At 72.9% G+C, this 40,525-nt stretch carries 42 protein-coding genes (1 of these 42 cut by a window edge); 14 read left to right on the top strand and 28 right to left on the bottom strand.

Features of this window, described 5'->3' with window-relative positions; genetic code table 11:
* The coding region (locus PUR71_RS10620) for a hypothetical protein (RefSeq protein WP_329926412.1) at positions 1–347 on the top strand (347 nt) is incomplete at its 5' end.
* A gap of 147 nt (positions 348–494) precedes the next feature.
* Here the strand turns inward: PUR71_RS10620 and tyrS are convergent.
* The gene (tyrS, locus tag PUR71_RS10615; RefSeq protein WP_329926427.1) at positions 495–1,769 is read right to left on the bottom strand and encodes a tyrosine--tRNA ligase; all 1,275 of its coding nucleotides are present in this window, start codon (positions 1,767–1,769) and stop codon (positions 495–497) included.
* 280 nt (positions 1,770–2,049) lie between these two features.
* Here tyrS and PUR71_RS10610 point away from each other — a divergent pair, with 280 nt between their 5' ends.
* Entirely contained in the window at positions 2,050–2,565 is a 516-nt protein-coding gene (locus PUR71_RS10610; RefSeq protein WP_329926410.1) for an HNH endonuclease, read from the top strand.
* Between the two features lie 26 nt (positions 2,566–2,591).
* On the opposite strand, the gene PUR71_RS10605 is transcribed toward PUR71_RS10610, so the two are convergent.
* The 6 genes from PUR71_RS10605 to PUR71_RS10580 form a co-directional block, all read right to left on the bottom strand.
* Entirely contained in the window at positions 2,592–4,583 is a 1,992-nt protein-coding gene (locus PUR71_RS10605) for an outer membrane protein assembly factor BamB family protein (RefSeq protein WP_329926408.1), read from the bottom strand.
* Positions 4,584–4,663: 80 nt separating this feature from the next.
* The gene (locus PUR71_RS10600) at positions 4,664–4,969 is read right to left on the bottom strand and encodes a 4a-hydroxytetrahydrobiopterin dehydratase (protein ID WP_329926406.1); all 306 of its coding nucleotides are present in this window, start codon (positions 4,967–4,969) and stop codon (positions 4,664–4,666) included.
* Positions 4,970–5,073: 104 nt separating this feature from the next.
* The gene (locus tag PUR71_RS10595) at positions 5,074–5,832 is read right to left on the bottom strand and encodes a sulfite exporter TauE/SafE family protein (protein WP_329926404.1); all 759 of its coding nucleotides are present in this window, start codon (positions 5,830–5,832) and stop codon (positions 5,074–5,076) included.
* Positions 5,833–6,027: 195 nt separating this feature from the next.
* Complete coding sequence (locus PUR71_RS10590) at positions 6,028–7,083, bottom strand: SPFH domain-containing protein (protein ID WP_329926402.1); 1,056 nt, start codon at positions 7,081–7,083, stop codon at positions 6,028–6,030.
* Positions 7,084–7,093: 10 nt separating this feature from the next.
* Entirely contained in the window at positions 7,094–7,504 is a 411-nt protein-coding gene (locus PUR71_RS10585) for an NfeD family protein (protein WP_329926425.1), read from the bottom strand.
* A 161-nt stretch (positions 7,505–7,665) separates the two neighbouring features.
* On the bottom strand, positions 7,666–8,457 hold the full coding sequence (locus PUR71_RS10580) for an ABC transporter ATP-binding protein (RefSeq protein WP_329926400.1): 792 nt from the start codon (positions 8,455–8,457) through the stop codon (positions 7,666–7,668).
* A gap of 148 nt (positions 8,458–8,605) precedes the next feature.
* Between PUR71_RS10580 and PUR71_RS10575 the strand changes: the two genes are divergently transcribed.
* On the top strand, positions 8,606–9,409 hold the full coding sequence (locus PUR71_RS10575) for a hypothetical protein (RefSeq protein ID WP_329926398.1): 804 nt from the start codon (positions 8,606–8,608) through the stop codon (positions 9,407–9,409).
* Positions 9,410–9,654: 245 nt separating this feature from the next.
* On the opposite strand, the gene PUR71_RS10570 is transcribed toward PUR71_RS10575, so the two are convergent.
* The 4 genes from PUR71_RS10570 to PUR71_RS10555 all read right to left on the bottom strand — a co-directional run bounded on the left by PUR71_RS10570 (position 9,655) and on the right by PUR71_RS10555 (position 15,359).
* On the bottom strand, positions 9,655–10,491 hold the full coding sequence (locus PUR71_RS10570; protein ID WP_329926396.1) for a hypothetical protein: 837 nt from the start codon (positions 10,489–10,491) through the stop codon (positions 9,655–9,657).
* Between the two features lie 185 nt (positions 10,492–10,676).
* Positions 10,677–11,333 (bottom strand): response regulator transcription factor, encoded by a 657-nt coding sequence (locus PUR71_RS10565; protein WP_329926394.1) that lies wholly within the window; start codon positions 11,331–11,333, stop codon positions 10,677–10,679.
* Complete coding sequence (locus PUR71_RS10560; protein ID WP_329926423.1) at positions 11,326–12,423, bottom strand: GAF domain-containing sensor histidine kinase; 1,098 nt, start codon at positions 12,421–12,423, stop codon at positions 11,326–11,328. Before PUR71_RS10560 ends, PUR71_RS10565 begins: the two co-directional genes overlap by 8 nt.
* Before the next feature lie 350 nt (positions 12,424–12,773).
* Positions 12,774–15,359: an FHA domain-containing protein gene (locus PUR71_RS10555; RefSeq protein WP_329926392.1), complete on the bottom strand. Its 2,586-nt coding sequence runs from the start codon at positions 15,357–15,359 to the stop codon at positions 12,774–12,776.
* A 311-nt stretch (positions 15,360–15,670) separates the two neighbouring features.
* Between PUR71_RS10555 and serB the strand changes: the two genes are divergently transcribed.
* Positions 15,671–16,927 carry a phosphoserine phosphatase SerB gene (serB, locus tag PUR71_RS10550; RefSeq protein ID WP_329926391.1) on the top strand — a complete coding sequence of 419 codons (1,257 nt, stop codon included), beginning with the start codon at positions 15,671–15,673 and terminating at the stop codon, positions 16,925–16,927.
* A 103-nt stretch (positions 16,928–17,030) separates the two neighbouring features.
* Here serB and PUR71_RS10545 read toward each other — a convergent pair whose 3' ends face one another.
* The 3 genes from PUR71_RS10545 to PUR71_RS10535 form a co-directional block, all read right to left on the bottom strand.
* Positions 17,031–17,558, bottom strand: a complete 528-nt coding sequence (locus PUR71_RS10545; RefSeq protein ID WP_329926389.1) for a SixA phosphatase family protein — start codon at positions 17,556–17,558, stop codon at positions 17,031–17,033.
* A 156-nt stretch (positions 17,559–17,714) separates the two neighbouring features.
* Entirely contained in the window at positions 17,715–17,837 is a 123-nt protein-coding gene (locus tag PUR71_RS10540) for an SGM_5486 family transporter-associated protein (protein WP_329926387.1), read from the bottom strand.
* A 98-nt stretch (positions 17,838–17,935) separates the two neighbouring features.
* The gene (locus PUR71_RS10535; protein ID WP_329926385.1) at positions 17,936–19,222 is read right to left on the bottom strand and encodes a CynX/NimT family MFS transporter; all 1,287 of its coding nucleotides are present in this window, start codon (positions 19,220–19,222) and stop codon (positions 17,936–17,938) included.
* A 130-nt stretch (positions 19,223–19,352) separates the two neighbouring features.
* Here PUR71_RS10535 and PUR71_RS10530 point away from each other — a divergent pair, with 130 nt between their 5' ends.
* Positions 19,353–20,027, top strand: a complete 675-nt coding sequence (locus PUR71_RS10530; RefSeq protein WP_329926383.1) for a FadR/GntR family transcriptional regulator — start codon at positions 19,353–19,355, stop codon at positions 20,025–20,027.
* Positions 20,028–20,155: 128 nt separating this feature from the next.
* Here PUR71_RS10530 and fabI read toward each other — a convergent pair whose 3' ends face one another.
* Together fabI and fabG are read right to left on the bottom strand one after the other, a co-directional pair.
* Positions 20,156–20,923, bottom strand: coding sequence for an enoyl-ACP reductase FabI (gene fabI / locus PUR71_RS10525; protein WP_329926381.1), 768 nt, complete (start codon positions 20,921–20,923; stop codon positions 20,156–20,158).
* Positions 20,924–20,925: 2 nt separating this feature from the next.
* Positions 20,926–21,645 (bottom strand): 3-oxoacyl-[acyl-carrier-protein] reductase, encoded by a 720-nt coding sequence (gene fabG, locus PUR71_RS10520; protein WP_329926379.1) that lies wholly within the window; start codon positions 21,643–21,645, stop codon positions 20,926–20,928.
* Positions 21,646–21,943: 298 nt separating this feature from the next.
* Between fabG and PUR71_RS10515 the strand changes: the two genes are divergently transcribed.
* The 6 genes from PUR71_RS10515 to PUR71_RS10490 all read left to right on the top strand — a co-directional run bounded on the left by PUR71_RS10515 (position 21,944) and on the right by PUR71_RS10490 (position 27,817).
* Positions 21,944–23,089 carry an MBL fold metallo-hydrolase gene (locus PUR71_RS10515; RefSeq protein ID WP_329926377.1) on the top strand — a complete coding sequence of 382 codons (1,146 nt, stop codon included), beginning with the start codon at positions 21,944–21,946 and terminating at the stop codon, positions 23,087–23,089.
* 127 nt (positions 23,090–23,216) lie between these two features.
* Positions 23,217–24,821 carry a TldD/PmbA family protein gene (locus PUR71_RS10510; RefSeq protein WP_329926375.1) on the top strand — a complete coding sequence of 535 codons (1,605 nt, stop codon included), beginning with the start codon at positions 23,217–23,219 and terminating at the stop codon, positions 24,819–24,821.
* Complete coding sequence (locus PUR71_RS10505; RefSeq protein ID WP_329926373.1) at positions 24,818–26,215, top strand: metallopeptidase TldD-related protein; 1,398 nt, start codon at positions 24,818–24,820, stop codon at positions 26,213–26,215. The genes PUR71_RS10510 and PUR71_RS10505 overlap by 4 nt, the downstream gene beginning before the upstream one ends.
* 32 nt (positions 26,216–26,247) lie before the next feature.
* Positions 26,248–26,796, top strand: a complete 549-nt coding sequence (locus PUR71_RS10500) for an RNA 2'-phosphotransferase (protein WP_329926422.1) — start codon at positions 26,248–26,250, stop codon at positions 26,794–26,796.
* Between the two features lie 114 nt (positions 26,797–26,910).
* Positions 26,911–27,294, top strand: coding sequence for a DUF3099 domain-containing protein (locus PUR71_RS10495; protein WP_329926371.1), 384 nt, complete (start codon positions 26,911–26,913; stop codon positions 27,292–27,294).
* Between the two features lie 289 nt (positions 27,295–27,583).
* The gene (locus PUR71_RS10490) at positions 27,584–27,817 is read left to right on the top strand and encodes a hypothetical protein (RefSeq protein ID WP_329926369.1); all 234 of its coding nucleotides are present in this window, start codon (positions 27,584–27,586) and stop codon (positions 27,815–27,817) included.
* On the opposite strand, the gene moaA is transcribed toward PUR71_RS10490, so the two are convergent.
* From moaA to PUR71_RS10470, 4 genes are all read right to left on the bottom strand, one after another.
* Positions 27,814–28,803, bottom strand: coding sequence for a GTP 3',8-cyclase MoaA (gene moaA, locus PUR71_RS10485; protein WP_329926367.1), 990 nt, complete (start codon positions 28,801–28,803; stop codon positions 27,814–27,816). The genes PUR71_RS10490 and moaA overlap by 4 nt on opposite strands.
* An 80-nt stretch (positions 28,804–28,883) precedes the next feature.
* Positions 28,884–30,494 (bottom strand): solute symporter family protein, encoded by a 1,611-nt coding sequence (locus tag PUR71_RS10480; protein ID WP_329926365.1) that lies wholly within the window; start codon positions 30,492–30,494, stop codon positions 28,884–28,886.
* Positions 30,491–30,847 (bottom strand): DUF485 domain-containing protein, encoded by a 357-nt coding sequence (locus PUR71_RS10475; protein WP_329926364.1) that lies wholly within the window; start codon positions 30,845–30,847, stop codon positions 30,491–30,493. Before PUR71_RS10475 ends, PUR71_RS10480 begins: the two co-directional genes overlap by 4 nt.
* 279 nt (positions 30,848–31,126) lie before the next feature.
* Complete coding sequence (locus PUR71_RS10470; RefSeq protein WP_329926362.1) at positions 31,127–32,170, bottom strand: zinc-dependent alcohol dehydrogenase family protein; 1,044 nt, start codon at positions 32,168–32,170, stop codon at positions 31,127–31,129.
* 126 nt (positions 32,171–32,296) lie between these two features.
* Here PUR71_RS10470 and PUR71_RS10465 point away from each other — a divergent pair, with 126 nt between their 5' ends.
* From PUR71_RS10465 to PUR71_RS10455, 3 genes are read left to right on the top strand one after another with little or no spacing between them, the layout of a single operon-like run.
* Positions 32,297–33,283 (top strand): DEDDh family exonuclease, encoded by a 987-nt coding sequence (locus PUR71_RS10465; protein WP_329926360.1) that lies wholly within the window; start codon positions 32,297–32,299, stop codon positions 33,281–33,283.
* 31 nt (positions 33,284–33,314) lie between these two features.
* Entirely contained in the window at positions 33,315–34,118 is an 804-nt protein-coding gene (locus tag PUR71_RS10460; protein WP_329926358.1) for an SURF1 family cytochrome oxidase biogenesis protein, read from the top strand.
* A gap of 48 nt (positions 34,119–34,166) precedes the next feature.
* Positions 34,167–34,931, top strand: a complete 765-nt coding sequence (locus tag PUR71_RS10455; RefSeq protein WP_329926356.1) for an SDR family oxidoreductase — start codon at positions 34,167–34,169, stop codon at positions 34,929–34,931.
* A gap of 30 nt (positions 34,932–34,961) precedes the next feature.
* Here the strand turns inward: PUR71_RS10455 and PUR71_RS10450 are convergent, their stop codons facing one another.
* The 8 genes from PUR71_RS10450 to PUR71_RS10415 all read right to left on the bottom strand — a co-directional run.
* Positions 34,962–35,606 carry an alkaline shock response membrane anchor protein AmaP gene (locus PUR71_RS10450; RefSeq protein ID WP_329926354.1) on the bottom strand — a complete coding sequence of 215 codons (645 nt, stop codon included), beginning with the start codon at positions 35,604–35,606 and terminating at the stop codon, positions 34,962–34,964.
* Entirely contained in the window at positions 35,603–36,265 is a 663-nt protein-coding gene (locus PUR71_RS10445; RefSeq protein ID WP_329926352.1) for a DUF6286 domain-containing protein, read from the bottom strand. Before PUR71_RS10445 ends, PUR71_RS10450 begins: the two co-directional genes overlap by 4 nt.
* Positions 36,262–36,597 (bottom strand): hypothetical protein, encoded by a 336-nt coding sequence (locus tag PUR71_RS10440; protein ID WP_329926350.1) that lies wholly within the window; start codon positions 36,595–36,597, stop codon positions 36,262–36,264. The genes PUR71_RS10445 and PUR71_RS10440 overlap by 4 nt, the downstream gene beginning before the upstream one ends.
* The gene (locus PUR71_RS10435) at positions 36,597–36,788 is read right to left on the bottom strand and encodes a hypothetical protein (RefSeq protein ID WP_329926348.1); all 192 of its coding nucleotides are present in this window, start codon (positions 36,786–36,788) and stop codon (positions 36,597–36,599) included. Before PUR71_RS10435 ends, PUR71_RS10440 begins: the two co-directional genes overlap by 1 nt.
* 46 nt (positions 36,789–36,834) lie before the next feature.
* Positions 36,835–37,392 (bottom strand): Asp23/Gls24 family envelope stress response protein, encoded by a 558-nt coding sequence (locus tag PUR71_RS10430; RefSeq protein WP_443077417.1) that lies wholly within the window; start codon positions 37,390–37,392, stop codon positions 36,835–36,837.
* A 169-nt stretch (positions 37,393–37,561) separates the two neighbouring features.
* Positions 37,562–38,368, bottom strand: a complete 807-nt coding sequence (locus PUR71_RS10425; RefSeq protein WP_329926346.1) for an enoyl-CoA hydratase/isomerase family protein — start codon at positions 38,366–38,368, stop codon at positions 37,562–37,564.
* Positions 38,369–38,642: 274 nt separating this feature from the next.
* Complete coding sequence (locus tag PUR71_RS10420) at positions 38,643–38,876, bottom strand: helix-turn-helix domain-containing protein (protein ID WP_188300454.1); 234 nt, start codon at positions 38,874–38,876, stop codon at positions 38,643–38,645.
* A gap of 327 nt (positions 38,877–39,203) precedes the next feature.
* Positions 39,204–40,525: the 3' portion of an ABC-F family ATP-binding cassette domain-containing protein gene (locus PUR71_RS10415; RefSeq protein WP_329926343.1), read on the bottom strand. Its footprint extends 277 nt past the window's final position; 1,322 of the gene's 1,599 nt are visible here — the last part of the coding sequence; its start codon lies beyond the right edge, outside the window; it ends in the stop codon at positions 39,204–39,206.

Raw genomic sequence — 40,525 nt, 5'->3', positions numbered from 1 at the left:
TGTTTACTTCAAAAGGAATCTCCAACCCCCATCCCGAAGGACCGAGGCCGGGGATGTCAACATATCTGGCGTTGACTTTTGGCACGCTGTTGAGTTCTCAAGGAACGGACGCTTCCTTCGAGCCGCCTTCCAGCGGGCCCACCGGGCGCTTCGTTCTTTCGTGTTTCCAGCTTATCAGACGTTTTCCGCCCCGTTTTCCGGAGTTTCATTCATCTGATTTCCCGAACTGGCCGGGACCGCTTTCCGCGACGGCCTCCACATTAGCGCATTCCGGGTGTTCGCCCGAAATTCACGCTCACCCTGTCGGCGCAGACGCCGAACGACCCAAGCTAATGGGCTTCGAGTGAGAGTGGGGGTTACCAAGTGGGGTGGCCGCTTCAGCGACTCGTTCAACACTAGGCCACCTGGAGGACGTCGTCAAACGCAGAGGGCGGGATCCGGCTGGATCCCGCCCTCGGTCGTCGAAGCCGCTGGTCAGCGGCGTCGGGTTTCGGTCACGCCGTCGCGGGCGCGGTCAGCTCGGCCGCCGCCAGGTTGCGCTTGCCGCGACGCAGCACGAGCCAGCGGCCGTGCAGCAGGTCGGCCTCGGTGGGCACCGCTTCCTCGTCCGTCACCTTGACGTTGTTGAGGTAGGCACCGCCCTCCTTGACCGTCCGGCGGGCGGCCGAGCGGCTCGGCGCCAGGCCGACGGCGACCAACAGGTCGACCACCGGCTGGAGTTCGGCGACCTCGGCCTTGGGGACCTCGGCCAGCGCCGCCGCCAGGGTCGGGGCCTCCAGGTCGGCGAGGTCGCCCTGGCCGAACAGCGCCTTGGACGCGGCGACCGCGCGCTCGTACTGGTCGGCGCCGTGGACGAGGGTGGTGAGCTCCTCGGCCAGGGCGCGCTGGGCCAGGCGGGCTGCGGGGCGCTCGGTGGTCTCGCGCTCCAACTCCTCGATCTCCTCCTTCGAGCGGAAGCTGAAGATCCGCAGGAAGTTGGAGACGTCCCGGTCGTCCGCGTTCAGCCAGAACTGGTAGAACGCGTACGGGGTGGTCAGCTCGGGGTCGAGCCAGACCGTGCCGGACTCGGTCTTGCCGAACTTGGTGCCGTCGGCCTTGACGATCAGCGGCGTGGCCAGCGCGTGCACGGACTTGCCCTCGGCCTTGCGGATCAGGTCCGTGCCGGCGGTGAGGTTGCCCCACTGGTCGCTGCCGCCGGTCTGCAGGGTGCAGCCGTAGCGGCGGTTCAGCTCCAGGTAGTCCATGCCCTGGAGGATCTGGTAGCTGAACTCGGTGTAGCTGATCCCCGCGTCGGAGTTGAGCCGTCGGGCGACGGCCTCCTTGGCGATCATGTTGTTGACGCGGAAGTACTTGCCGACGTCGCGCAGCAGGCTGATGGCGGACATCCCGGACGTCCAGTCCAGGTTGTTGACCATGCGTGCCGCGTACGGGCCGTCGAAGTCGAGGAAGCGCGAGATCTGGCCGCGCAGGCGGTCGACCCAGGCGGCGACCGTCTCGGGGTCGTTGAGCACGCGCTCGGCGGTGGGCTTCGGGTCGCCGATCAGGCCCGTGGCACCACCGACCAGGCCGAGCGGGAGGTTCCCCGCCTGCTGGAGGCGGCGCATGGTGAGGATCTGCACGAGGTTGCCGAGGTGCAGGCTGGGGGCCGTCGGGTCGAAGCCGCAATAGAACGTGACCGGGCCGTCCGCGAACGCCTTGCGCAGTGCGTCCTCGTCGGTGGACAGGGCGATCAGCCCACGCCACCGCAGCTCGTCGACGATGTCCGTCACGGTCACGCTTCTCCTTCGATCGGGCGTCCGGCCCGGTGCTGGCCCGGTTCGGTCGGGCCTCGGGTCGGTACGACTCCAGCCTGATAGAGCCTACGCGGTCCCGGCCAGCGAGTTTTCCCGAGGGACCGTCCCCGCTTCCCCGAATCCCCCGCGATACCGGAAATTCCGTTGTTCGTCGGCCGCGGGCCCATTCAGAGTGGTCCCACCGCCGTGCGGCGGCAGTGACGTGTGTGGAGACGGTCGTGCCGCCGTGGCACGCCTGTGGGAAGGGTGTGCCGAGGTGCGCAACACGCTGGTTCTGAACGCGAGCTACGAGCCCTTGACGACGGTGTCGCTCCAGCGCGCCGTGGTCCTGGTGCTCCAGGACAAGGCGGTGGTGGAGCAGGCGCATCCGCTGCGCACGGTCCGGGGTACCGGCGTCACCGTACCGGTGCCGCGGGTGATCAGACTCCAACGGTACGTACGGGTGCCGTTCCGACAACAGGCGCCGTGGTCGCGGCGGGGTGTCCTGGCCCGTGACCAGCACCTGTGCGCGTACTGCGGGCGGCGGGCCACCACGGTGGACCACCTGCAGCCGCGGTCGCGCGGCGGTGAGGACAGCTGGCTGAACACCGTGGCCGCGTGCGCCGAGGACAACCAGCGCAAGGCCGACCGGACGCCGGAGCAGGCGGGGATGAAACTGCTGCGCCGCCCGTTCGTGCCGACCCCGCAGGCGACGCTGATGCTGGCGCTCGGCCTGCGCGACTCGGAGGCCAGGGAGCTCGCCGACTGGCTGCCGGTCGTACCGGCGGCGTAGCGCCACTCCACGGAAACGGTGGTCGGCTACCCCTTCGCCTGGTAGCCGGCCGCCGTGCCGAAGTTCGCCGAGTGCTCGGGCACCACGACGACCTTGCCTCCGCCGATCAGCACCCGGCCCGAGATCAGCAGCGAGCCGGTGCCCGGCGGGAAATTGCCACCGGTCGACTCGTGGCCGCCGGTGACCGCGAAGCGGCTGAGGTGGGCGGGCTGGTCGCGGCGCTCGTCGGCGGCGAGCACGAGGGAGCCGCCGTCGAGGGCGACCGCCCGCAGCACGCCCTTCTCGGCGGCCGGGGCCTTCCAGCTCTGCTTCCCGCTGTCGAGGTCGTAGCCGACCGCGACGACGGCACCGGCGCCGTTGGCCGGCACCAGCGTGGTGACCATCGTCCGGTCCTGGAAGAAGACCCCTGGCGTGGCCGAGAACGTGCCGTGCGCGACGTCCAGGCGGCCGGTGTCACTGCCGACCGGGATCTCCGCGGCCGGGTCGCCGTTCGCGCCCCACGCGAACACCCGGTCGTCGGCCGGCTTCTCGCCGGTGGTGAGGACGACGGCGGGCTCGGCGGAGAGCACCGTCACCGTCTTCGGGTTGTTGTTCAGGCCACGCCACCAACTGACTTTGCCGTCGGCCGTGTTGAGCGCGACGGCCTGGCCGGCCGGGGTCGAGTCGGCGCAGGTGGAGGCGACCATCACGGTCTTGCCGGTGACCCCGCCGGAGAGCGTGCAGAACTTGCCCTGCCCGGTGTACTGCCAGACGTCCTTGCCGTCGGCCGCGTCCCAGGCGACCGCCCGGTCGTCGCCGACGGCCACGATCTTGTCGTCGGTGACTCCGACGTGCGCGGCGTAGGCGCCCTTGGCGTCCGAGAGGGTCTTCGTCCACGCGGTCTTGCCGGTCTTGGTGTCCACCGCCGCGAGCAGCGTGCACGGGCTGTTCGGATCCGCCTGGGCCCGGAAGAGCACGGCGCCGACACCGGACGGGTTCACGGTCGGCGACAGCCCGCACGGGACGGCCCCGGTGGCCGGCGGCTCGACCGACCAGCCGGGCTTGCCCGCCGCCAGGTCGTACGCGCGCACGCCGGAGGCGTCGGCCCGGACCACCGCGTCGGCCAGCAGCCAGCTCCCGACCAGCGTGTCGTCCGCCCCGGGCTGCGCGGCCGCGACCGGCTGCACGGACCACGCCTTGGTGTGGGCGACGGTGAAGCCGGGCTCGCCGCCCCCGCCACCCGCCGTGGACGCGCTGCCGCTGCCCTCGACGCCGACCATCAGACCGGCCGCTATCAGGACACCCAGCGCGGCGACGCCGGCGCCGGTGCGGACCATGAGCGCCTTGCGGCTGGGCACGTGTTCGCCGGTCAGCACGGCATCGGCAGCGGCCCGGGCCCGGTCCGCGAGCGAGGTACCACCGCCCTTGGCGCCCTTGACCCCGCTGGCGCCCTTCCCGCCGCCGTCTCCACCCCGGCGCGAGGCCGAGCGCGACGACACGACGGGCTCGGCGGCAGCCTGCGACTGGGGCTCCCCCGGCGCTGCGGGAGCCGGCTCCGGCTCCGTGGACTCGAGGTGCACGTAGCCGTCGGCCGAGTACTCCGCGCCCGCCGGGACGTACAGGCCGTCCTCGGCCGGCTGCTGCGGCTCCGACGCGGCGTATTCGGAGTGCTCGGCGTACTCGGCGTACTGCTGCTGCTCGTAGCCGGGGTAAGGGTGGTACGACTGGTAGGGCTGGTGGGGCTGGTGAGGCTGGTACGGGTCCTGGGCGTAGCCGCCCTGCCCGTAGGCCGTCTGACCGTCCTGTCCGTACCCGGTGCCGTGCCCGTACTCGCCGTACCCCGCGACTTGGCCGTAGTCGCCCTGCCCGTAGCCGCCCTGCCCGTACCCGGTGGTCGTCTGCCAGTGCGTCTGCCAGTGCCCCTGCTGGGCGTGATGAGTCTGCTGGCCGTGCTGCTGCTCGGGGTGACCGCCCTGCCAGTCCTGCTGCTGGGGGTACCACGCCTGCTGCTGGGCGTCTCCGAAGGGCTCCTGCGCCATCCGTTCCCGTCCCTCCCGAGCCGCCTGCACTGCGGCAGTCAGCATCTCACGCCCACCGGAGCGCCCCGCTCCGGCCTCCGTCAGGCGGCGGACTCGGCGCTCAGGGCCCCGTCGATGCGGGTGGCGAGGGTGAAGTCCAGGCCGGTCAGCCCGCCCGCGCTGTGGGTGGAGAGGACGAAGCGCAGGGTGCGCCAGCGGATGTCGATGTCGGGGTGGTGATCCAGCGCCTCGGCCTGTTCGGCCACGGCGTCGACGACGCGGATCGCCGCCGGGAAGTCCGGGGCGTCGGCGGTGCGGACGATGCTCTCGCCCTCCCGGGACCAGTGCGGCACGTCGGCCAGGGCCGCCGCGATCTCGTCCTCGGTCAGCCGTGCTCTGCTGTTCATCGAAGCGCTCCAAGCCTGGTCGGATCCGCTGTCGGCGGATCGGCGTGCACTGCGACGAACATACGCCTGTGCCGGGGCGCCGGCCCGGCGCCGCGGGACCGGGTTCAGCCCAGCAGCAGCTTGGTGACGGCCGCCAGGCCGACCACCACGATGACCGCGCGCAGCGCCGTCGGCGGCAGACGGCGGCCGACCTTGGCGCCGATCAGGCCGCCCAGCAGCGAACCCACGGCGATGAGCCCGGCGGCCGTCCAGTCGACCTTCGAGGTGAAGAGGAAGAACAGCGCCGCCACTCCGTTGACGATCATGGCGAGCGCGTTCTTCACCGCGTTGATGCGCTGGATGCCCTCCTGGAGGAGCATGCCCATGAGAGCCATCAGCAGGACGCCCTGCGCGGCGCCGAAGTAGCCGCCGTAGATGCCGGTGAGGAAGACGCCGCCGAGCAGGACGAGGCTGCCGTCCGGGTCCCCGCCGGGGCGGCGGCGGGCGGCGACGGCCTTGGCCACCCGGGGCTGGATCACCACCAGGACGAGCGCCAGCATGATGAGCACCGGGACGATCGCGTCGAAGGCGCCGCTCGGCAGCGTGATCAGCAGCACGGCGCCGACCAGCCCGCCGAGCAGGGAGGCGGTGCCGAGGCGCAGCAGGCGGCGGCCCTGGTCGGCCAGTTCGCGGCGGTAGCCGATCACGCCGCTGAGCGAACCGGGCACCAGGCCGAAGGAGTTGGACACGTTGGCGGTGACCGGCGGGATGCCGACGGCGAGCAGGACGGGGAAGGTGATCAGGGTGCCGGAGCCGACGATCACGTTGATCATCCCGGCACCGACGCCCGCCACCAGGACGGCTATCGCCTCCCAGAGCGTCACGGGTCACCTCTTCCTTTCGTCCGGGTCCGAAGGGATCATGCCGGACGGTCCGCCGAACCGACCAGCCCCGACCACGATGCGGAACACCCTCCCGACACGCCGAGGGCCCGCCCCGCACCTCGTCGGTGCGACGGCGGGCCCTCCCGCGTGGGTGCCTCACGGCGGCCGCTGCCTCACGGCCTCACCGCGGTCCGCTCACTCCGGGTCGATCTTGCGGTACTCGCGCGCCGGGTCCACCCGCGGACGGGCCGCGCCCTTGTCGATGTCCACCGGCCGCGGACCGGCCGCCGGGTCGATCGGCACCTGGGTGGCGGCCGGGGTGGCCGGCGCCGCCGGGACGCTGGGGGCCGCGACCGCGCCGCCGTTCGCGCCGCCGTTGCCGGTCAGGCCGGTGAAGGCGCCGCCGAGGCCCTTGAGCGCGTCGCCGACCTCGCTGGGGATGATCCAGAGCTTGTTGGAGTCCCCCTTGGCCAGCTCGGGCAGGGTCTGCAGGTACTGGTAGGCGAGCAGCTTCTGGTCGGCGTCGCCGTCGTGGATCGCCTCGAAGACCGTCCGGATCGCGGCCGCCTCACCGTCGGCGCGCAGCACCGCGGCCTGCGCCTCACCCTCGGCCCGCAGGACGTCCGCCTGCTTCTCGCCCTCGGCCTTGAGGATCTGCGCCTGGCGCTGGCCCTCGGCGGTGAGGATCGCGGCGCGCTTGTCACGGTCGGCGCGCATCTGCTTCTCCATCGAGTCCTGGATGGAGGTCGGCGGCTCGATCGCCTTCAGCTCGACGCGGTTGACCCGGATGCCCCACTTGCCGGTCGCCTCGTCCAGGACGCCGCGCAGACCGGCGTTGATGACCTCGCGGGAGGTCAGGGTGGACTCCAGGTCCATGGAGCCGATGATGTTGCGCAGCGTGGTGACGGTGAGCTGCTCGATGGCCTGGATGTAGCTCGCGACCTCGTACGTCGCCGCCCGGGGGTCCGTGACCTGGTAGTAGATCACCGTGTCGATGTTGACGACCAGGTTGTCCTGGGTGATCACCGGCTGCGGCGGGAACGGCACGACCTGCTCGCGCAGGTCGATGCGGTTGCGGACCCGGTCGATGAACGGGACGACGATGTTCAGACCTGCGTTGAGGGTCCGGGTGTAGCGGCCGAAGCGCTCCACGATCGCGGCGCTGGCCTGCGGGATGACCTGGATCGTCTTGATCAGCGCGATGAAGGCCACCACGACCAGGACGACCAAAACGATAAGGACGGGTTCCACGGACTCTCCCCTAGACGACCAGGGCGGTCGCGCCCTGGATTTCGACGACGTCGACCTGCTGCCCCGGCTGGTACACCGAGTCCGGGTGGAGCGCTCGGGCCGACCAGATCTCGCCGTTGAGCTTGATCCGTCCGCCCTCCCCGTCGACGGTTTCCGCGACGACCGCGGTGGCGCCCTGGAGCGCCTCGATGCCCATCTTGATGTTCGGGCCCTTCCTGAGCTCCCGGTAGGCGATCGGGCGGACGACCACCAGCAGGGCGACCGAGGACACCACGAAGGTCAGGGTCTGCCAGGCCACCCCCGCGCCCAGTCCGGCCACGCCGGCCGCAGCCAGCGCGCCGACCGCGAACATGGCGAACTCCGGCATCGCGGTGAGCACCAGCGGTATGCCGAGCCCTACGGCGGCCAGGAGCCACCACATCCAGCTGTCCACGCATCCATCCTAGGGACGAAGGGCCTTCGTGGCGGACAGTTCCCGCAGGTCCAGGGGCGGAAACCGGTCGCGCGTGCGACCGGTTCCCGGGGCGGGCCGGACGGTGGTCAAACGGACGGTCGTCGGACGGACGGTCGTCGGACGGGGGCTCAGCCCAGCGGCAGGCCCTGGGCCGACCAGCGGTCGCCGTGGCGCTCCAGGGTCAGCGGCAGGCCGAAGCACTTCGAGAGGTTGCGGGCGGTCAGCTCGGTGTCGATCGGGCCGGCGGTGAGCACCTTGCCCTGACGGATCATCAGGACGTGGGTGAAGCCGGGGGCGATCTCCTCGACGTGGTGGGTCACCATCGCCATCGCCGGGGCGAACTCGTCCTGGGCCAGCGCGCCGAGGCGGCGGATGAGGTCCTCGCGCCCGCCGAGGTCCAGGCCGGCGGCCGGCTCGTCGAGCAGCAGCAGCTCGGGGTCGGTCATCAGCGCGCGGGCGATGAGGGTGCGCTTGCGCTCGCCCTCCGAGAGGGTGCCGAACTTGCGGTCGGTGAGGTTGGACATGCCGAGGCGGTCCAGCAGCGCGAGCGCGCGGGACTCGTCCGACTGCTCGTAGCTCTCCTGCCAGCTGACCGTCATGCCGTAGGCGGCGGTGAGCACGGTCTGCAGCACCGTCTGTTCGGCGGGGAGCTTGTCGAACATCGCGGCACCGGCGAGGCCGATCCGGGAGCGCAGCTCGAAGACGTCGATCTCGCCGAGCTTCTCGCCGAGCACCGAGACCTTGCCCGCGGTCGGGAACAGGTACGAGGAGGCGATCTGCAGCAGCGTCGTCTTGCCGGCGCCGTTCGGGCCCAGGATGACCCAGCGCTCACCCTCGGAGATGGACCACGAGACCTGGTCGACCAGCGCGCGCCCCTCCCGGACCACGGATACGTCCACCAGCTCCAGCACGTCGCTCATGCCTACGCCTTCCCCAATACAAGATTTTCGGCCGTCGGTGCGGGCGGCGAGCCTACTCCGGCAGCCGGTGGGCACGGGGTGGGTGCGCCGCACGCGCATGGGCAAACCTACGCCACGCGGATGACCGCCGATTCCGTAGGCTGGCCGGATGCTCGCGACTCCTGCCGACAATCCGTACGAAGAGCCCCGTTCGGGGCGGCTGACCGCCTGGGGCGGCGCCCTGCTCGCCGGGCTCGTCCCGCCGGACAACGCCGCCGCCGCCGTCCTCGGCGAGGACGAGGCCCACCGGGTGACCGGGCTGCCCGGCGACGAGCCGGGCGAGCAGCACGGGCTCACGTGGGCGCTCGGCCGGCTGCGGGTGCTCGGCGTGCGGGGCCTTCGGCTGGCGCTCCCCTCGGCGGGGCACCCGCTCGGGCTGACCGGCCCGGCGGGGTTCAACGAGCGGGCCATGGGCGCGGGCGAGGCCGTCCTGGCGGTCGGCGCACCGCTCGGACTGGTGCCCGAGGTCGAGGTCTTCGGCCCGGCGGGGGACCGATCGGCGACGGTACTGTGGCGCTGCTCGACGGTCAACGACGGCCCGCCGACCGACGTGCCGTCCCTGCACGAGGCCGAGCGCGAGCTCGCCGACGGGCTGCGCGAGGCGACCGTCCTGCTCACCCGCCTCGACGTGGCCGGCGCGGGCCCGGAGGCACTGCGGGCCCTGGACGCCTACCGCCGCCGCGGCCACGCGGAGCTGCTCGCGCCCGGCTACCCGGCCCGCGCGGTGCGCGTGCTGGAGTCCGCCCGCCAGGTGTCCGCGCTCCTGACGATCGCCGCCGGCGGCCACGGCGCCGCCGTCAGCGCCTCGGAGATGGCCGCCCGACAGTCCGTCCTCGCCCTGCTGCGCCGCACCGCCCGCCGCGCCCAGGTGGCCGCCTACAACGCCCTGGTGGACGAGCGCCAGGACAGCTGAGCCCGGCGGCGCCCCACCCGCGCGGGAATCGGACGGACCGACGTCCCGCGCGAGGTGGGGCCGGGGCGGCGGAGACATGGCCGGAAAGCAGCCATAGCAGCCACATCCGGGGCGGGCCCACTGACGCACCGCGCCATACCCGCGAGCCCTGCGCCCGCGCCGCCCGGCAGCCGCCGTGCAGGGACGCCTCCGAAGGCGCAGCCCGCCCGGCCACCACACAGCACCCGCACCACCCGCCCGCCGCCCTACCGCCAGGGATCGGCCGCCGCCAAGGCCATCACCTCCGCCCGGTCGTAGCGCCCGTCCTCGGCCCGGGTGAGCGCGCCCTTCGCCACGGCGGCCGCCAGCCGCGCCGCCGACCAGCCCAGCTCCTCGGCCGCCTCCGTCGCCGACAGGCTCTCCACCATCCGCCGCCGCAGCAGTTCCGCGGCCGCCTGCGCCTCGGTCTCGGCGCGGCGGAGCCGCTCGGTGACCACCTCCTCGACGGCGGCCTCCGGCACCGCCGACAACGCCTCGCGGCTGTACGTGGGGTGGCCCCGGAACTCGCCGGAGGCCACGAGCACCCCGGCCTCGGCGAGTTTGCGGATGTCGTCCGCGGTGACCGGGAGGCCGGTGGTGTGGCCCAGGGCGACGGCGGCCTTGCCGGCGCCCACCCGGGGGACGGCACCCAGCGCGGCCGTGAGCTCGGCGGCGCCGGCCCGCAGTTCGGCCTCCACCGCGGCCGACCAGGCCCGGCCGTCGACGTCCGGTTCGGGGATCAGCCCGCGCTCCCGTGCCTCGTCGAACTGCCAGCGCACCAGCCCGAGCCGCCTGCGCAGGACCTCGGGGCCGTAGGCCTCGCGCTCGCGGGCCGTCTCCTGCGCCAGCTTCGCGGCCCGCTCCGCGACGTCCGCCGCCAGTGCGGCGGCGATGTCGGCGCGGCGTTCCAGCAGGGGCGCCACCACCGCCGGGGACCAGCGCCGGTCCTCGACGTCCGGTGGGGGCACCAGGCCGAGGTGCCTGGCCCGCTCGAACAGGCGGTGCGTCAGCTCCAGTTCGTTGGCGAGCACGACGGGTCCGTACTCGCTGCGCGGCGCGTTCATCAAGTCCTCCCCCGGGTTCGATGTCGGTGCTCAGCCTGGCACACCCCCCTGACGCCCCATCACGTCTTTTCTGCCCCGCCCCTGCCGAACGGCACACTCCGAACACGGATCTGAGGCCCACCGCCCCGAATCACCTCCCGTCCGGCACGGCGCGACGGCCACCCCCACGCGCCCCGCCGACGCCGCTACGCCTCCCGGCCCTCCCCGTGCCGCACGGCCCAGAGCGCGGCCTGGGTGCGGTCGGCGAGGTCCAGCTTCATCAGGATGTTCGACACGTGCGTCTTCACGGTCTTCTCCGACAGGTGCAGGCTGCGCGCGATCTCCCGGTTGGAGCGCCCGTCCGCGATGTGCCCCAGCACCTCCCGCTCGCGCTCGGTGAGCGTCCCGCCCCGGCCCTGCGGGGCGCGCGGGCCGTCGTCGGAGAGGAGCGCCTCGGCGAGCTCGGGCTGGAGCAGGACGTGGCCGGCGTGGACCGAGCGGATGGCCCCGGCGAGCGCCTCCGGGTCGACGTCCTTGTACACGTACCCGGCGGCGCCGGCCCGCAGCGCGGGGACCATCGTGCGGTGCTCGGTGAAACTGGTGACGATCAGGATCCGGGCCCGGCTGCCCTCGCCCTTGAGCGTGCGCAGCGCCTCGATCCCGTCGACGCCGGGCATCTTGAGGTCCATCAGGACGACGTCCGGGTCGAGCTCGCGGGCCCGCTCGACGCCCTCGGCGCCGTCGGCGGCCTCGCCGACCACCTCGATGTCGTCCTGCACCTCCAGGAAGGTGCGCAGGCCGCGCCGCACGACCTGGTGGTCGTCGACGAGCAGGACGCGGATCGGCGGCGTGCTCTCAGGCACCGGGGACCTCCATCTCGACGAGCGTGCCCCGGCCGGGGGCGGATTCCAGGGTGAGCCGGCCACCGACGGCGGCGGCCCGGTCGCGCATCGACGCCAGCCCGAGGTGCTTTCCGGCCCGGCGGACGGACTCCGGGTCGAACCCCTGTCCGTCGTCCCGCACCTGCAGGACGGCCCCGCGCTCGGGCGTGCCGAGCAGGGTGACGGTGACGCGCCGCGCGCCGGAGTGGCGCAGCGCGTTGTGCAGCGCCTCCTGCGCGACCCGCAGCAGCGCGGCCTCCTGGGCCGGCGGCAGGGCGCGGACGCCGTCGGCGGCGAAGGCGACGTCGGCGGTGTGGGCGCGGTCGAGCACCTGGACCTGGGAGGCGAGGGTGGCGCTGAGCCCGTCCTCCTCGAGGGCGGCGGGCCGCAGTTCGACGACGACGGCGCGGAGTTCGTCGGCGGCCTCGGCGGCGAGCCGGGCGACCTCGGCGAGTTCGGCGCGGGCGCGGGCCGGGTCGCGGTCGACGAGCTTGGCGGCCGCCTTGGCGGTGAGCCGCAGCGAGAAGAGCTTCTGCGAGACGGCGTCGTGCAGGTCGTGGGCGATGCGGGCGCGCTCGCCGGCGAGGGTGAGTTCCCGGCTGCGCTCGTAGAGGTGGGCGTTGGAGAGGGCGAGGGCGGCGTGGGCGGCGAGTATCCGCAGCAGTTCCTCGTCGTGGTCGGTGAAGAGGCCGCCGCCGTGCTTGTTGGCGAGGAAGATGACGCCGGTGACCTGCGGCTCGTCCTCGGCGGCGTCGGTGTCGAGGATGGGCATGCCGAGGAAGGCGTCCATCTCGGGGTGCGCGGCGGGCCAGCCGCCGAACGCGGGGGCCCGGCGGACGTCGGCGAGCCGGGTGGGCCCGGTCTCGTGGAGCATCTTGGCGAGCACGCCGTGCTGGCGGGGCAGCGGGCCGATGGCGCGCCACTGCTCGTCGGTGACGCCGTCGACGACGAACTGGGCGAAGCCGCCGTGGTCGTCGGGGACACCGAGGGCCGCGTACTCGGCGCCGAGCAGTTCCCGGGCGGACGCGGTGATCCGGCGCAGCACCTCGCGGACCTCCAGGTGCCGGCTCATCGCGAGCAGCGCCCGGCTCACCGCCTCGATGCCGGCCAGGCAGGGGTCGCAGGCGGGCAGCCGGTCGTGGTGGGCGTGGCCGACCGGTATCCGGCCGTCGGGGAGGGGACCGGCCGCCGGGCGGTGGTCACTGGGCGCACTGGGCATACCGCCAACCTACCGCCGGGCCCCCGCCCCGGCGTCCGTCCGCAGGCGCCCCGGTCGCAGGTCCGGAGACCTAGGCCGATGGGCCCGGAGCGCAAGACCGGAACACAGGACCGGAAACACAGGACCGGAGCGCCGACGCCGGAACGCGAGAGGGGCGGCCCTCCCCGTCGGGAGGGCCGCCCCTCTACCGGGCGGTCGGGGCCTCAGCCCTTCTGCATGACCTCGGGCTCGTGCCGGCGCTGGAGGCGCGTCACGATGATGCCGATGACGACCGAGATGGCGATCAGCACACCGGCGTCGATCGACCACTGGGCGACGGAGTGCGTCCACAGCGGGTCGTAGTTCGGGTTCTGGAAGTCCTTGTTCCAGGGGCCCATCAGGTGCGACAGGTCGAGCGTGGTGGACACGATGCCGGTGCCCCAGCGGGCGGGCATCAGCCAGGCGACCTGCTCCAGGCCGGGCTTGCCGAAGATCTGGAAGAGGCAGCCCGTGAAGACGACCTGGACGATGGCGAACATGACCAGCAGCGGCATGGTCTTCTCGGCGGTCTTGACCAGCGCGGAGATCATGAGGCCGAACATCATCGCGGCGAAGCTCAGCAGGATCATGCCGACCGTCATCTCGATGATCGGGGTGTTCTCGACGATCAGGCCGTGCGCGGGCAGCTTGCGCGGCAGGAAGCCGACGGCGGAGATGATCGCGCCCTGGATCACGCTGAAGATGCCCAGCACGATGATCTTGGACATCATGTACGCCGAGCGGGACAGACCGGTGGCCCGTTCCCGTTCGTAGATCGCCCGTTCCTTGATCAGTTCGCGGACCGAGTTGGCCGCGCCGGAGAAGCAGGCACCGATCGCGAGGATCAGCAGGATCGTCGCGGCCCCGTTGTTGAGGTGGAGCTGCGACTTGGGGTTCGGCGCGAGCCCCGGTTCGTTGGGGATCAGCACGCTGACCGCGCCGATGACCGCGGGCAGCAGCACCGACAGCGCGAGGAAGCCGCGGTCCGAGGCGAGCACCGACATGTAGCGGCGCATCAGGGTCCACAGCTGCGAGCCCCAGCTCTGCGGCTTGGGCGGCTTGATGGCCTCCTGGGCGACCTGGACGTGCTGCACCTCGCCCGCCTCGACGGTCGGGGCGGAGTACTGCTGGTAGTGCACCGAACCGCGGTAGCGGCCGGCCCAGTCGTGGTCCGGGTAGTTCTCGAAGGCCTGGAAGACGTCCGCCCAGGTCTCGTAGCCGAAGAAGTGCAGCGCCTCGTCCGGCGGCCCGAAGTAGGCCACCGAACCGCCCGGCGCCATCACCAGCAGCCGGTCGCAGAGCGCCAGTTCGGCCACCGAGTGGGTGACGACGAGGATCGTGCGGCCGTCGTCGGCCAGGCCGCGCAGCATCTGCATGACCTCGCGGTCCATGCCCGGGTCGAGGCCCGAGGTGGGCTCGTCCAGGAAGATCAGCGACGGCTTGGTGAGGAGCTCCAGGGCGACCGAGACGCGCTTCTGCTGGCCGCCGGAGAGCGCGGTGATCTTGTTGTCGGCGCGCTTGTCCAGCCGCAGCTCGTACAGCACCTCGTCGATCCGGGCCTCGCGCTCGCGGGCCTCGGTGTCGCCGGGGAAGCGCAGCTGGGCCGCGTACTTGAGGCCCTTGCGGACGGTCAGCTCGCGGTGCAGGATCTCCGACTGCGGCACCAGGCCGATGCGGGAGCGGAGTTCGGCGAACTGCTTGTAGAGGTTGCGGCCGTCGTACAGCACCTCGCCGCGGTCGGCCGGGCGGTAGCCGGTGAGGGCGCGCAGCAGGGTCGACTTGCCGGAGCCGGACGGGCCGATGACGGCGACCAGGGACTTCTCCGGGACGCCGAAGCTGACGTCGTTGAGCAGGATCTTCTTCGCGCCCTTGTGCTCGACCTCGACGGTCAGGTGGCGGGCGGAGAAGGAGACGGCGCCGTCGTCGACGAACTCCTGCAGCTGGTCGCCGACCAGCACGAAGCTGGAGTGGCCGACGGTCAGCCGGTCCTGCGGGCCCATCAGCTGGCGCTGCACCTGCTGGCCGTTGAGGAAGATGCCGTTGTGGCTGCCGAGGTCGACGATCTCGTAGCGGCCGTCGGGCAGTTGACGCAGCTCGGCGTGGTGGCGGGAGACCTGGAGGTCGGAGACGACGATGTCGTTGTCGAGCGCGCGGCCGATCCGGACGGTGCGCATCGCGGACGTCAGGTTGCGGATCATCGTCGGCTGCGGGCCACCGCCGCCGTGCTGCGGCTGCGGAGTGACGCCCTGCTGCTGGGCGGGGATGCCCTGCTGCTGCGGGAACGGCGGCTGCGCGGCCTGCTGCTGCGGGAAGCCGCCCTGCTGCTGCGCGGCCCACGGCTCGGCCTGCTGCTGGTACGGGTCGTGGGCCTGCTGCCCCCACGCCGGCTGCTGGGCGGGCTGCTGCGGCGGCGCCGGCGCGTTGCTGCGGCTGGTGGCGGCCTCGTGCCAGGCGGGCGCCTGCGGGGCGGCGGACTGGACGGGGGCCGAGAAGGAGAGGCGTGGGCCGTTCTCCGGGTTGCCGAGGTTGACGACGGCACCGGGGAACAGCTGGGCCTGCTGGGTCCGGGCACCGGCGACGTACGTGCCGTTGGTGCTGCCGTGGTCGTCCAGCTGCCAGCCGGTCCCGTTGAAGGACATGGTCCCGTGGTGCCAGGAGACCCGCGCGTCGTCGAACGGGAAGTCCGACTGCGGGTTGCGCCCGATGGTGTAGGACCGCCCCGGCTCCAGAGTCCGCTGCTGTCCGTTGATCTCAATGACGAGTTGCGGCACTGCTCGCCTGCCCCGCTCTCTCGGTCCCCCGATTGTGTCCCCCGGCCGGGGGTGCGTACTTCCTGTAACTGACGGGGGAATCATTCCAGCCGACTGACCGCTGACGAAAGTCACCCCTGGGGACTGTGACCAGGCGGCAACGATTCGCGGACGGCGCGGTGCCCCCGGCTCCTCCGCACCCCCACGCCACCTCCCCGTCACCTGCACGCAACGGCGGCCGCTTCCCGGGTCCTGGCGCCCCCCGGCCCGTGCGTCCGGGGGATGGACGGGTGCCCTGCGGCCCCTCCCCGCCCGGTAGCGTGGGACCCACCATGAACGCATCGCCCTTGGCCGCTGAGCCTTCTCCCGCCTCGCAGCCCCGGACCGAGGACGAGCGCACCCTGCTCGTCAAGGTGTTCGGCAAGGACCGCCCCGGCATCACGGCCGGCCTCTTCGCCACCCTGGCCGGCTTCGGCGTCGACGTGATCGACATCGAGCAGGTCGTCACGCGTGGCCGGATCACACTGTGCGCCCTGGTCACCCCACCCACCGCGCCCGGTGCCGAAGGCGGCCTGCGGGCCACCGTGCACCGCTGGGCGGAGGAGCAGAAGCTCCAGGCCGAGATCATCTCCGGCATCGGCGACAACCGGCCGCGCCGCGAGGGCCGCTCGCACGTGACGGTGCTGGGCCACCCGCTGACCGCCGCCGCGGTCTCGGCACTCACCTCCCGGATCACCGCGGCCGGGGGCAACATCGACCGCGTCTTCCGCCTCGCCAAGTACCCGGTGACGGCGGTCGAGCTGGCCGTGTCCGGTGTCGCCACCGACGAGCTGCGCGGGGAGCTGGCCCAGGAGGCGGCGGCCCAGCGGGTCGACGTCGCCGTGGTCGCGGCCGGTCTGGAGCGCCGCGCCAAGCGCCTGGTGGTGATGGACGTCGACTCCACGCTCATCCAGGACGAGGTCATCGAACTGTTCGCGGCGCACGCGGGCTGCGAGGAGGAGGTGGCCGAGGTGACGGCGGCGGCGATGCGCGGCGAGCTGGACTTCGCCGAGTCGCTGCGCGCCCGGGTGGCGCTGCTGGCGGGGCTGGACGCCTCGGTGACGGAGAAGGTGCGCGCGGAGGTCCGCTTCACGCCGGGGGCCCGCACCCTGATCCGCACGCTGCAGCGCCTGGGCTTCCAGGTGGCTGTGGTGTCCGGCGGGTTCACGCAGGTCACCGACCACCTGGTGGAGCAGCTGGGGCTGGACTTCGCGGCGGCCAACACCCTGGAGGTGGAGGACGGGAAGTTCACCGGCCGGGTGGTCGGCGAGATCGTGGACCGCGCGGGCAAGGCCCGCTGGCTGGCCCGGTTCGCCGAGCAGGCCAAGGTGCCGCTGGAGCAGACGGTCGCGATCGGCGACGGCGCCAACGACCTCGACATGCTGAACGCGGCCGGCCTCGGGGTGGCGTTCAACGCCAAGCCGGTGGTGCGCGAGGCCGCCGACACCGCGGTGAACGTGCCGTTCCTGGACACCGTGCTGTACCTGCTCGGCATCACCCGCGAGGAGGTCGAGGCGGCCGACACCCACGACGGGGGCCCGGCCTCGTAGTCCGCCGAACGCCCGCACGGGCGGTCGGGGACGAAGGTGAGGGGCGCGCGGACCGAGTCCGCGCGCCCCTCGCGTCGCTCACGTCGGAGAGGACGTCCGGGCGTCAGTCCTGCGGCGTGTGGTACGAGACCAGCTCGGCCACGCCCGGCTCGACGTCCTTCCAGGAGCCGCCGAAGCTGAGCACCGCGATCGCCGCCGTGGGGAAGCCGCCGAGCCGCAGCCGGTCCAGCGCGTCCGGGTCGCCCGCGTCGCCGGCCAGCACCTGGGTCAGGCCCAGCACGCCCGGGTTGTGCCCGACCAGCACCACGTCCGCGTACTCCTCCGGGGTCTCCTGGAGGACGGCGATGATCTCGCCCGGACTGGCCTCGTAGATCCGCTCCTCGTACACGGTCTTGCGGCTCCGCTTGGGCAGCTCGTGCGCCGCCAGCTTCCAGGTCTCGCGGGTGCGCAGGGCCGTGGAGCAGAGCACGAAGTCGGGGTTGATCCCCGAGTCGGCCAGCCAGCGGCCGGCGTCCGGGGCCTGGTTGCGGCCCCGGTCGGCCAGCGGCCGCTCGTGGTCGTCGACGCCGTTGGGCCAGTCGGCCTTGGCGTGGCGGAGAACGATGATCCTGCGGGGCGTGTCGGCGCTCATACCCAGCAAGCTTGGCAGAAAAGCCGTCCGGCGGCGCGGTGCTCCCGGTCGGCGCCACTCCCAGGGGTGGTGGGTGCCGTCATGCGCCGTTCACCGGCGGTTGTCCCGCCGGACGGCCGGGTCGCGGGCCCGGTCGCGGGGCGGCCGCGGGCCGGGTCAGCCCAGGCCGGCGGCGACCGTGGCGATGATCGCCACGAGCACCACGATGCCGGCGATCGCCAGGGCGATACGGCCGAGCTGCTTGCGGCCGTCGGTCGGGTTCGGTTCGAGAACGGGCATGTCCGGAATTCTCCCACCCCGGACACACCCGACGACCGCCGCCCCCTCGCCCTTGGCCGGTCCTTGACCTTCCCGGCCCGGCCCTTGCCCGAGGGACCTCAGGCGCCGGCCGGCACCTTCCGCGGCGCCACGGCCTCGTCCTCGATGTGCCGGGCCATCGCGGCCCGCAGGCCGAACAGCATCTGCGGCACCAGCAGCAGCGCGAGGAAGCCCAGCGGCAGGTACCACTGGCCCGTCACCTGGTAGATCCGGCCGATCAGGATCGGCCCCGGGATGGAGATCAGGTAGCCGATGCCCTGGGCGAAGGCGGACAGCTGGGCGACGCCGCCCGCGGTCCGGGCGCGCAGCCCGATCATCGTCAGCACCAGCGGGAAGGCGCAGTTGGACAGGCCCACCAGAACGGCCCACACCCACGGCAGCGCGGCCGGGGCGAGCGCGAGCCCGGCGTACCCGGCGATGCCGAAGGAGGCCAGCACGACGACGAACAGCCGCTGGTCGCCGCGCCGGGCGGCCAGGTTGGGCAGGACGAAGGAGACCGGCACGCCGATCACCATGGTCACCGCGAGCAGCACGCCCGAGGTGCCCTTGTCGACGCCGGCGTCCTGGAAGATCTTCGGCAGCCAGCCCATGACCACGTAGGCACCGGTGGCCTGGAGGCCGAAGAAGCAGGCCATCGCCCAGGCCGTCCGGCTGCGGGTGATCGGCAGCTGGTCGGCGGCGGGCCCGCCCGCCTTCTCGCCGCGCTCGCGCTTGGCCACGGCGACGACGGTCCAGAGCACCAGCGCCACCGCGCCGAGGACGGCCCAGACGCCGAGGCCGTAGCGCCAGTCGCCGCCGAGGGCGCTGGTCAGCGGCACGGTGACGGCGGCGGCCAGGGAGGTGCCGGCCGACAGCGACATGGAGTACAGGCCGATCATCGGACCGACCTTGGCCGGGAAGTAGCGCTTGATCACCACCGGGATCAGCACGTTGGAGACCGCGACACCGGCCAGCGCGAGCGCGGTGAGCAGCAGGAAGACCCCGGTGCCGCCGGCGAAGGAGCGGGCCAGCACGCCCGCGGTGATCGCGCCCATGCCGGCCGTGATCACCGCGATCGGGCCGATCCGGCGGGCCATCGTGGGCGCGGCGAAGCCGAACAGGCCGAAGCACAGCGAGGGCACGGCGGTGAGCAGTCCGGCCACGGTGGGGTTCATCCCGAGGTCGGAGCGGACCTGGTCCAGCAGCGGCCCGAGGCTGGTGACGACGGGGCGCAGGTTGAAGGCGGCGGCGGCGATCGCGACGGCGAACAGTGCGACGACGAAGGGGCTGGGGGTGGCGGTGGGCCGCTCGGTCTGCGGCCGCACCCCCGTTCGGGGAGTGGTGGTGGTGTCTGCTGCGGGAGGCATGGCGCCCATCATAGAATGATGGGATGAATTGACGCACCACGGAATTGGCATGATGTGCCGACCGTTCATCCACCGGCCCGCCGGAGTCCACCGGGCCCCGTCCACCGCCCCGAAGCCGCTAGGAGTCCCCGTGGCGCTGTCCTCGCCGAGGCGCACCCCGCTGTCCGACCAGGTGATCGCGCAGTTGCGCGCCCAGATCACCTCCGGCGAGTGGCCCGTCGGCTCGCGCATCCCGACCGAGGCCGCCCTGGTCGAGCAGCTCGGCGTCGCACGCAACACCGTCCGCGAGGCCGTCCGCGCCCTCGCCCACAACGGGCTGCTCGACATCCGGCAGGGTTCCGGCACCTACGTCCTCGCCACCAGCGAGCTCGCCGGCGTCATGCACCGCCGCTTCGCCGACGCCGGCCAGGCGCAGGTCGCCGAGCTGCGCGCCGCCCTGGAGACCTCCGCCGCGGGCCTGGCGGCCCTCCGCCGCACCCCGCGCGACCTCGCCCTGCTGGACGCCGCGCTGGCCCGCCGTGAGGCCGCCTGGCACTCCGGCGACGCCGAGGACTTCGTCCAGGCCGACGCCGCCTTCCACCAGGCCGTCGTCGCGGCCGCCCACAACGACGTGCTGGCCGCCGTCTACGCCGACCTCGGCGAGGTGACCCGAGCCCACCTGCGGCACGACGTCGGCCCCGAGCTGATCGCCGAGCGCTACATCGGCCACGACACGATCCTCGACGCGATCCGGGCCGGGGACGCCCAGCGCGCCTCCGTCGAGGCCGGCCGCGCGATCGGGGCCTGCGGCACCGCCGACGCCTGACCGGCCCTGCGCCGAACGACCGAACGCCCGGAAGACCGGAAGACCGGAACCCCCGAAAGCCGGAAGACGCCGCTGCCCGGCACCCCGCGGAGGGGGTGCCGGGCAGCGGCGTCAGCGGACCGGGCGCCTCAGGCGCCGATGGCGTGCAGACCGCCGTCGACGTGGACGATCTCGCCGGTGGTCTTCGGGAACCAGTCCGACAGCAGCGCGACAACGCCGCGGCCGGCCGGCTCCGGGTCGCTCAGGTCCCACTTCAGCGGGGAGCGCTGGTTCCAGGTGTCGGCCAGCTCGCCGAAGCCCGGGATGGACTTGGCGGCCATCGAGCCGATCGGGCCCGCCGAGATCAGGTTGCAGCGGATGTCCCGCGCGCCCAGGTAGCGGGCCAGGTAGCGGTTGGTCGACTCCAGGGCGGCCTTGGCCGGGCCCATCCAGTCGTACTGCGGCCACGCGTACTGCGCGTCGAAGGTCAGACCGACGACCGAGCCGCCGTCCTGCATCAGCGGCAGCAGCGCCATGGTGAGCGACTTCAGCGAGTACGCCGAGACGTGCATCGCGGTGGCCACGGACTCCCACGGGGTGTCCAGGAAGTTGCCGCCCAGGGCGTCCTGCGGGGCGAAGCCGATCGAGTGGACGATGCCGTCCAGGGTCGGCAGGGTCTCGCGGACCTGGTCGGCGATGCCGGCCAGCTGCTCCGGGCTGGAGACGTCCAGCTCCAGGACCTTGACCGGCTTCGGCAGCTTCTTGGCGATGCGCTCGGTCAGGCTCGGGCGGGGGAAGGCGGTGAGGATGATCTCCGCGCCCTGTTCCTGGGCGAGCTTCGCGGTGTGGAAGGCGATGGAGGACTCCATCAGCACCCCGGTGATGAGGATCCGCTTGCCCTCGAGGATTCCACTCATGATCAGTGACCCATGCCCAATCCGCCGTCGACGGGAATGACGGCTCCGGTGATGTACGCGGCCTCGTCCGAACCGAGGAACCGCACGGTGGACGCGACCTCGGCGGGCGCCGCGTAGCGGCCCAGCGGCACGCCCGAGACGATCTCCTTGCGGCGCTCGTCGCTGAGCACGGCGGTCATGTCGGTGTCGACGAAGCCGGGGGCGACCACGTTGACGGTGATGTTGCGGGGGCCGAGCTCGCGCGCCAGCGACCGGGCGAAGCCGACCAGGCCGGCCTTGGAGGCGGCGTAGTTGGCCTGGCCCGGCGAGCCGGAGAGGCCGACCACGGACGAGATCAGGATCACGCGGCCCTTGCGCGCCCGCATCATCAGCTTGGAGGCGCGCTTGACCACCCGGAACGCCCCGGTGAGGTTGGTGTCGAGGACGGAGGTGAAGTCCTCCTCGGACATGCGCAGCAGCAGGGTGTCGTTGGTGATGCCGGCGTTGGCGACCAGCACCTCGACGCCGCCGTGCTTCTGCTCGATCTCGGTGAAGGCTGCGTCCACCTGCGCGGCGTCGGTGATGTCGCAGCGCACCGCGAGGACGTCGTACTTCGCCAGGGCCTCGGGCACCTCGCCCGAGCGGCTGGTGATGGCGACCTTGTCGCCCGCCTCGGCGAAGCCCAGGGCGATCGCGAGGCCGATGCCCCGGTTTCCTCCGGTGACGAGAACCGAGCGGCTCAACGATCCACCTCTCTCCGTAAGGGGGTGCGCGTACGGCGGGATGCGCACGCAGTGTGACCGTATCCGGCGCCCGGCGTCGTCGGCGAATCGGTCTCCCACAGCGCCTCACCGAAGGAACTGTGGCAATCCGACAATCCGCGCCCGGCCCGCCCCGGAGCCCCCCGCGCGGGCCGGGCGGGCGCGCGGACGGGAACACCCGGGCCGGTGCGCCCGTTGCCACCCCTTGTACGGGGCGACCCGGGGCCGGCCGTACCCTCTCCCCGAAACAGTCCCGGCGAGGAACGAAGAGGCAGGGCGCATGACCAAGGCACAGCCAGGGAGCACCCACCGACGCGGACGGCTCCTGGCCCTCACCGCCCTGGCCGCGGTGGCGGGCGCCGCCGCGTGGTCGCTGCGCGACCTCCCGGCCGCGTTCGGGCGCCGGCCCGACGGCGAGCGCGAGGAGCGGGTGCGCGACTCCCCGCAGTACCGCGACGGCGTCTTCCACAACGCGCCGTCCACCCTCGCCCGCGCGGCGTCCGCCCCCACCATCGACGGCGACACCGTCCGCCGCATGGTCTTCCAGCGCGAGCACCGCGTCCCCGCGCACCCGGTGCCGCTGGTGCGTTCCGCCGACGGCCCGCGCCCGGCCGCCGAGGGCGTCGAGATCACCTGGTACGGACACGCCTCCGCGCTCGTGGAGATCGAGGGCTCGCGCGTCCTGCTCGACCCGGTCTGGAGCGACCGCTGCTCGCCCTCCGCGCACGTCGGCCCCAAGCGGCTGCACCCCGTGCCGGTCGCGCTGGAGGAACTCCCCCAGGTCGACGCCGTGCTCATCTCGCACGACCACTACGACCACCTCGACATGGCGACGGTCAAGCGCCTGGTGCACACCCAGTCCGCGCCGTTCGCGGTGCCGCTCGGCATCGGCGGCCACCTGCGCCGGTGGGGCGTGCCCGAGCACCGGATCATCGAGCTGGACTGGGACGAGACCTGCACGCTCGGCGAGCTCGTGCTCACCCTCACCTCCGCGCACCACTTCTCCGGCCGCGGCCTGACCCGCAACACCACCCTCTGGGGCTCGTGGGTGATCGCCGGCCCCACCCGCAAGGTCTTCTACACCGGCGACTCCGGCTACTTCGAGGGCTACGCCCGGATCGGCGAGCAGCACGGCCCCTTCGACGCCGCCCTCGTCCAGATCGGCGCCTACGACGCGGCCTGGGCGGACATCCACATGACGCCCGAGGACGCCGTCCTCGCCCACCGGGACCTCGGCGCCGGCCTGCTGGTGCCCGTCCACTGGTGCACCTTCAACCTCGGGCTGCACCCGTGGGCCGAGCCGGTCGAGCGGCTCCTGAAGGAGGCCAAGGCCCAGGCCGTCCCGCTCGCCGTGCCGCGCCCCGGTGAGCGCGTCGACGTCGACAACCCGCCCGAGCTGGACGGCTGGTGGGAGACCGTCGCCTGACGCCCCGCCGGGGCGCCGGGGCGGCGCCGGCCAAATGCGCTGGCCGAAAGTGCGTGGACGGGCAATGATGCGGTGCGGGCGCCCCTGTGCGGCGCCGCACCGCCACCCCCGCGACCAGGGAGCTCGCTTGCCTCCGATCCCTCCGGCCGACAGCGTCGGCGCCGCGCACGACCGCGCCGTCGACCCGCTGTTCCTCGCCTTCCCGCTGCGCGCCCTCGCCGACGCCGCGCTCACCCGGGCCCGCGAACTCGGCGTCGAGCACGCCGACTTCCGCCTGGAGCGGGTCCGCAGCGCGTCCTGGCGGCTGCGCGACGCCCGCCCGGCCGGCACCTCCGACAGCCTCCAGCTCGGCTTCGCCGTCCGGGTGCTGCTGGACGGCGCCTGGGGCTTCGCCGCCGGAGTGGACCTCACCACCGACGCGGCCGCGCGGGTGGCCGAGCAGGCCGTCGCGGTGGCCCGGCTGTCCGGCGGGATCAGCCGCGCGGCCGGCTCCGCCGAGCGGGTCGAGCTCGCGCCGGAGCCGGTCCACCGGGACGTCACCTGGGTGTCCTCCTACGAGGTCAACCCGTTCGACGTGCCGGACGCCGACAAGACCGCCCTGCTCGCCGGGTGGAGCTCGCGGCTGCTGGCCGCCGAGGGCGTCTCGCACGTCCAGGCGAGCCTGCTGACCGTCCAGGAGAACAAGTTCTACGCGGACACCGCCGGCACCGTCACCACCCAGCAGCGCATCCGCGTGCACCCGACGCTGGAGGCCACCTCGGTGGACGAGCGCACGGGCGCCTTCGACTCGATGCGCACCCTGGCCCCGCCGGTCGGGCGCGGCTTCGAGTACCTCACGGGGGTCCGGGGGCCGTCCCCCGACGGACGGAGCCTGCACGGCACCGGCTGGGACTGGGACGCCGAACTCGCCGAACTGCCCGTCCTGCTGGCCGAGAAGATGCGGGCCCCGAGCGTCCGGGCGGGCCGCTACGACCTCGTGATCGACCCGTCCAACCTCTGGCTGACCATCCACGAGTCGATCGGCCACGCCACCGAGCTGGACCGCGCCCTCGGCTACGAGGCCGCCTACGCCGGCACCTCCTTCGCCACCTTCGACCAGCTCGGCTCGCTCAAGTACGGCTCCGAGCTGATGCACGTCACCGGCGACCGCACCGCCGAGCACGGCCTGTCGACCATCGGCTACGACGACGAGGGCGTCGCCACGCAGTCCTGGGACCTCATCAAGGACGGCGTCCTGGTCGGCTACCAGCTCGACCGTGGCATGGCGAAGCTGAAGGGCTTCGAGCGCTCCAACGGCTGCGCCTTCGCCGACTCCCCCGCGCACGTCCCGGTGCAGCGGATGGCCAACGTCTCGCTCCGGCCGGCCACCGGCGGCCCGGACACCGAGGGCCTGTTCGCGGGCGTCGAGAACGGCCTGTACATCGTCGGGGACCGCTCCTGGTCCATCGACATGCAGCGCTACAACTTCCAGTTCACCGGCCAGCGCGCCTACGCCATCAAGAACGGCGAACTCGCGGGCCAGGTCAAGGACTTCGCCTACCAGGCGACCACCACCGACTTCTGGGGCTCGATGGCGGCCGTCGGCGGTCCGCAGACCTACGTCCTCGGCGGTGCCTTCAACTGCGGCAAGGCGCAGCCCGGTCAGGTCGCGGCGGTCAGCCACGGCTGCCCGTCCGCGCTGTTCCGCAACGTCAACGTGCTCAACACCCAGCAGGAGGCGGGTCACCGATGACCGCGACGCAGCCCCACGAACTCGTCGAGCTCGCGCTCGGCCTCTCCCGCGCCGACGGCTGCGTGGTGATCGCCGACGAGGAGTCCACCGCCAACCTGCGCTGGGCCGGCAACGCGCTGACCACCAACGGCGTCACCCGCGGCCGCCGCCTCACCGTGATCGCCACCGTGGCCGGCGCCGAGGGCACCGCCTCCGGCGTGGTCTCCCGCGAGGCCGTCACAGCGGCCGAGGTCGAGGGCCTGGTCCGGGCCGCCGAGGAGGCCGCCCGCGCCGCCGGACCGGCCGAGGACGCCCAGCAGCTGGCCGCCGGCCTGCCGGCCTCGCCGCACTTCGACCAGCCGCCCGCCGAGACCTCGATCGACGTCTTCGCGGACTTCGGACCGGCCCTCGGCGAGGCCTTCGCCCGCGCCGCGGCCCGGGGCGAGCTGCTGTACGGCTTCGCCCGGCACGAGATCACCACCAGCTACCTGGGCACCTCCACCGGGCTGCGGCTGCGCCACGACCAGCCGACCGGCATGGTCGAGATCAACGCCAAGACCGCCGACCTGTCCGGCTCGGCCTGGGTCGGCGCGGCCACCCAGGACTTCGCCGACGTCGACGTCACCGCGCTGCACGCCGAACTGACCAAGCGCCTGGGCTGGGGCGCCCGCAGGGTGGACCTCCCGGCCGGACGCTACGAGACGCTGCTGCCGCCCTCGGCCGTCGCCGACCTCATGGTCTACCTGCACTGGTCGGCCGGCGGCCGGGACGCCCACGAGGGCCGCACGGTCTTCTCGAAGCCCGGCGGCGGCACCCGCGTCGGCGACCGGCTCACGGCGCTGCCGCTGACCCTGCGCGCCGACCCGCGCGAACCCGGCCTGGACGCCGCGCCGTTCGTCCTCACCCACGCCACCGGCGGCGACGTCTCGGTGTTCGACAACGGCCTGCCGATCACCGCCACCCACTGGATCCGCGAGGGCGTGCTGACCGACCTGGTCACCACCCGCCACGCGGCCGGCCTCACCGGCCTGCCGCTGCGCCCGCCCGTCGACAACCTGGTGCTGGAGACGGCCGACCAGGACGCGGCGCCCACGCTGGACGAGATGATCGCCCGCACCGAGCGCGGCCTGCTGCTCACCTGCCTCTGGTACATCCGCGAGGTGGACCCGGCGACGCTGCTGCTCACCGGCCTCACCCGGGACGGCGTCTACCTGGTCGAGAACGGCGAGGTGGTCGGCGCGGTCAACAACTTCCGGTTCAACGAGTCCCCGGTCGACCTGCTCGGCCGGATCACCGAGGCGGGCCGCACCGAGCGCTGCCTGCCGCGCGAGTGGAGCGACTGGTTCACCCGCACCGCGATGCCACCCGTGCGTGTCGCGGACTTCAACATGAGTTCGGTCAGCCAGGCCTCATAGCCGCTGACCGACGGGGGGATACGAGAGACATGATGGACGAGAAGCGACTGGTCAAGACGAGCAAGATGCTGTCGCGCATCCTGCGGCACGAGCCGGAGCGGATCGGGATCACCCTCGACGAGGCCGGCTGGGTCCGGATCGACCTGCTCCTCGCCGCCCTGGCGGCGAAGGGCAACCGGCTGAGCAGGGCCGATCTGGACCACGTCGTGGCGACGAACAACAAGCGCCGGTTCGGTTACTCCGCCGACGGCCTCTCGATCCGCGCCAACCAGGGCCACACGGTGGCGGTCGACCTCGGCCTGGCCGCCGTCGTGCCGCCCCCGGTGCTCTACCACGGGACCGCCGACCGCCACCTGGCGGCGATCTTCCACGAGGGCCTGCGCCCGATGGCCCGCCAGGACGTCCACCTCTCCGCGGACACCGCGACGGCCACCGGGGTCGGCTCCCGGCACGGCCGCCCGGTCGTGCTCACCGTGAACGCCGCCGCGATGGTGGCGGACGGCCACGTGTTCCGGCTCAGCGAGAACGGCGTCTGGCTCACCGCCGCCGTCCCCCCGCAGTACCTCTCCCGGCGGCCCTGACCGGGCCGCCCGCGCGTGTCCGCCCGCCCCGGTCTCGTCCTCGGCCGGGGCGCGGCGTACGGTGAATTGGCCGCGCGGCCGGAAGCGCGGGTGCTCGGACGAGGACGGTAGGACATGGGCAAGAGCGCGGGCGGTGGCCAGGTCCACCGGATCACGGGGGCGCGCAGCAGCCTCACCGAGGACGTCCGCGGGCGGCAGCGCCGCTACGTGGCCTCGATGCTGCTGCGGACGGTCTGCGTGCTGCTGGCCGTGGTGCTGTGGGACGTGCAGCGCTGGCTGGCGGTCGGCGCGCTCGCGGGCGGCGTGCTGCTGCCGTACTTCGCGGTGCTGATCGCCAATGCCGGGCGGGAGCGGGCGCCGGGTCTGCCGAGCACCTTCGACATCCCCGTCGACACCCCCCTGATGCTCGGCCCCGGTGGTACGGGTGGGGCGGGTGCGGCGGCCGGTACAGGAGAGGCAAAGAAGCCTCCCACCGATTCTTCACAGAGCGGGAGCTGAGTGTCCGGCTCCTCCACCTTCGCGGCGATTTGACTCGGCGAAAGCTCAAAAGAAGCTCAGATTAATCATGCAGGACCTCCCCAAACCGAGGTCTCGGCGTGACATACTGCGTACGCGCTCCGCATCCCCCGTCGGAGCGACGGACCGACGCCGGGCAGCTCCCCCCGTGGCTGCCCGGCGTCGCCATGCCCGCACCCTGTCGCGCCGGGATCCCCGGCCGCCGGCGCGCGGAGGAGCCCGTGAAAGACTGGCGGTGAAGACCCCCGCCGAGCACCGAGGACGGCCCCCGATGGACACCCCGCAGACGCCGATCTGCTCCGCCAAGGGCTGCCGGGCGGACGCCGGCTGGGTGCTGGTGTGGAACAACCCCAAGCTGCACACCCCGGACCGCCGCAAGACCTGGCTCGCGTGCGACGAGCACCGCGAGCACCTGTCCCAGTTCCTGGGGGTGCGCGGCTTCCTCAAGGAGGTCGTCGCCTTCGCCGACCACCCCGGGACTCCCGAGGGGCCCGGAGCGGGCTAGCCCCCGATCGCCGACATCGGCCGGTCGGGCTGGTGGAACTCCGGGTCGTCGATCCCCGCGCCCGCCTTCTTGCCCCACATCGCCGCCCGCCACAGGGAGCCGATCTCTGCGTCGTCGGCGCCCGTGCGCAGGGCGGTGCGCAGGTCCGTCTCCCCCGTCGCGAACAGGCAGTCGCGCACCTGCCCGTCGGCGGTGAGCCGGGTGCGGTCGCAGGCGCGGCAGAAGGGGCGCGTCACCGAGGCGATCACGCCGACGCGGGCCGGGCCGCCGTCGACCAGCCAGCGTTCGGCCGGCGCGGCGCCGCGGCGCGCGGAGGGCTCCGGGGTGAGCGCGAAGCGCGCGGCGAGCCGCTCCAGGATCTCCCCGGCGGTGATCATCGACGATCGGTCCCAGCCGTGCTGGGCGTCCAGCGGCATCTGCTCGATGAACCGCAGCTCGTAGCCGCGCTCCAGGCACCAGGCGAGCAGGTCCGGCGCCTCGTGGTCGTTGACCCCGCGCATCAGCACGGCGTTCAGCTTCACCGGGGCCAGCCCGGCGGCCTCGGCGGCGGCCAGCCCGTCCAGGACGTCCTGGTGGCGCCGGCGGCGGGTGAGCGTGAAGAACACCTCGGGGTCGAGGGTGTCCAGGGAGACGTTGACGCGGTCGAGCCCGGCCTCGCGCAGCGCCGTCGCGGTACGGGCCAGGCCTATCCCGTTGGTCGTGAGCGAGATCTCCGGGCGCGGTTCCAGCTCGCCGCACGCGGCGACGATCGCGACCAGCCCGGGGCGCAGCAGCGGTTCGCCGCCGGTGAAGCGCACCTCGCGCACGCCGAGGTCGCGCACCGCGATCGTGACCAGCCGGACGATCTCCTCGTCGGTGAGCAGGTCGGGCTTGCCGAGCCACTGCAGCCCCTCCTCGGGCATGCAGTACGTGCAGCGCAGGTTGCACCGGTCAGTGAGGGAGACGCGCAGGTCGACGGCCTGTCGTCCGAAGGTGTCGAGCAGCACGGCGGTCCCTTCACCAGTAATGCGGCCGGCCCGGCCCACCGTCGTGGCGGGGCCGGGCCAGCATAGTCATCGCGTGGTGATCAGTGGGCGCCCAGTCCGGTCAGCGAGCGGACCTCCAGTTCAGCGTACTTCGCCGGGTCGGGACGTTCCTTGGACAGCAGGGTGGCGATCCAGCCGGCCAGGAAGCCGATCGGGATGGAGACCAGGCCGGGGTTCTCCAGGGGGAACCAGTGGAAGTCCGAGTCCGGGAAGAGCGAGGTCTTCGCCCCGGAGACGACGGGCGAGAAGACAACCAGCAGCACCGAGCTGATCAGGCCCGCGTAGACGGAGGCGACGGCACCGGAGGTGGTGAAGCGCTTCCAGAACAGCGAGTAGAGCAGCGTCGGCAGGTTCGCCGAGGCGGCCACCGCGAAGGCCAGGGCGACCAGGGCCGCGGTGTTGAGCTTGCCGGCGAACAGGCTGAGCACGATGGCCACCGCGCCGATCGCGACGGCGGCCCACTTCGCCGAGAGCACTTCCTCCTTCTCGGTGGCCCGGCCGCGCCGGATCACGTTGGCGTAGAGGTCGTGCGCGAAGGAGGCCGAGGACGCCAGGGTGAGGCCGGCGACGACGGCGAGGATGGTGGCGAAGGCGACCGCGGAGATCACCGCGAGCAGGATCGCCCCGCCGGTGGAGCCCGCGCCGCCGCCGAGCGACTCGGCCAGCTGCGGCGCCGCTGTGTTGCCCGCCGCGTTGGCCGCCTTGATCGCCTTGGGCCCGACCAGCGCCGCCGCGCCGAAGCCGAGCGCCAGGGTCATCAGGTAGAAGACGCCGATGATGCCGATCGCCCAGAGCACCGACTTCCGCGCCGCCTTGGCGGTGGGCACGGTGTAGAAGCGCACGAGGATGTGCGGCAGGCCGGCGGTGCCGAGCACGAGCGCGATCCCGAGGCTGATGAAGTCGAGCTTGCTGGTGCCGCTGACGCCGTACTTCAGCCCGGGTTCGAGGAAGGCCGCGCCCTTGCCGCTCGCGCTCGCCGCCGCGCCGAGCAGCTCGGAGGGGTTGAAGTGGTACTTCGCGAGCACCAGGACGGTCATCAGCGCGGTGCCCGCGATCAGCAACACGGCCTTGACGATCTGCACCCAGGTGGTGCCCTTCATGCCCCCTATCACCACGTAGACGACCATCAGGGCGCCGACCGCGACGATGGTCCAGCGCTTGGCGCCCTCCCCGCTGACGCCGAGCAGCAGGGCGACCAGCGACCCGGCGCCGACCATCTGGGCGAGCAGGTAGAAGATCGACACGATGATCGTGGAGACGCCCGCGGCGGTGCGCACCGGGCGCTGCTTCATCCGGAACGCGAGCACGTCCGCCATGGTGTAGCGGCCGGAGTTGCGCAGCGGCTCGGCGATCAGGAGCAGGGCGACCAGCCAGGCCACCAGGAACCCGATCGAGTACAGGAAGCCGTCGTACCCGGAGAGGGCGATGGCGCCGGCGATGCCGAGGAAGGACGCGGCGGACATGTAGTCGCCGGAGATGGCCAGGCCGTTCTGGAAACCGGTGAACCCCCGGCCGCCGGCGTAGAAGTCGGCGGCGTCCTTGGTCTGCCGCCCGGCCCAGACGGTGATGCCGAGCGTGAGCAGCACGAAGAACCCGAACAGGGTCATCGTGAGGCCGCGGTGCTCGGTGGCGGAGCTGGCGAGCAGGATCATTCGGCGGACTCCCGGGGAGCGTGGACGACGGCACCGTGGGCCTCGCGGATCGCGGCGGCGGGCGGGTCGATCCGCCGGTCCGCGTAGCGGGCGTACCACGCGGCGATGGCGAAGGTGGTGACGAACTGCAGCAGCCCCAGCACCAGTGCGACGTTGATGTGCCCGACGACCTTGGTGCCCATCAGACCGGGCGCGTAGCTGGAGAGCAGGACGTAGAGCAGGTACCACAGCACGAAGCCGATGGTGACCGGGAAGGCGAAGTTCCGGAACGAGCTCCGCAGGGTCCGGAACTCCTGGCTCTCGTCGATGAGTTGGACATCCGTAGGGGCAGTGGTGATCGGCGGCGATTCCACGCTGTACTCCTCACTCCTTCGGCGTAGCGGTCGCACAAGGGAGACGATCGGACGTGAGGGGCGTCACAATCCGCATGCGCGCCGCGCAATGCTAGGAGCGTGGTGCCCACCCCGGAAGGGGTTGACTGCGATCGGCCGGCTGTTCACCCCCTCGCACTATCCAATTGGCCGAAAACCGCCACTGCCGTCACTTCGAAACCACCCCGCCCCATGCACGAGGGGCGCCACCCTCCAATGGTGGCGCCCCTCGTGACGATCTATCAGGTGCGATCGGGTCCGTCAGAAAGCGATCCGCACCTTCAGCGCCGAGCGGTCGTCCATCGCCCGGTACCCGTCCGGCACCTCCTCCAGTCCGACCGTCCGGTCGAACACCAGGCCCGGCTCGATGGCGCCGGAGAGGACATCGGGCAACAACTCGGGGATGTACGCGCGGGCCGGCGCCACGCCGCCGTTCAGCGAAACGTTGCGACCGAACATCTGGCCGATGTCGACACCGGCGCTCCCGCCGTGCGGCACGCCGACGTAGCCCACCGCGCCGCCGTCGCGCGCGATCGAGAGGGCCGTGCGCATCGACTCCTCGGTGCCCACCGCCTCCAGCACCGCGTGCGCGCCCAGCCCGCCGGTCAGCTCCTTCACGGCCGCCACGGCCGCGTCGCCGCGCTCGGCCACCACGTCCGTCGCGCCGAAGCGCCGGGCGAGGTCGGTGCGGGCGGGGTGCCGGCCGAGCGCGATGATCCGGCCCGCGCCCAGCCGGTGCGCCGCCAGCACGCCGCACAGGCCCACCGCGCCGTCGCCGACCACGGCGACCGTCGCGCCCGGACGCACCCGCGCCGAGACGGCCGCGTGGTGCCCGGTGGACATCACGTCCGACAGCGCCAGCAGGCCGGGCAGCAGTTTCTCGTCACCGGCCGCCTCCTTCGGCAGCTTGACCAGCGTCCCGTCCGCGAACGGCACCCGGACCGCCTCGCCCTGGCCGCCGTCCGAGCCCACCTGGCCCCAGAAGCCGCCGTGCGGACAGGAGGTCTGGAGGCCTTCGAGACAGAACTCACAGGTGCCGTCCGACCAGACGAACGGCGCCACGACGAGGTCGCCCTTCGCGCAGCCCCGCACGTCGGCGCCGGTCTCCTCGACGACGCCCAGGAACTCGTGGCCGATCCGCTGCCCGGCCACGCGCTGCGCGACCCCGCGGTAGGCCCAGAGGTCGCTGCCGCAGATGCAGGCGTTCAGGACCCGCACCACGGCGTCCGTCGGCTGCTGGACCACCGGGTCGGGGACCTCTTCGATCCGGATGTCACTGGGGCCGTGAATGACGGTGGCGCGCATGGATGTTCGTCCTTGTCTACGGAGGTCGGCCGCATGTACGACGCCTACGCGGAACACTCTATTCCGCCCGTCCCACCTCAACATTTCGGCCGGACACCATCCGATCGGCGCTTATCCTGTTGGACCATGCAACCGATCCAGCCCGAGACGCGCGGTGCGCAGCTCCCCGCCCAGCGCACCGCCGCCGCCCCCGCCGGGGGCTTCGCCGTGGTGGACGTCGAGACCACCGGCCTCGGCCGCTCGGACCGCGTCATCTCCGCGGGCGTCTACCAGCTGGACCCGGACGGCGAGATCACCGACCACTGGTACACCCTGGTCAACCCCGAGCGGGACCCCGGCCCGGTCTGGATCCACGGCCTCACCGCCCAGCTGCTCTCCGGCGCCCCGACCTTCCCGGAGATCGCCGACGAGTTCGCCACCCGCCTGGCGGACCGCGTCCTGGTCGCCCACAACGCGCTCTTCGACTGGAACATGATCTCCCGCGAGTTCTCCCGGGCCGGCCGCCGCGCCCCGGTCGACCAGCGGATCTGCACCATGGTCCTCTCCCGCGACCTGCGCCTGCCGCTGCCCAACGGCAAGCTCTCCTCGCTCGCTGCGCACTTCGGCGTCCAGCAGCGCCAGGCCCACAACGCCCTGGACGACGCCCGCGTGCTCGCCGAGGCCTTCCGGCCCAGCCTGCAGCTGGCGCGCCTGGGCGGCGTCCCGCTGCCCCTGCAGACCTGCGTCGCGGTCACCGACCTCGGCGAGGACGAGCCCGTCGCCCCCGGCCGCGGCAGCTGGACCGGCGCCGCCTACCGCCAGGCCAAGAAGCGCCCGCCGTGCCCGTACCCGAACCCGGGCCGCTGGGAGGACGGCAAGCCGCTGGTCCAGGGCATGCGGGTGGCCTTCACCGGCGACACCGCCACCGACCGCGAGCTGCTGGAGGACCGCGCCGCCGAGGCCGGCCTGCACATCGCCACCTCGGTGAGCCGGCTCACCAGCCTCCTCGTCACCAACGAGCCGAACAGCTGGAGCGGCAAGGCGCGCAAGGCCCGCGAGGTCGGCACCCCGGTCGTCGGCGAGGACGCCTTCCTCCAGCTGCTGCGCGAGGTCGCCCCGCACCCCGGTGCGTGAGGCGTCCGTGAGGTCGGCGTACGGTTCCCGTGTGTACCGTTTTCTGCTGACCCGGCAATGGCTGATCACCCTGCTGATCGCGCTGCTGCTGATCCCCACGACGATCAAGCTGGGTTTCTGGCAGCTGCACCGCCACGAAGCGCGGGTGGCCCGCAACGAGCTGATCGCCAAGGCCCTCACCGCCAAGCCGGAGCCGTTCGACAGCCTGTCTCCGGCCCCGGGCTTCGCCGTCCCTTCGGACCTCACCTGGCGCGCGGTGACGGCCACCGGCCAGTACGACCCGGCGCACGAGTTCGTGGTCCGCAAGCGGACCGACTCCAACGGCACCATCGGCTACTTCGTCGTGACCCCGCTGAAGCTCTCCGACGGCAAGGGCACCGTCCTGGTCAACCGCGGCTGGGTCGCCCCCGGTGACACCGCCACCGAGTACCCGCCCGTCCCGGCGGCCCCGAGCGGCGACGTCACCGTCACCGGCCGGATGCGCGCCGACGAGACCGTCAAGGGCAGCGGCGGCTTCGTCAAGGACCGGGCCGGCCTGCCCGACCGCCAGTTCAACCTGATCAACACCGAGCAGCAGGCCAAGGAGACCGGCGTCCCCCTGCTCGGCGGCTACCTGGAGCTCACCGGCACCACCCCGGCCCCGGCCGCCCAGCCCGCACTGGTCCCCGACCCGGACCACTCCGACATCGGCCCGCACATGGCCTACGCGATCCAGTGGTGGCTGTTCACCTCGATGATCCCCGTCGGTGTGTGGATCCTGATCCGCCGCGAGGCCAAGGACCGCGCCAAACAGCAGGCCGAACCCGAGGCCGCCGCGGAGGCCGTCCCCGTCTGAGGGCGCCCGCCCCGCGCCGGACGCCCCCGACCCGGCAAGATGTCCCCCATGGATCTCGGACTGAAGGACAAGGCTTACGTCGTCACCGGCGCCACCCGCGGCCTCGGCCTCGCCGCCGCCCGCGAGCTCGCCGCCGACGGCGCCCGTGTGCTGGTGACCGGCCGGACCAAGGAGGCCGTGGACGCGGCCGTCGCCGAACTCGCCGGCCTCCCCGGCACCGTCCACGGCGTGACCGCCGACAACGCCGACCCGCGCACCGCCGAACGGCTCGTCGCCGAGGCGAGGGCCGCCTTCGGCCGCCTGGACGGCGTGCTGATCAGCGTCGGCGGCCCCCAGGCCGGCCCGGTCGAGACGACCCCGGAGGAGGCCTGGCGGGACGCCTTCGAGTCGGTGTTCCTCGGCGCCCTGCGCATCGCCCGCACCGCCGCCGCGGCCCTCGGCGAGGGCGGAGTGATCGGCTTCGTGCTCTCGTCCTCCGTGCGCCAGCCGATCCCGGGCCTCGGCATCTCCAACGGCCTGCGCCCCGGCCTCGCGATGGCCGCCAAGTCGCTCGCCGACGAACTCGGCCCGCGCGGCATCCGGGTGGTCGGCCTGCTCCCCGCCCGGATCGACACCGACCGGGTCCGCGAGCTCGACGCCCTCGGCGGCGACCCGGACGGTGCCCGCGCCCACCACAGCGCCGGCATCCCGCTCGGCCGCTACGGCACCCCGGAGGAGTTCGGCAAGGTCGCCGCCTTCCTGCTCTCCCCCGCCGCCTCCTACCTGACCGGCCTGATGCTCCCCGTGGACGGCGGAGCCCTCCGCACCCTCTGAGGCCCGCACCTCCTTTGAACCCCGGGCCGGTCACTCCACCCGCGGAGGCCTCCGCCGCTGCCGCCGTCGGCGCCGCGGACCGGCGGGGGCCTCCTGGAGCACCCGGATCCGCAGGTCGGCGGGCAGCTCCGGCACTCCCAGGCTCCCGAGCGCGTCGGAGCGCGGTCCCCTCTCGAAGTGCTCCACCAGCGCGGCCGGGTCCCCGCCGGGGGTGAGCCGGACGGCCCCCCGCAGCCGCGGGTGCCCGGGCGCGCGGACCAGCCGCACGTCCGCCCGCTCGACCTCGGGCAGCACCACGGTCCCCGACTCCAGCGCCGATTCCAGGGCCCGCGCGCTCACCCGCGTCCTGAGCCCGGCCACTCCGGGCGTCGGCACCGCGATGCTGGACAGGCCGGTGCGCCGCAGCTGCGCCACGAGCCACCACGCCGTAGCCACGACCAACACCGACAGCCCGCCGATGACGGTCGGCCACCACCAGGAGCCCGCCACCCACCGGGTGCGCGACCGCGCGCTCACCACGGGCTGGTGGGGCGACGTCAGCGGCCACCCCTCGGGCGGGTGCACCCCGAGCCGCCCGTACAGGTCGAGCCCGCCGGCCAGCACCAGCACCCCGGCCACCACGAGCACCGCCCCGACCAGTCCGATCAGCACCCGGTTGACGGTCCCCCGGTTCATCCCGCCGCTCCTCCCGCGCCACCCGCGTTCGCCGCCGACTGCGACTCCGACTCCGTCCTCGCCCCCGCTTCCGCCTCCGCCTCCGCCTGGCCGGCCCCCTCACTCGGCACCGTCCGCACGTCCAGCCGCAACGGCCGCGCCAGCGTCACCCGTGCGAGCTCGTCCCGCAGCTGCCGCTGCAGCGACGCCGGGTCGGACGGCCCGTGCAGGTGCACCCGCACCCGCCGCCGCCCGATCTGGACCCGGACCCGCTCGACGCCCGGCAGCCCGACCGCCCGGTCGGTCAGCAGGTGCCCGATCCCGGACCGGTTGATCACCGCGTCGGTACCCCCGTGCGGGCGCAGCGCCAGCCACCGGCGCATCCCCGGCGCGAACGCCAGCCAGAGCAGCAGCGCACCCAACCCGGTTGCCACCCCCGCCCCGACCAGGACCCACGGGTCGTCCAGGTGACGGGTCGCCAGCTCGTCCGCGAGCTCCGCCCGCCACCGCCGGACGGAGTGCCCCGTCCGCACCGACACCACGTCGTAGAGCAGCGCGCCCGCGATCACCAGCACGCCCGCCGCCACCAGCACCGCCTCGGGCGTCCGCGCCGCTCGGGGCCGCCGCACCTTCTCCTCGCCCACCCCCGCCCCCGCCTCCCCCTGCGCCGGAGCCGTCACGACCGCCCTCCCGTCACCAGCCGCTCCACGACCACGACCACCTCCGAGACCCGCGTCCCCGTCAGCCCCTTGACTTGCGCCCCGACGCGGTCCCGCACGGCCCGGGCGAGCGCGGCCAGATCGGCGGGGAACGGCAGCTCGACCTCCACCCGCACCCGGACGGCGCTGCCGGGGACGGACACCGACACCGCGGGCGGCGCGCCCCTGACCGACCGTCCGGCCCACGCTGCGGCCAGGGCCTCCGCGGCCGCGCGGGCCGCGATGCGCGCGTACGCGCGGTCGGAGATCCGGATCCGGCCGCGCGCCGCCGCCGGGGCGGCCGGGCGCGCCATCAGCCGCGCCGGTCGCGGCCGCGGAGCAGGTCGCCCAGGTCCCGGAGTTCGATGTCGCCCTCCAGCAGCCGCCCGAGCACGAAGCCGACCAGCCCCAGCGCCGCCACCAGCAGGAAGGCCGCGAACCCGCCGAAGTACCCGGCGAAGCCGAGGGCCATCCCCGCCACAAGGCCGACCACGGCCAGGTTCATCCGCTACTCCCTCGTCCTGCGCCCGGGATCGCGCGCGCCCGGGCCGTCACTTGAGCTTGGGCCGCTGCCCGGACGACACCATCTGCTCCTCTTCCTCCTCGAACTCCGGCTCGTCCGGCAGGTGCACGTCGTTGACCGCGATGTTGACCTCGACGACCTCCAGGCCGGTCATCCGCTCGACCGCGTTGATGATGTTCTCCCGGACCTGGCGGGCGAGTTCGGGGATGACGACGCCGTACTCGACGACCAGCGCGATGTCGATCGCGGTCTGTTTCTCGCCGACCTCGGCCTTGATGCCGCGTCCGACGCTGGACTTGCCGCCGGGCACCCGGTCCCGCATGGCGCCGAACGTCCGGGCGAGCCCGGAGCCGAGGGCGTGGATGCCGGAGACCTCACGGGCCGCCATGCCGGCGATCTTCTCGACCACTCCGACGGCCAGTGCCGTCCGCCCGCGCTCGCTGACCGGCTTGGGCGCGGCGGCGGCTCCGCCGGACGGGCCGGCCCCGCCGGAGGAGCCGGACGTGCCGGACAGATGGGAAGGCGCGGAGGCCGGGGCGTTGGCGGGGTTCTTGTGCATGCTCGCGGGCGTCGGAGTGTCAGGCATGGGGCGGGTCTCCCGTCGTACGGCTCCAGCTATATCGCAGATCTCCACAACTCTGGCATTTCGCCACGTTTCGCGCCCGCCGAGCGGCGCTCCGGCAACCCCCGGGAACGACGGAGGCCCGACCCCGGGGAGCAATCCCGGGGCCGGGCCCACCGAGCGGGCACGGGCGTCAGTCGCCGATGCCCGCCAGGTCCCGCAGCCGTCGGGCCTGCGCGACCCGTTCGGCGGAACGCTGCTCGTCGAACGACCGGCCCGAGGCCCCCTGCAGCAGGGCCTTCGTCTCGATCGCGGCGTTGCGCGGCGCGGCCAGCAGCGCGGCGGCCAGGTCGCGCGCGGCACCGTCGAGCTCCGCACCCGGGACCTCGATGTTGGCCAGGCCGATCGCCACGGCCTCCGCGGCGCCGACCCAGCGGCCGGTCACGCAGATCTCCAGCGCCCGTGCGTAGCCCACGAGTTCGGTGAGCGGCTTGGTGCCGGCGAGGTCGGGGACGAGCCCGAGCGACGTCTCCTTCATGGAGAACTGGACGTCCTCCGCGACGACCCGCAGGTCGCAGCCGAGCGCGAGCTGGAATCCGGCGCCGACGGCGTGCCCCTGGACGGCCGCGATCGAGATCAGGTCGGGCCGGCGCCACCAGGTGAAGGCCTCCTGGTAGGTCGCGATGGTGTCGTCCAGCTCCTTGTCCCCGGCCGCCGCGAGCTGCAGGAAGCTGGGCTCGCCGGGGATGCCCTCGGGGGTGAACATGGCCCGGTCGAGGCCCGCGGAGAAGGAGACGCCCTCCGCGCGGAGCAGCACGACGCGGACGGTGCCGGGCAGGTCGCGGCCGACGGCGGCGAGGGCGCGCCACATGGCGGGCGACTGGGCGTTGCGCCGCTTGGGCTGACACAGGGTGACGACGGCGAGGTCGCCGTCGATCTCCAGGCGGACGCCGTCCTGCTCCCCGCTCGGGGTCTGCGGGTCGGTGGCGGGGGCGGTCATGCGGAGACCTCCGGTGGCGAGGGACTTGGCTACCGGAGAGTAACAAACCCGGGCGCGCAGCGGCAGACCCACCGGCCCGGGAGTATCGGGGAATTCGTCGAAAAGGAAATGCGGACATGACGATCGGCGGCCGGTCCGCTCGATCCGAGGGGGGACGAATCGGCTGGTCGACTCACGATCAGCCCACGATCGTCGGACAATCAGCGACGATCGCCACTCGTCTTCCCGGTCGGCACCCTGCCGCCGCGCCATCCAGCCTTGAGCCGACGGACCGTCAGGAACCGGCCCCGGCAGTCGCCTTGCTCTTGCCCCGCGTGGCACCGCCGCGGCCCCGGAGGATCACTCCGGATTCGCTCAGCATCCGGTGCACGAAGCCGTACGAGCGACCGGTCTCCTCCGCGAGAGCGCGAATGCTCGCCCCGGAGTCGTACTTCTTCTTGAGATCGGCCGCGAGCTTCTCACGCGCGGCACCGGTCACCCGGCTGCCCTTTTTCAGAGTCTCGGCCACCCGTGCCTCCTCGTAGCGTTGCTCGGTCAGATTCCCATGATCACCCATCCACCGCGTCCTGGCCACCCATTCGACAAGGTCGATGTCGGGAATGCGCCGTCCTACGGTGGTGATCCGAGCGCACCAGGGCGCTCACGCAGAGTGCACGCCCCCGGGCGAATTGTGCCGGCTGCCGGAAAAGAGCTGATCAGCAGCGTCGGCCCGACCACGATCGAGTGGCGGGCCGACGGGAGCTCCTTAAACGGAATCCAGGACTGCTTCATTCCCGGACACGCCGTAAGGACTAGGTTTTCTGGTCCGAAAAGGGGAGGAGGCGTCTACTTCCGGTCAGGCCAGCGAGACCAGATCGGCGTAGGACGGGTTCCAGAGGTCCTCCACGCCGTCCGGCAGCAGGATGATCCGCTCCGGGTCGAGCGCCTCGACCGCGCCCTCGTCGTGGGTGACCAGCACGACCGCCCCGGAGAACTCGCGCAGCGCGCCCAGGATCTCCTCGCGGCTGGCCGGGTCGAGGTTGTTGGTGGGCTCGTCCAGCAACAGCACGTTGGCGGAGGAGACCACCAGGGTGGCCAGTGCCAGACGGGTCTTCTCACCGCCGGAGAGCACCCCGGCCGGCTTGTCCACGTCGTCGCCGGAGAAGAGGAACGAGCCGAGGATCTTGCGGATCTGCACCAGGTCGGTGTCCGGCGCCGACGAGCGCATGTTCTCCAGGACGCTGCGGTCCGGGTCGAGCGTCTCGTGCTCCTGGGCGTAGTAGCCGATCTTCAGGCCGTGGCCCGGGATGACCTCGCCGGTGTCCGGCGCCTCCACCCCGGCGAGCATCCGCAGCAGGGTGGTCTTGCCGGCGCCGTTGAAGCCCAGCACGACGACGCGCGAGCCCCGGTCGATCGCCAGGTCGACGTCGGTGAAGATCTCCAGCGAGCCGTAGGACTTGGACAGGCCGCTGGCGGTCAGCGGGGTCTTGCCGCACGGGGCCGGCTCGGGGAAGCGCAGCTTGGCGACCTTGTCGCTCGCCCGGACCTGCTCCAGACCGGCGAGCAGCTTGTCGGCGCGGCGGGCCATGTTCTGCGCGGCCACCGTCTTGGTGGCCTTGGCGCGCATCTTGTCGGCCTGCGCGTTCAGCGTCGCGGCCTTCTTCTCGGCGTTGGCGCGCTCGCGCTTGCGGCGCTTCTCGTCGTCCTCGCGCTGCTGCTGGTACTGCTTCCAGCCCATGTTGTAGACGTCGATGCAGGAGCGGTTGGCGTCCAGGTAGAAGACCTTGTTGACGACCGTCTCGACCAGGTCGACGTCGTGCGAGATGACGATGAAGCCGCCCTTGTACGTCTTCAGGAAGTCCCGCAGCCAGACGATGGAGTCCGCGTCCAGGTGGTTGGTGGGCTCGTCGAGGAGCAGCACGTCGGAGTCGGAGAAGAGGATCCGGGCGAGCTCGACGCGGCGGCGCTGACCACCGGAGAGGGTGTGCAGCGGCTGGCCGAGGATGCGGTCCGGCAGGCCAAGCGCGGCGGCGATCGTCGCGGCCTCGGCCTCGGCGGCGTACCCGCCCTTGGTGAGGAACTCGGTCTCCAGCCGGGCGTACTTCTTCATCGCGGTGTCCCGGGTGGCGCCCTTGCCGTTGGCCATCCGGTCCTCGTTCTCGCGCATCTTCTTGAGCA

The organism is Streptomyces sp. SP17BM10, from assembly GCF_036322405.1.
Taxonomy (GTDB): Bacteria; Actinomycetota; Actinomycetes; order Streptomycetales; family Streptomycetaceae; genus Kitasatospora.
This window is presented reverse-complemented; position numbering and strand designations above follow the sequence as displayed.

Excerpts from the sequence above, each read along its gene's own strand:
- PUR71_RS10605 (WP_329926408.1), bottom strand. The coding sequence starts at position 4,583 with ATGGCGCAGGAGCCCTTCGGAGACGCCCAGCAGCAGGCGTGGTACCCC.
- PUR71_RS10600 (WP_329926406.1), bottom strand. The coding sequence starts at position 4,969 with ATGAACAGCAGAGCACGGCTGACCGAGGACGAGATCGCGGCGGCCCTG.
- PUR71_RS10585 (WP_329926425.1), bottom strand. The coding sequence starts at position 7,504 with ATGTGGTGGCTCCTGGCCGCCGTAGGGCTCGGCATACCGCTGGTGCTC.
- PUR71_RS10580 (WP_329926400.1), bottom strand. The coding sequence starts at position 8,457 with ATGAGCGACGTGCTGGAGCTGGTGGACGTATCCGTGGTCCGGGAGGGG.
- PUR71_RS10575 (WP_329926398.1), top strand. The coding sequence starts at position 8,606 with ATGCTCGCGACTCCTGCCGACAATCCGTACGAAGAGCCCCGTTCGGGG.
- PUR71_RS10570 (WP_329926396.1), bottom strand. The coding sequence starts at position 10,491 with ATGAACGCGCCGCGCAGCGAGTACGGACCCGTCGTGCTCGCCAACGAA.
- PUR71_RS10560 (WP_329926423.1), bottom strand. The coding sequence starts at position 12,423 with ATGAGCCGGCACCTGGAGGTCCGCGAGGTGCTGCGCCGGATCACCGCG.
- serB (WP_329926391.1), top strand. The coding sequence starts at position 15,671 with ATGAACGCATCGCCCTTGGCCGCTGAGCCTTCTCCCGCCTCGCAGCCC.
- PUR71_RS10545 (WP_329926389.1), bottom strand. The coding sequence starts at position 17,558 with ATGAGCGCCGACACGCCCCGCAGGATCATCGTTCTCCGCCACGCCAAG.
- PUR71_RS10540 (WP_329926387.1), bottom strand. The coding sequence starts at position 17,837 with ATGCCCGTTCTCGAACCGAACCCGACCGACGGCCGCAAGCAGCTCGGC.
- PUR71_RS10535 (WP_329926385.1), bottom strand. The coding sequence starts at position 19,222 with ATGCCTCCCGCAGCAGACACCACCACCACTCCCCGAACGGGGGTGCGG.
- fabI (WP_329926381.1), bottom strand. The coding sequence starts at position 20,923 with ATGAGTGGAATCCTCGAGGGCAAGCGGATCCTCATCACCGGGGTGCTG.
- PUR71_RS10515 (WP_329926377.1), top strand. The coding sequence starts at position 21,944 with ATGACCAAGGCACAGCCAGGGAGCACCCACCGACGCGGACGGCTCCTG.
- PUR71_RS10505 (WP_329926373.1), top strand. The coding sequence starts at position 24,818 with ATGACCGCGACGCAGCCCCACGAACTCGTCGAGCTCGCGCTCGGCCTC.
- PUR71_RS10500 (WP_329926422.1), top strand. The coding sequence starts at position 26,248 with ATGGACGAGAAGCGACTGGTCAAGACGAGCAAGATGCTGTCGCGCATC.
- PUR71_RS10495 (WP_329926371.1), top strand. The coding sequence starts at position 26,911 with ATGGGCAAGAGCGCGGGCGGTGGCCAGGTCCACCGGATCACGGGGGCG.
- PUR71_RS10490 (WP_329926369.1), top strand. The coding sequence starts at position 27,584 with ATGGACACCCCGCAGACGCCGATCTGCTCCGCCAAGGGCTGCCGGGCG.
- PUR71_RS10480 (WP_329926365.1), bottom strand. The coding sequence starts at position 30,494 with ATGATCCTGCTCGCCAGCTCCGCCACCGAGCACCGCGGCCTCACGATG.
- PUR71_RS10470 (WP_329926362.1), bottom strand. The coding sequence starts at position 32,170 with ATGCGCGCCACCGTCATTCACGGCCCCAGTGACATCCGGATCGAAGAG.
- PUR71_RS10465 (WP_329926360.1), top strand. The coding sequence starts at position 32,297 with ATGCAACCGATCCAGCCCGAGACGCGCGGTGCGCAGCTCCCCGCCCAG.
- PUR71_RS10455 (WP_329926356.1), top strand. The coding sequence starts at position 34,167 with ATGGATCTCGGACTGAAGGACAAGGCTTACGTCGTCACCGGCGCCACC.
- PUR71_RS10450 (WP_329926354.1), bottom strand. The coding sequence starts at position 35,606 with ATGAACCGGGGGACCGTCAACCGGGTGCTGATCGGACTGGTCGGGGCG.
- PUR71_RS10440 (WP_329926350.1), bottom strand. The coding sequence starts at position 36,597 with ATGGCGCGCCCGGCCGCCCCGGCGGCGGCGCGCGGCCGGATCCGGATC.
- PUR71_RS10435 (WP_329926348.1), bottom strand. The coding sequence starts at position 36,788 with ATGAACCTGGCCGTGGTCGGCCTTGTGGCGGGGATGGCCCTCGGCTTC.
- PUR71_RS10430 (WP_443077417.1), bottom strand. The coding sequence starts at position 37,392 with ATGCCTGACACTCCGACGCCCGCGAGCATGCACAAGAACCCCGCCAAC.
- PUR71_RS10425 (WP_329926346.1), bottom strand. The coding sequence starts at position 38,368 with ATGACCGCCCCCGCCACCGACCCGCAGACCCCGAGCGGGGAGCAGGAC.